This is a genomic window from Leisingera sp. McT4-56 (assembly GCF_020514995.1).
GTDB classification, from domain to species: Bacteria; Pseudomonadota; Alphaproteobacteria; order Rhodobacterales; family Rhodobacteraceae; genus Leisingera; species Leisingera aquaemixtae_A.
The window spans coordinates 1-55,217 of the sequence record NZ_JAJALF010000024.1 but is presented as its reverse complement, the minus strand read 5'-3'; the positions used below and the strand labels follow the sequence as shown (position 1 = coordinate 55,217).

Sequence of the window (55,217 nt, the reverse complement as noted above, 5' to 3'; positions counted from 1 at the left end):
CCTCGGTGGTCAGCAGCTGCTCAAAATCGGCGGTGCTGAGCAGCACGTCCTTGCCCGGGTATTCCGGGATCGCGCGCAAGTCGGAGAGGGATTGCACGTCCTTGTCGGAGAACTCGCGCCCCTCGACGATCCATTTCTCGATGCCGCCCGCGATGAAGCTGCAGTCGATGCCCATCGCCGCCAGCTTGGCGCAGGTTTCCGAAGAGCGGTTGCCGTTGTGGCAGAACAGAACGACCTTCTGGCCGGGCTGCACTGGCTGGCTCTGGACGAAGTCCGGGAAACGGATATGGGTGGCGCCGGGCAGGGTGCCCATGGCGTTCTCGCCGGTTTCGCGGATGTCGTAGAACAGGGTCGAGCCGTCCTCCAGCGCCGCCGCCGCGTCCGCCGTGCTCATCGCCAGCGGATGGTCCTCCTGCTTGGAGAAGCTGGTCTCCTTGAGCGACGCGTCCTTGATGGTGGTGCCGTCAAACTGCGCCGGCCGCGTCAAAGTGGCCTGCAGCCTTGCCAGCTCGGCCTGCGCATGCGAGGAATATTGCCAATAGTTCCCGGCCGCCAGTGCCATGGCCGCCAGGACCAGCACGGATATCAGCTTGACCGGGTAGCGGCGCGGCGTGTTGCCCGGCTTAGGGGTAAAACCCAGTTTCGCCGCAATGACAGCGCCCAGGCCGGAAATCATGGCAATACCAACGGCCAGGACCTGCGACAGTGAAGAGACCGAACCGATGACAAGTTCTGGAGATGGGATGGCCAGCGCCGCAACCGGGAGGACCGCAAATAGCGGCGTGAGCACAAGGAGTTGTGCTGAGCGGCGGAGGGACCGGGCGGTCCGGGCATGCAATAGGGTTGTCTTCACGGTGGTTCCTGTCGGGCCAGCTGAGTGCTTGTCTTAATTTATGGCGAATTTGCCTAAAAGATTACGAAAACCTTTCAGAAGGGTTAATATAGAGGCCGAAGAATAAAAGAACCGCAAAATTTTTCCGAGAATTGCAGGTGCGTTAACATTGTATTTTCAACTATGTGCCATGTAACCAAGGGGTGCGGCGTGTCTGCCGTGCCTGCCGAAGTCAGTCAGGAGGCTAGACTCGTGAAACTGTTTGAGTGCACCTTTGGTATCATTGAGCTTTTCCGGAAGCGGCTGCGGCCGGCAATTTCCGGTGCGCTGCTGGCTGCCTGGCTTGCGGCATTGCTTCCCGGTGCCGCCCTGGCAGGGACGGACCTGGTTTTCGGAACTTATGCGGCGGATAAACCAACCGCAACGGTCAAACAATACCAGCCGTTCCTCTCTTACCTGTCCGGGCGGATGAGCGAGGAGCTGGGCGAGCCGGTGACAATCCGGCTGAAGATCGCCAAGGAATACGAGGAAGGCATCCGCCAGCTGGCCAGCGGCGAAGTGGATTTCGCCCGTTTCGGCCCCGCCTCCTATGTGCATGTGATGAAGGAAAACCCGGGCATCCGGATTATCGCGATGGAATCCAAGAACGGCCAGAAGCGGTTCAAGGGGGTCATCGTGGTCCACCACGACAGCAGCGTGCAGTCGGTCGAGGAACTGGCCGGGCTGACCTTTGCCTTCGGGGATGAACTGTCGACGATCGGGCGCTACCTGGCGCAGGAATACCTTCTGGAAGCTGGAATCAGCAGTGCGGACCTGCATGAGTTCGCCTATCTCGGCCGCCACGACCTGGTGGGGGAAGCGGTGGGCGCAGGCCGGTACACGGCCGGCGCGCTGAAAGAGAGCACCTATAAGAAGCTGGTTGCCAAGGGGGTGCCGATCCGGGTGCTGGCCTCCTTCGACAATGTCACCAAGCCCTGGCTGGCTTCGGCGGACATGCCGGAGAATGTGCTGGAAGCGATGCGCAGGGTGATGCTGTCCTCCGAGCATGAGGAGATCGTGCGCAGGATTTCACGGAACGGCTTCCTGCTGGGCGAAGACCAGGATTATGACATCATCCGCCGGGCGATGGAGCGCAGCCTGGCCTTCTGAGGCGCCGCGTGACACCATGAAACGTACAAGCATCCTGTTTCAGATTGTGCTGTCGCTGCTGCTGGCAGCCTCGGCGGTCGGTTTCGCGGTCGGCGACCTGGCGCAGCGCCAGGAGGTGCAGCGGCTGGAAGAGCAGCTGGCGGAGCAGGCCGACCTGACAGTGTCCCTGCTGAGCGGGCTGATGCTGGAATCGATCATCGTCGAAGACGTGCCGGTGCTGGAAACCGGCCTGATCGAAGCGGTCAGCCGCAAACCGCAGATCGTGTCGATCCAGATCCGCAACCCGGCGGGCAAGCTGCTGGCCTCGGCGGAGGCGCCGGCGGCGCAGCCGGACGGTGGCCGGGTGATGTATGAGCGGCCGATCGAGCTGGAGGGCGCGGCCTTCGGCACCATGGTGGTGGAATGGTCGACCCGGGACGGCGAGGTGCTGGTGGCCGCCAAGGTGCGCCAGATCATCATCTGGACGGTGGTGCCGGTGCTGGCGCTGTCGCTGCTGGTGCTCCTGCTGGTGCATGGGCTGGCGCTGCGCCCGCTGCAGATGATCCACAAGCGGATGTCGGACGCGATCTCCGGCCTGCGCAGCCCGGCGCAGCGGCTGCCCTGGTATGCCTCGCGCGAATTCCGGGCGCTGGATTTCTCGGTCGGGGTGCTTGAGGAAACCTTTGCCGAGCGCGACGAGCGCGAATTTGCGATGGAGCAGGCCCGCGAGGCGGCGGATATCGCCAACCGGGCGAAGTCGGAATTCCTCGCCAATATGAGCCACGAGATCCGCACCCCGATGAACGGGGTGATCGGCATGGCGGAGCTGCTGCAGGACACCGACCTGGATGAAGACCAGAAGATGTATGCGGAAACCATCGCCAAATCCGGCTCGGCGCTGCTGACCATCATCAACGACATCCTGAACTTCTCCAAGATCGAGGCGGGCAAGGTCGAGTTCAGCATCGCCCCGTTCAACCTCCAGACCGCGGTCGAGGACGTGGTGACGCTGCTGTCGCCGAAAGCGGCGGAGAAGGGGGTCGAGATCACCATGCGCTACGACCCGGCCCTGCCGGAAGTGTTCGAGGGCGATGCAGGCCGGATCCGCCAGGTGATCACCAATGTGGCCGGCAATGCGGTCAAGTTCACCCGCGAAGGCTATGTCTATATCGAGGTGACGGGAGAGCGCCAGGACACCGGCAAGCATCTTCTGCGGCTGCGGGTGCGCGATACCGGGGTCGGCATCGCGCCGGACCGGATCGGCAAGATCTTCCGCGCCTTCGAGCAGGCCGACAATGCCGCCACCCGCAATTTCGAGGGCACCGGCCTGGGGCTGGCGATCTCCTCCCGGCTGCTGTCGCTGATGGGGGGATCGGTGCAGGTGGAATCGGAGCCGGGCAAGGGATCTGTCTTCACCATCGAGATTCCGCTGCAGGCGGGCGGGCCGGTGGCGGCGCAGCCGGCTGGCGGCCGGCACAGTTTTGCCGGGCTGAACGGCCTGCTGGTGGATGACCTGGAATTGAACCGGGTGATCCTGTCGGAACGGCTGAGCGCCTGGGGCGTGTCCTGCACTCTGGCGGCCTCGGCGCATGAGGGGCTGGAGATCCTGGCGGATGCGCAGCTGGACGGGCGCAGATTCGACTTCGTCATCCTCGATTTCCAGATGCCGGCGATGGACGGGCGCGCCCTGGCCGGGCGGATCCGGGCGATGCCGGGGTTCGAAGCCGTGCCGCTGATCATCCTGTCGTCGGTGGAGCACGCGCTGAGCCGGGCGGATTGCGAGGCCATCGGCGCCTGCGAGTTCGCGCTCAAGCCGGTGCGGGCGGTGCAGCTGCGGCAGGTGCTCGACCGGGTGCTGAGCCTGCCTGCGCCAAAGGCGGTGTCCGCGGACGGCGCCGATGCCGGGGATCAGCCGGCGAGCCGGCTGCTGCAAGTCCTGCTGGCAGAGGACAACCGCACCAACCAGCTGGTGGTCACCAAGATGCTGAAGGATGCGCCGCTGGAGATCAGCATCGCCAAGAACGGCATGGAAGCGGTGGCGCAGTTCCGGTCGGCGCGGCCGGATATCGTGCTGATGGACATGATGATGCCGGAGATGGACGGCATCGAGGCGACTGCCGAGATGCGCCGCATCGAAGCCGAGAGCGGCAGCCGCAAAACCCCGATCGTGGCGCTCACCGCCAATGCGCTGCAGACCCATCGGGAGAAATGCCTGCAGGCCGGGATGGATGATTTCCTGAGCAAGCCGATCAACAAGAAGGCGCTGACCGAAGCGATCAGCAAGTGGACGGGCACCGAAGACCTGCAGCGCACCGGCAGCTGAGCGGCCGGCCCGGGCCGGGCCTTCGGGGCTGAGGTGAAGCGCAAGCCCGGCGCGGCGGCGGTCAGCCGCGGCGGCGCTGGAGCAGCAGCCCGGCCAGGCTGGAGACGGCGAACAGCGCCGCTGCCAGGCAGACAATGCTGGGGCCTGCCGGGGTGTCCAGCGCAAAAGCCAGCTGCAGGCCGCCAACGGCCGCCAGCATGCCCAGCAGCGCCGCGATCGCGGCCATCCGCTCCGGGGTGGCGGCAAAGGGGCGGGCGGCAGCGGCCGGGATCAGCAGCATCGCCGCGATCAGCAGCACCCCCACCACCTTGATCGCCACCGCCACCACCAGCGCCAGCGCAATGGTCAGCACCATCTGCTCGCGCCTGGGGTCGATGCCGGCGGCATGGGCCAGATCCGGGTTCAGCGTGGCGGTCAGCAATGCGGACCAGCGCCACCACAAGAGTGCCAGCACCAAAACCGCACCGCCCCAGATCACTGCCAGGTCGGCGCGCCCCACCGCCAGGATGTCGCCGAACAGATAGGCCATCAGGTCGATCCGCACCCCCTGCAGGAAGGAGACGGCAACCAGGCCGAAGGCGAGCGAGGAATGCGCCAGCACGCCGAGGAGCGTGTCCATCGCATAGCCGCGGCCTGCAAGCGCCGAAACCGTGGTGGCCATCGCCAGCGCGGTCGCCAGCACGCCGGCAAAGACCGACACATCAAAGCTGAGCGCCAGCGCCACGCCGAGAATCGAGGCATGGGCGGTGGCATCGCCGAAATAGGCCATCCGGCGCCAGACCACGAAACAGCCCAAAGGGGCCGCAGCCAGCGCCACGCCGATGCCGGCCAGGGCGGCGCGGATCAGGAAATCGTCAAGCAGGGTCATTCCGCCGCCTCATGGTGGTGATCGTGTTTGCAGTCGTGATCATGGCTGTGATTGTGCTCATGCCGGTACAGCGCCAGCGCACCTTGCGTGCCGGTGCCAAACAGCGCCCGGTATTCCGGGGCGGAAGCAACATGCTCCGGCGCGCCCTCGCAGCAGACATGGCCGTTGAGGCAGATCACCCGGTCGGAGGCCGCCATCACCACATGCAGCTCATGGCTGACCATCAGCACCGCGCAGCCCAGCTCCTGGCGGACCTTCTCGATGCGCTGGTAAAAGGCGGCGGATCCGGGCTGGTCCAGGCCCTGGGTGGCCTCGTCCAGGATCAGCAGCTGCGGATTGCTGAGCAGGGCCCGGGCCAGCAGCACCCGCTGGAACTGGCCGCCGGACAGGCCCGACATCTGCCGCGCCGCCAGATCGCCGGCGCCGGCCTGCTGCAATGCCTCCGCGGCGCGGGCGTCGGACACCCGCTGCGGCAGGCTGAGGAAGCGGCACACCGTCAGCGGCAGGGTGGGGTCGATGTGCAGCTTTTGCGGCACATAGCCGATCCGCAGCCCCGGCGCCCGGGTGACGGTCCCGCGTGCCGGTTTCTGCGCGCCGATCACGCTGCGCAGCAGGGTGGACTTGCCTGAGCCGTTGGGGCCGACCACGGTGACGATCTCACCGGGGGCAATCGACAGGCTGACACCGGACAGAACCGTGTTGCCGCCATGCGCGACGGTGAGGCCGTCCAGGGCAATCAGGCTGGTCATGCGGCCGGTTTCCCCTGGCATTTGGGGCAAAGGCCCTCGGCCTCGATCACCGCGCGCTCAATCACGAAGCCGGCGTCGCGGGCGGCCTGGCCGAGCTGGCCCTGGGTGGGTTCGCGCTGCGCTTCGGCCACGGCGTCGCAGGCGCGGCAGATCAGGAAGACCGGCGCGTGGCTCTCGCCCGGATGGGTGCACGCGATGAAGGCGTTAAGCCGCTCAATCTTGTGGGCAAAGCCGTTTTTCACCAGGAAGTCCAAGGCCCTGTAGGCGACGGGCGGCTGCGAGCCGAGCCCCTCTTCGCGCAGCCGGTCGAGGATTTCATAGGCCCCCAGCGCGCGGTGCTCCTGCAGGAGGATCTCCAGCACCCGGCGCCGGACCGGCGTGAATTGCAGGCCTTCTGCCCGGCACTGGGCATCCACGGCGGCGATGCCGTCCTGGATGCAGCTGCTGTGGTCGTGCGGGGCGAAGCCGATGGAATCCATATGCGGGGGTCCTCCTAGGCGGCGGATTTGCCTCTTGATATGTTATGTTATGACGTTTATCAAGCGGCGTGATGTTATAAGATTACATGGGGCGTGAAATGCGGAGAGCTGGCATGTGGAAGAGCGGTGCAGCGGCGGCGGGTTTGCTGGCCGGGGCAGGGGCGGCCGTGGCGGAGGTGCCGCAGGTGGCGGCGGATATCGCGCCGGTGCACGGGCTGGTGGCGCGGGTGATGCAGGGGCTGGGCGAACCGGCGCTGGTGATGCCGCCGGGTGCGTCGCCGCATGGCTATGCGATGCGCCCTTCCGAAGCGCGGGCGCTGGATCAGGCGGATCTGGTGTTCTGGCTGGGCGAACCGCTGACCCCCTGGCTGGCAGGCCCGCTGGAGGAACTGGCCGGAGATGCGCACCGGGTGGAATTGCTGGCGGCAGAGGGCACAGTGGTGCTGCCGTTCCGCGAAGGGGCCCGGTTCGAGGCGCATGTGCATGATGAGGAGCATGAAGACCACGGCGATCACGATGATCACGCAGGTCACGAAGACCATGCTCAGCATGGCGATGGACATGACGATCATGCGGATCATGACGGCCTCGAGGGTCATGATCACGAAGACCATGCCGGAGAGGAAGGCCACGAGGGCCACGAAGACCACGCCGATGCCCATGGGCATGACCATGAAGGCGCTGATCCGCATGCCTGGCTGCTGCCCGCAAATGCGCAAGTGTGGCTGGACGTGATCGCAGAAGAGCTGGCGGAGCACGACCCGGACAATGCGGCGGCCTACCGGGCCAATGCCGAAGCCGGCAAGCAGGAGATCGCGGAAACCGTGGCAAGCGTCTCGGCGGTGCTGGAGCCGTTCCGGACCAAGCCGTTCATCGTCTTCCACGATGCCTACCAGTATTTCGAGCAGGGCTTCGGCCTGAGGGCAGCCGGGGCGATTTCCCTGAGTGATGCGGTGAAGCCCAGCCCGGCGCGGGTTGCTGAAATCCGGGATGTAGTGGCGGATCTGAAAGTGGCCTGCGTGTTCTCCGAGCCGCAGTTCAATCCGGGGCTGGTTGCCACCGTGCTGGACGGCACCGCGGCTGGCACCGCTGTGCTGGATCCGCTGGGGGCGGGGCTGGAGCCGGGGCCGCAGTTTTATCCGGCGCTGCTGCAGGAGATCGGCGCCGCGATTGCCGGCTGCAAGTGAAGCAAGCCGCGTATTGACGGCGCGCGCGGTGGCGATCCCGGCGGTTGTGTCTGGCAGTTTATGCCGGCCAAATCCGTAGAACCTGCCGGCGAAACGCCTGGCTCAGCCAAATCGCCGCCGCGTGGGCGCGCGCCGGCGATGCGCGGCGGCCTTCGGCCTTGTTCCGCGCATGGAGTTGCCCTTTATCTGTCGCTGATCAGATGGGTGAGGGTGGCGCCGGTTTCATAGTAGGCGCTGCGCAGTCCGGCAAAGGGCAGGCTGTGGCCCTGGGCGGGCGGCACCGGCAGGCAGTTGCTGTCTCCGGTCAGAAGCGCCTCGGCCATGGCGGCGCCGAACAGGGTGCCGGGGCCGATGCCGCGGCCGGAGTAGCCGAAACAGGCATAGCCGCCCTGCAGGTCCAGGATCTTGGGCAGGTGTTCGGAGGTCATGGCGATGCGGCCGTGCCAGTGGCTGCGGAGCCGCGCATCTTTCAATTCCGGGTACAGCACCGCCAGTTTGCGCGGCAGCCAGCTGCGGTGCAGGGCGCTGCCGAAGTGATTGAGCGCGCCCATGCCGCCGATCACCAGCCGCCCGGATTGATCCAGGCGCCACGACGACATCACCAGCGCAGTGTCCCAGCAGCCTTCCTTGTTTGGCAGGATTCTGTCCAGGAGCGGGCCAGGCAGCGGGTCGGTGGCGGCCTGGAAGTAATGCACCGGAATGACCTGCGGCGCGCTGTAGCCGGTGATGTCGCGGGCATAGGCGTTGGTGGCCATGATCAGGTGCTTGGCGCGGATGCTGCCCTTGGGCGTCGTCACATGCCAGCTGCTGCCTTCGCGGCTGATGGCCGTGGCGGGGGAACGCTCATGCAGCTGCGCGCCACCCGCGGCGGCAGCGCGGGCGAGGCCGCGGACGTAGGCCAGCGGCTGGATGGTGCCCGCGCGCGGGTCGAACAGGGCGCCGTGCACGGCCTCGGATCCGGTGCGCTGAATGGCGTCTTCGCGCGACAGCAGTTCCACCGGCGCGCCGATGGCGGTGAGCTGGGCGTGGCGGCGCTGCAGGTCCTTCAGGCCCGAAGGCGCATGGGCGCAGTGCAGGGTGCCGTTGTTTTCCGGCTCGCATTGAATGGCGTTTTTGGCGATCAGCGAAAACACCATTGCCGGTGCTCCGGCCAGAAGCTGGGAAAGGCGGCTGCCGGTCCCTGCGCCCAGTGCGGCGTTGATGTCCTCGGGCGGCAGCCAGAGGCCGGCATTGGCCAGCCCCACGTTGCGCCCCGAACCGCCGCTGCCGGTTTCATCGGCCTCGACCAGGCGGACCGAGGCGCCCAGTTCCGCGGCTTTCAAGGCCGCGGAGCAGCCGGTGTAGCCGCCGCCGATCACCACCAGATCGGCCTCTGCCTCCCCGGAAAGCTCCGGGAAGGCGGGGTTTTCCTGGCAGGTTTGGTGCCAGAGGCAGGACGCCAGATCAGATGTCAAACTTGATCCCCTGAGCAAGCGGCAGCTCGCGTGAGTAGTTCACGGTGTTGGTCTGCCGGCGCATGTACCCTTTCCAGGCGTCAGAGCCGCTTTCGCGGCCGCCGCCCGTCTCCTTCTCGCCCCCGAAAGCGCCGCCGATTTCCGCGCCGGAGGGGCCGATGTTCACATTGGCAATACCGCAGTCGGAGCCCGCTGCCGAGAGGAAATATTCGGTTTCGCGCACGTCGGTGGAGAAGATGCAGGAGGAGAGGCCCTGGGGCACTTCGTTCTGCATTTCAATGGCTTGGTCCAGGCCGGAGTATTTCACCACGTAAAGGATCGGGGCAAAGGTTTCGGTGTGCATGATGGCGGTCTGGGCGGGCATTTCGACGATGGCCGGGTGCACATAAGCCGCATCCCCGTGACTGTCCGCCAGCGCGCGGGTGCCGCCGTGCACGGTGCCGCCTTCGGATTGCGCCTTTTCCAGCGCCCGCAGCATCGCGTCCATCGCATGGCGGTCGATCAGCGGGCCGACCAGCGTGCCGTCGGCCAGCGGGTCGCCGATGGGCAGGCCCTCGTAGGCCTTGATCAGGCGCGGGATCAGCTGGTCATAGATGTCCTCATGCACGATCAGGCGGCGGAGCGACGTGCAGCGCTGGCCGGCGGTGCCGACGGCAGAGAACACGATGGCGCGCAGGGCCATTTCCAGATCGGCGGAGGGCGCCACGATCATTGCGTTGTTGCCGCCCAGTTCCAGAATGGTGCGGCCAAGGCGTTTCGACATATCGGCGGAGACCGCCTTGCCCATCGGGACAGAGCCGGTGGCGGAGATGATGGCGACGTCCTTGGAGGCGGTCAGCGCCTCGCCCAGATCACGCTCGCCGATCAGCACCTGGATCAGGCCCTCGGGTGCGTCATCGCCAAAGGCCGCCATGGCGCGCTCGCAGATTTTCTGCACGGCAAGGGCGGTCAGCGGGGTTTTCTCCGACGGTTTCCAGATCACCGGATCGCCGCAGACCAGCGCCAGCGCCGCGTTCCAGCACCAGGGGGCGACGGGGAAGTTGAAGGCGGTGATGATGCCGCAGGTGCCCATCGGGTGCCAGCTCTCGCGCATCGCGTGGCCGGGGCGCTCAGACGCGATGGTGAGGCCGTAGAGCTGGCGTGAAAGACCCACCGCGAAGTCGCAGATGTCGATCATCTCCTGCACTTCGCCCAGCCCCTCCTGGTAGATCTTGCCGCATTCCAGGGTGACAAGGCGGCCCAGGTTTTCCTTTTCCTTGCGCAGTTCGTCCCCCAGCAGGCGCACCAGCTCGCCGCGGCGCGGAGCCGGCACCAGGCGCCAGGATTTGAAGGCAGCCTTGGCAGCGGCGATCTGCGCTTCGGCCTCTGCCGCGGTGTGGGTTTTCAGGCGGGCAATTTCGCTGCCGTCCACCGGCGTGGTGACAGTCAGGCTGCCGCCGGTCAGTTCGGCCTCGGTCAGGCCTGCAGCGGCGAGGATGTCGGAATGGGGCATGTCGGAGTCCTTATGATGCGAGGGCAGGTCATGAGCAAAACTTTAGCCCGCTTTGCATCAATGTCCTGCCGGGCGTCGGTCTGATATAGAAATTGCACCGGTGGGCGCGGATTGCTATTGAAACTAAATCCTGAAGCTATGAGCAAAGATCATATGATTGCCCCGCGCCGCTTTCTACCCTCAATCCCGTCGCTGCTGGCGCTGGAGGCCGTGGACCGGCTGGGCAGCGCCTCGGCGGCGGCGGAGGACCTGTCGCTGACGCAAAGCGCCATCAGCCGCCAGCTGAAGCAGCTGGAGGAGCAGATGGGGGTGGACCTGATCGCCCGCGACCAGATGCGGATGCAGCTGACGCCGGCGGGCGCAGGGTTTGCCAAGGAGGCGCGCGCGATCCTGACCCGGCTGGCGCAAGCCTCGGTCAAGCTGCGCGCCAACCCGGATGGCGGCAGTTTCACCCTGTCGATCCTGCCGTCCTTTGGCCTGCATTGGCTGGCGCCGCGGCTGAAGGGGTTTGCCGCGTCGCATCCCGGCATCACCGTGAACCTGCACACCCACAATCTGCCGTTCAGCTTTGACGGGGGCACGGCGCAGGCCGCGATCCACTATGGCACCCGGGACTGGCCGGGGGTGGAGTATCTGCCCCTGATGCCGAAACATGTGTTGCCGGTCTGCGCGCCGGGGCTGATAGCGGGGCCGGTGTCCCGTCCGGCGCAACTGCTGGACTATCCGCTGTTGCATCTGGAGACGCATCCCGACTGCTGGGAGCAATGGTTTCACCTGCATGATGTGCCTGCGGCCAAGCTTCGGGGGATGCTGTTTGACCAGTCGTCTGCGATGACGCAGGGGGCGGTGCATGGGCTGGGGGTGGCGCTGCTGCCGGACTTCCTGGCGGAGAACGAGATTGCGCAAGGACGGCTGGCGCTGGCGATGGAGGGTGATGCGGTGAGTCTGGGTGAATATTTCCTGGTCTGGCCTGCGGATCAGGCGGAGGACTATCCGCTGATAAAGTTCCGCGAGTGGCTGATGGCTCAGCTGGAGGAGAGCTGACATGCGGTTGCCAAGCCTGACCCATCTGCGCTGTTTCGAAAGCGCCGCGCGGCATCAAAGCTTCACTGCCGCGGGGGAGGAGCTGGGGCTGACCCAGAGCGCGGTCAGCAAGAAGGTGAAGGAGCTGGAGGCCGATCTGGGGTTCGACCTGTTCCAGCGGGCGGGCCGCGGCGTGGTGCTGACGCCGGCGGGGCAGGGGCTGGCCGCCGATCTGGAGCTGGATCTGGCCGGCTTGCGCGCCACCTTGCAAAAGGCTGCCGCTGCCGGGGCCGGGCGGTCGGCCCTGCGCATTGCGGTGCTGCCCGCTTTTGCCAACCTCTGGCTGATCCCGCGGCTGCCGGATTTCTTTGCCCGCCACCCGGAGGTGGAGCTGAGCTTTTCCACCCGGCTGGAGCCGTTTGATTTTTCCCGCGAGAACTTTGACCTGGCGGTGCACTACGGGCTGGATAATTGGCCCGGCACCCATATGGCCCCGCTGTTCGGCGAGGAAATGGTGCCGGTCTGCGCGCCCGGATTCTTTGCCGCTCATCAGCTGGAGCAGGCGGGCAATCTGGCGCAGGCGCCGCTGCTGCACCTGGAAAGCCGCGCGGGCACCTGGGCGGAGTGGTTCGAGCGCGCAGGGCTGGCGGGCGCGCCGCGGCAGGACGGGCGCTATTTCGATCAGCACTCGATGGTGATTGCAGCTGCCACGGCGGGCCTGGGTGCGGCGATCGTGCCTTATGACATGGTGGCGCGGGAGATTGCGGCAGGCGATCTGATACGCATCCCGGGGCCGGAGCTGGTGTCGCGCAAGCGCTATTACCTGGTACGTCCGCACGGGGTGGTGCCGGAGGCGGTGCAGAAATTCGAAAGGTGGCTAAAGAAGCAATTGCGTTCGAAGTGAGATTGAGATGTTTTGCCCGGCCGACAGGCCGGGCTGCACCTGCCTGCCCGTCAAACCGGAGGTTTGCCTCCGGCAAAACAGACAGGTGCATTCGCACCTACCCAGGCAGGTGCAGCCCTAAGTGGCTTATGCATGTACCATGACAATCTGGAATTAGTCGTGTCGTAATGGGCTGGTATTTCAAGACCGGCTTTCGTTTCATTCTGGCTTTGCCAAAACCAGCAGGGAGCCTTTGCCATGGCCCAGTTCCGCCGCGCCAGCCGTCTCGACCCTATTGAAGTCTCGGAAATCCTCACCATCGGCGCCAAGGCCGCGGAGATGAAGCGGCAGGGCGCACCGGTGATCATCCTCGGCGCGGGGGAGCCGGATTTCGACACGCCGGACCACATCAAGGAAGCCGCGGCTGCCGCGATGCGGGCGGGGGAGACCAAATACACTCCGCTCGGCGGCACGCTGGCGTTGCGGCAGGCCATCCAGGCGAAGTTCAAGCGCGACAATGGGTTGGACTATGCGCTGGACGAGATCATCGCCGGCACCGGCGCCAAGGAGATCCTGTTTGATGCCTTCATGGCCAGCCTCAACCCCGGTGATGAGGTGATTGTGCCGACGCCTTACTGGACCTCATATTCCGACATCATCCGCATCGCTGGCGGGGAGCCGGTGCTGGTGCCCTGCGGCGATGATACCGGCTTCCGGCTGACGGCGGAGCAGCTGGAGGCGGCGATCACCCCGCGCACCCGCTGGCTGCTGCTGAATTCGCCATCGAACCCGGCTGGCGCGGGCTACAGCGCCAGCGATTACCAGCCGCTGCTGGAGGTGCTGCTGCGGCACCCGGATGTCTGGCTGATGGCCGATGGCATGTATGAACACATCACCTATGGCGGCTTTGAGTTTGCAGCGCCCGCGCAGCTGGAACCGCGGCTGAAAGACCGGGTGCTGACGGTCAACGGCGTCTCCAAGGCCTATGCGATGACCGGCTGGCGGCTGGGCTATGCGGGCGGGCCGAAGGCGCTGATCGACGCGATGAAGGTGGTGCAGTCGCAATCGACCTCGCATCCCTCGTCCATTTCGCAGGCGGCGGCTGCGGCGGCGCTCAATGGCCCGCAGGAAGTGCTGGCAGAGCGGCGGGCCAGTTTCCAGGCGCGCCGCGATCTGGTGGTGGAGGCACTGAATGCCATGGAGGGGATTGCGTGCCCGGTGCCGGAGGGGGCGTTCTACACATTCGCCAATTGCGCAGGCGTGCTGGGCAAGAGGACGCCAGAGGGCGCGGTGCTGGAGACAGATGCGGATTTCTGCGCCTATCTGCTGGACCAGCACCATGTGGCGGTGGTGCCGGGCCGCGCCTTTGGCATCTCGCCTTATTTCCGGATTTCCTATGCCACCTCCGAGGCGGAACTGCGCGAGGCGTTGAGCCGGATCGGCAGGGCGGTGTCGGCGCTGGTTTAAGCGGTTCAAAATGTTCCGCCTGGCCGAAAGGCCGGGAACTGCCGTCAGCGTCTTAGGCCTGCGCCATTTCCAGCTGGCGGCGGTTGCGGGCGTTGGACCAGGCCTGCACCAGCTGGCGCTGAAGCGCGGCAGCGGCGAGGCCCAGGGCGATGCCGCCGAAGATCGCCAGCGCATCGTTCAGCGGGCTGCGGCCCTCCAGCCCGATCATCGGCATCAGCAGCTCCGGCACGAAGCGGTGCAGCAGGTAGATGGGGAAGGCCGCCTGCGCCAGCCGCATCACCGGGCGGGCGGCAAACCGCGGCACCGGCAGGCGGGTGATGAACAGCAATCCGGCAATCAGCGCAAGGAGCCACATGTACTTGATCCAGCCGCCGTACCAGTTGCCGCCGAGATAGGCGGCTGAGGGCATGATCACGCAGGCCGCCCCCAGCACCATCAGCCGCTGCCCCAGCGTATCGGCGGCGGTGATGCACCAGCCGAGGGCAAAGAGGTAGAAGACCCAGGGCACGGTGAACTGCGCCCGCCCGCCGATCTGCCAGATTTCCGGTGCGGCCAGACGGATGGCAACGGCAAATGCCAGGAAGCAGAGCCCGGTGCGGAAAGCGCCCTGCTGCACCAGCCAGCGCCGCACCGGCGGCAGCGCAAACGGCAGCGCCACCAGCAGGGTCACCTGCAGATAGGCCTCGATGAACCAGTAGAGATACGGCAGCATCAGATGGGTTTCAGGGGTGGTCAGGGCAAAGTTCCCCGCCAGGAAGACCGAGACCCAGGGCACCTGCTCCCACGCCGCGGCATAGCCCGCCAGGATCAGGTAATAGGGGATCAGCACCGCCGCCACCGGCTTGAAGAAGCTGCCCATACTGCCGGATTTCAGCGCCTCCCAGCGGAAGCCTGCGACGCTCATCCCCATCAGGATCACCATTGCGGCAGCACCGCCGTAGACCGGCCAGAAGGTCTGGTGCGCAGTGACCACCGCCAGGATGGCAATCACCCGGGCAATCAGATCGAAGGGCAGGCTGGCGGAGGGCGCCGGGGCGGCCTGCTCCAGATCCTTGACCGGCATCTCTTCCCAGCCCGCGGGGGCGCCGCCCAGGGCCTCGTCCAGCGCCAGCGACAGCTCCACATGGCGCAGCGAGTCGCCGCCGAGCGAGGCGAAGCTGTCGTTGCGGCCCACGGTCTGCGGTGCAAAGGCGGCCTGATAGGCGGCCAGCACGCCCTTGGCCGGTTGCGGCTTGGCGGACTGCGACTTGAGCGCCGGATAGTCGACCTTGCCGTTGGCGCGCCGCGGCAGCGAGCTGCGCGGGAGCACCGTGAAATGCTGCTGGCCGACGCCGGTGAGCCGGGCCGCCAGCGCGGCGATGCCGTCCTGCGGCCCGCAGATGGCGATGGAGATGCGGGCATCATCGCCCCAGACCGCGGCCTCGTGCCCCTGGGCGGCCAGGGCGCGCTCGATGGCGTCATGGCCGATGCGCAGGCCCGCGATCTTGGACATGCGCGACAGCCGCCCGGTGATGTGGTAGAGGCCGCCGGCATCGCGCCGGGCCAGGTCGCCGGTGGCCAGTTCGCTGAGTTCCGCGTCCTTGGCGAGATCGGCGCTGTCCTCAGCATAGCCCATCATCACATTCGAACCCTGATAGCAGAGTTCGCCCTCGCTTTCGGGCTTGGTGATTTCCCTGCCGCCCGCATCGCGCAGCAGCAGGCGGCCGCCGGGGATGGCGCGGCCGGCCGCGCCGGGGGTATCCAGCGCCTGTTCCGGCGGCAGGTAGCTGATCCGGGCTGTGGCCTCGGTCTGGCCGTACATGACGAAGAAACGCCCGGCGCGGGCCTGCATCCGGGTGGCCCAGGCGCGGACCTGATCCGGTTCCATGGCGCCGCCGGCAACAGTGAGGGTCTTGATGCTTTCGGGCAGCGTGTGCGACAGGCCTGCGCTTTCCAGCAGCCGGAAATGATGCGGAACGCCGGCCAGGCTGGTGGCGCCGGAGGCCGCCAGCGCAGCGGCGAAACCGGCATCCAGCACCGAGCCGGGGGCAAGCCAGAGGCTGGCGCCGGCCGCCAGATGCGAATGCAGCACCGACAGGCCGTAGGAATAGTGCAGCGGCAGGATCAGCGCGGCGCGGTCCTGGCGGCGGATCTGCAAATAATCCGCAATGGCGCGGGCGTTGCTGTCCACCGCAGTGCCGGACAGGCGCACGCCGCGGCCGTGGCCGGTGCTGCCGGAGGTTTGCAGCAGCAGGGCCAGGTCCGGATGCACCGCGGCGGGATCGTGGGAATGCGACAGCAGCTGCCAGCTGCCGCCTGCGCGCCGGAAGCTGGCGGCGGGGCGGAAGCGTTCTTCCAGCCGTGCCGCGGTTGCCTCATCCCCGGCCGGCAGCGGCATCACCGCATGGCCGGCGGCCAGGGCGCTGAGATAGGCGGTGATGGCGTCCGGATCGGCTGCGGCCTCGACTGCAATCAGCCGCCGGTCCAGCGGCAGCTGGCGGGCAAACTGTTCGGCAGCATCCGCCAGCGCGGCATATGACAATGTGGTTCCGTCCGCCGCGATCAGGCAGGGACGGGCGCCGAATGCGCGCAAATTGGCCAGCTCGTAAAACATCCGCAACTCCTTCGAGCGCGGCGGGTATTATAATTTACTAATTTTGTCAATTATTGCCGGATGGTCTTTTTGACCCGGCTTTGCGCTGCGCGGGATCGCTGCAGGCCCGGCAGCTGTGCGCGGCAGGTTTTCGCTGATATCCGGGGAATCCGCCCGCTGTCTGCCGGCCGCGGCCGGTGTCACTGGCCAGCCGCCGTCAGCAGCGCCCACAGGCTGGCGGCCACCGGCCCGGGCGCCTGGTCGCGGCGGCGCAGGGCAAAAAGCTCCGACCGGCGCGGCGGGAAGCCCTCCACCTGCAGCGGCACCAGCGTGCCGGCTTCGAGCTCGCGGCGGATCAGATGTTCCGGCATGCCGCCCCAGCCCTGCCCGGCGAGGATCACTTGCCGTTTGGCGGCGAAGTCGGAGACGGTCCATTTGCGCCCGCCGGGCAGCAGGTCGCGGCTTTGGCTGCTGTCCGGGCCGCCGGTGCCGGCCACCACGATCTGCGGCAGGGCCTGCATCTCCTGCAGGGGGTGCGGACCCGGGCCCAGCTGTTCGGCAAGCCCGCGGGCGGCGACGGGGCGGATTACCACCTCGGCGATCTTGCGGGTCTCCACCTCCTCCAGCGGGACACCGTCCAGGGTTGCAATTGCGATGCCGGCGGCGCCCTCCATCAGCCGGGCGATCGGGCCGCCCATCATTTCGGTGCTGAGGCGGATGTGGGTGGCGGGGTAGGCCTGGCCGGTCCGCTCCAGCACCGGCAGCAGAATGTCCAGCGGCAGCGTTGCGGTGACGGCAAGGCACAGCTCCGCCTCCTCCCGTGCCCGCAGCCGGGCGGCGGTTGCCTGCAGCGCCCGCATCTGGCCGAGAACGCGGGTGGCTTCGCGGTAGAACACCTCCCCCTCCGCGGTCAGCCGGGGCCGGTATTCGTCCCGCGAGAACAGGGTCAGCTCCAGCTCCTCCTCCAGCAGGCGGATGGCATGGCTGACGGCGCTTTGCGATTTGTGCAGCCGTTCGGCGGCTTGCCGGAAGGTGCCGGTAAGCACGATGGCCTCAAAGGCGAGGAGCTGGTCGTGTTTCATAATGATACGATTTTTCGATCATGTTGGTGAGAACTCAATATTATCAATAGATGAGAGTGCGGGGTAGCAAAAGCCATCATGTCAACAGGAGAACTGACCATGAAGCTTTACTACAAACCCGGAGCCTGCCCGCTGGCCAGCCATATTGCCCTGTATGAGACCGGTGCCGCCTTTGAGATTGAGGCCGTCGATACGGACAAGGGGCGCACAGAAAGCGGCCGCGACTTTGCCGAGATCAACCCCAACGGCTATGTGCCGGCGCTGGAGCTGGAGGATGGCGCGGTGCTGACCGAAGGCGCAGCGATCCTGCAGTATATCGCCGACCGCCACCCGGAAGCCGGGCTGGCGCCGGAGCCGGGCACCCTGGCGCGCACCCGCCTGCACGAGGCGCTGAACTGGATTTCGGCGGAAATGCACAAGGCGTTCGGGCCGCTGTTCCGCGCAGGCAGCACGGAGGCGGAACAGGCCGCTGCCAAGCTGGCGGTCGCCGCGCGCTTCGACCGGGCCGAGGCAATGCTGTCGGACGGCCGCGACTGGCTGGTGGACGGGCGGTTCTCGGTTGCGGATGCCTATTTCTTTGCCGTTGCCAACTGGGCCAATTTCACCGGCATCGGCCTCAGCCGCTGGCCCGCCGTTGCGGCGCTGGCGGCGCGGGTTGCCGAGCGGCCGGCCGCGCGGAAGGCGATGAAGGCGGAAGGGCTGATCCAATGACCGCCGCGGATCATGCCCAGGTGGTTGCGCTGATGGAGGCCTATTTCGAGGGGCTCCATCAGGCCGACAGCACCATGCTGCGCCGCGTCTTCCACCCGCAGCTCTCCTATGTCTGCGCGACCGAAGGGGATGAGCTGTACCTGGATCTGGATACTTACATGGCGCGGGTCGACGGCCGCGAGCCGCCCGCCGGGCGCGGCGACCCGCGCGACGAGGCGATCCTGGAGATCGCCTTTGGCAGCCCCCGCATCGCCCGCGTCACCGCGCGGATGAGCATGATGGGGCGCGACTACCTCGATTTCCTGACCCTGGTGCGCCATGCCGGCGAATGGCGGATCGTCACCAAGGCCTTCACCTATCTGCCGCGAAAGGACTGAGCCATGCCCTATGTGAACATCAAGGTGACACGGGAGGGCGGGCCGGACGGCACCGGACCCTCGGCCGAGGAAAAGGCGCGGCTGATCGGCGGCGTGACCAGCCTGCTGCAGGAGGTGCTGGGCAAGAGCCCGGCGACGACCTTTGTGGTGATCGACGAGGTGGCGCTTGCGGATTGGGGCATCGGCGGCCTCCCGGTGGAGCAGTACAGGGCGCAAACCTAGGCGCCGCCTGGCGGTGCCGCGAGGGCGGGCGGCGGCAGGGGTGCCGCGGCCTGCCTACTTGGCGATCTCATCCATGGCGCGGCCGACGGTGAAGCCATGCAGCATGGTCGACAGCAGGATGGTCAGCCCGATCAGCGACCACAGCTCCGGCTCGTTCACGAACTCGATGTGAGCGCCGGCATAGCACAGGTAGTAGATCGAGCCGATGCCGCGCACCCCGAAGACGGAGACCACCAGACGGTCGCGGCGGGTGATGCGCGAGCCGGCCAGTGACAGCCAGCCGGCCAGCGGGCGGATCACCACGATCAGCAGCACCGCGATCAGCACCAGGGCCGGTGACAGGTCGCCCAGAATGACCGGCAGCACATTGCCGAGCGCCACCAGCAGCAGCGCCGTCAGGGCGTGCTCGATGGTCTCGCAGAAGTCGTGCAGGCGGCGGTGGAAACGGTGCTCGTTCTCGATCCGGCGCAGGGTCAGCCCCATCGCCGCCACCGCGATGAAGCCGTAGCCTTCGACCAGTTCGGTGGAGCCGTAGCACAGCAGCACGCCGGCCAGCGCCACCACGCCGGAGCCGGTGTTGGCGAGCGCAGCATGGGCGGGATAGACAAACAGCACCTGCCCCAGCACCCAGCCGCCGCAGATCCCCATCGCGGCGCCTGCGGCAATCCGGTAAACAACGTCGATTGCCAGCCAGTCCAGCAGCCAGCCCTGCGGGTCGAGCCCCTGCAAGGCCACGATCAGGCCCAGGTAGACAAAGGGAAATGCCAGCCCGTCGTTCAGCGCCGCCTCGGTTGTCAGGGTGAAGCGCACCGGGTGCTCGTCGCCCTCCATCGGCGGGCCGACCTGCACGTCGCCGGCAAGCACCGGGTCGGTCGGGGCCAGCACGGCGCCCAGCAGGATTGCCCCCGCCGCGGTCATGCCGCCGATCCCCCACCCCAGCAGGGCAACCGCGGCAATGGTCAGCGGCATGCCGATCAGCAGCAGCCGCAGGGTTGCGCCCCACCGCTTCCAGGGCCGCAGGCTGTCCAGCCGCAGCCCGGCTGCAAACAGTGCCACGATCACCGTCAGCTCGCTGACCACCTCCCAGGGTTTCGGGTGCAGGCGCGGGTCCGGCGCAGCCGGGCTTTCCGGCACCAGCCAGTAGGCTGCCATCCCCAGCAGGATCAGCAGCGGCGGCGCGGCCGGCTCCCGCGTGGAGACCAGTCTGGGCATCCAATGGGCCAGGATGATCACGCCGCCCGCCGCAGCCAGCATGACGTGATACGGGGCAAACTCAAAAAAATGCGAAATGTCCATGGATGCAACTGTACAGGATTTTCACCGGGTCGCAGCGACAAGGCCCTGCAGTGCCGGAAGTGTCCGGCGGCTGCCGGCCTTTGCGTTTGGCACGCCGCCGCGCCGGCTTTAGCAATCCTTGCAGAGGCGCCAGCGGATTTCCTTCGCGCGTTCCACGAGGCCGGCAATCGCTGACGCATTGTCTGCGCCCTTGGCAGAGCCGATCTTTGCCGCGTCGTCCGACCAGCTGGCAATATCAGCGGCCACTGCTTCCAGCTCATGCGTGGCGGACTCCTCGCGTGATGGCGCGGTGCGGGCCATCTCGCCCTGGCGTTCGGCCAGAAGCGCGCAGAGTTCCGCGTGTATCTCTTCCAGTTTCTCAACTTTCAGTGCCATCTTGTCCTCGCTTGCTGTGGTACCGGAACCCCGGACCTCCCCGCCAAAACGCGGGGCAGGGCTTGGCGCTGCCTGGCCGTTTCGGCCTTGGCTGCTTCTCGCCTCATGTACTCAACGCAGAAGGGGCGGCTTGGGTTTCAAAGCAAAAGGCCCGGCGGCTGTTCAGTCCGCCGGGCCTGAGTGGTTCTGACTGCCGGTGCCGGTGCGGGTGTTTGCGCGATTTCCACAGCTGTGCGGCGGAGTCTGCACCGCTGCCAGCTCTGCCGGCAATGTCAGATACTGTCCAGAATGCGGTCGACAGCCTGCCGGACCTCATCCTTGGTCTTGCCCAGGCGCTGCTGCAGCAGGCCTTCCAGCTGCTCGCGCTCGCCCCGGGTCTGTTCCAGTTCGTCGTCGGTCAGATCGCCGTAGGCCACGCGCAGGCGGCCCTTCAGCTCTGTCCATTTGCCGGTGATGCGGTTGTTGTCCATGTGGTGTCCTCCTTGGTGTCTGAAACATTGCGCCGCACTGCGGCGTCATAAGGAGAACGCGGCAGCCGCCGCAGAGTTCCTTGGCCGCGTGGCGGCGGCAGCCTCAGCGGCGCCGTGCGTTCAGCTCTGCGTCCAGGGCTGCGCCCAGCAGCACGGAATAGGCGGACAGCCACAGCCAGGTGAGCAGGATGATGACGCCGCCCAGGGCGCCGAAGACCTGGTTGTAGGAGCCGAAGGAGCCGGCATAGATGGTGAAACCCGCGCTGGCGCCAAACCACAGCAGGCAGGCGGCAATCGCCCCCTTGGTGAGCCAGGGGCGGTCGCCGGCAGGGCGGTCGGGGCCAAATCGGTAAAGGACGCTGACACCGAAGGCGCCGGTCAGCAGCATCACCGGCCAGCGGGCGACCAGCATGATCTGTTCCAGAAGGCTGCTGCCGGTCCAGTGGGCAATTGCCGGCAGCACGCCGGAAACGGCGATGGCGGCGATCAGCAGCAGGATGGCGAACAGCGTCAGCCCCACCTTCAGCGCGTTGACGGTCACGAAGCCGCGGCTTTCCTCCAGATCCAGCACCGCGTTCAGCCCGACAATCGCCTGGCTTGTCGCCTTGGACGCGGAATAAAGCGCGAGGCCCAGGGTGGCGATGGCGGCGATGCTGAGCGAGGTGCTGTCAGCGGCCAGCACCTCGCGCAGCTCGCCCAGGATGATGCCGCCGGCCTCTTCCGGCAATATGAGGGTCAGCGCCTCGGAGTTCTCGGTCACAACGCGGGGCGGCAGCGCAATCCCGGCCAGCGCCGCGCCTGCGGTGATGGCCGGAAACAGCGACAGGAGACCGTAGAAAGCGATGCCCGCAGCCAGAAGCCCGGCGTCGGTGTCAGCCTGCCGGGACCACACCCCGCGGGCCAGGCCGAACAGGCCGGATTTCGGGGCGGAATACGACTGCTGGTGGTTTTCTGGTGCTGTCATCGCGGACTCCGGTTTGCGGGTCATGATAGCTCAACGCGCGTCAGGGGGCGCCGCAGGCTATGTCCCTGCGGCGTCCAGCCGACCGGCGGCCTCGCGGTGCAGCCGGTCCATCTCCTCGCGCAGGGCGGCTTCGGCCTTGGCGGCCAGCGCATCGCGGTGCGCGCCCAGAAGCTCGTCCTCGCGGCGGGTGGCGGGCAGCAGCGCCCCGATCAGGGCGCCGAGGCCAAGCGCGATGGCGCCTGCAGCCAGCGGGTTGTCGTCATAGAAGCTGCGGCCGCGCGCCGCGGCCTTGGCGGCATGGGCCTCGACCTTTTCCTGCGCCTGCAGCGCGGCGGTGCGTGCCGCCAGCACCCGCTTGCGGGCCGCGTCTGGCAGCGCATCGAGGCCGGCGTTCAGGGTCTCGCGCATCTTGCTGGTGCGGAAGCTTTCGTCACTCATTCCTGTCATCTCCTTCCTGATGGCGGCATCCGCCGCCGCAACGCGGGCGTCAAAACCGCCCATGGCGGCCGCGGGCGGCACCGCGGCGGCGGGCTCCGCGCGGCGCGGGCGGCGGCCGGTGCCGGTGAACATCAAGGCCAGCCCGGCGCCTGCCAGAACCAGGCCTGCGGGGTTGCGCCGGGCGGCGGCCATGGCCTGGCGGCCCAATGCGCCGCCATAACCGTTGGCGGCGGCGGCCAGCTGCTGCGCTGCGGCCTGCGGCGCCACCGCGCCGGTCAGGCCGGACAGCGACGCGGCGAGGCGGCGGCGGTCGGCTTCGACCTGCTGTTCGAGGGTGTCAGTGCTGGGCATCGGCGGCCTCCTTGATGCTGGCGGCATCCTGTTTGACATTGCGCAGCGTGCGCGAGGGCAGCAGGGCGCTGCGGCTGAGCCGCGCCCGGCCGGCCAGCACCAGCGCCAGCGCCGCGGCCAGCAGCGCGCCGCCGACGATCAGCGCCGCCAGCCCGGGGGCGATCCCCGCGGCGGCGATCCAGGCGACCAGCGCCGCGGCCAGCACATGCACGCCAGCGAGGGCCAGCAGCGCGGCCCCGGCGATCAGCGCCAGCCCGGTGCCGGCGCGGGCCGCGTTTTCTTTCAGCTCCGCCTTGGCCAGGGCGGCCTCGCTGCGCAGCAGCGCGGCGAAGCGGCGGAGCGTTTCGGTGAACAGCTCGGGGGCCTGGCGCAGGTCAGGATCCGGCATGGGGCGCCTCCGGATGGATCGGTGCGGCGGCGGGCCCGGCAGGCTGCGGCGCGGTGGCCTTGAGGAAGCGGGTGGCGGCAAAGCCGGCCAGGGCGGCGGCGCTCAGGAAAAGCAGCGGGTTGCGGCGGGCAAAGGCGCTGACCTCCTGCACGGTTTCCTCGAGATCGAGGCTGCGCACCTGGCGGGCGGCGTCCTCCAGACGGCCGGCCACCGCCTGCGCCGCCTGCGCCTGCATGCTGCCAGGATCAAAGGCCTGCGCCGCGGCCGCGGCGGCCTCGGCGGTGGCCTGCACCTCCCCGGCGGCCTGCGCATGCGCGGCGGCTGCGCTTTCGTGAAGCTTCTCCTCCACGGCGCCCTTGGCCCGGCGCCCCAGATCGGCGGCCTGGCGGCGGGCCTGCTGTTCCAGTTCGGACGTATCGGTCATGTCATCTGCCTTTCTGCTGTCGGGCTGTCACAGGTGAGCGTGTACTGGGGAAACGTGCCGGGGCGGCGGCGGGTTCCCTCAACGAAAGAAAAACGGCCCGGCTGCGCGAGCCGGGCCGGGCGGTGTCAGGAACGGGCCGTTCAGATGCTCGCAGCGGAAGACCGCGGTCCTGCGATCAGCCAGGCGATGAACCCCAGCACCGGCAGGATGAGGATGACCAGCACCCAGATGATTTTTGCGGCAGTCGAAGCCCCGGACCCCAGGACCTGGATGATTGCGTAGATGTCGGCAGCCAGGACCAGCAGGCCAATCAGACCATATTCCATAGTGTTCTCCCTTCGGCTAGGCGGTATGGCAGGGTAACGCGGGCTGCCGGGCTTTGGTTCCCGAAGTCCGGCAAGTGGCTGATTTATAAAAGTTCTCCCGTCGTTCGGCAGGGCCGGAACACGGCAAAGCCGCGCTGAGGGCGCGGCTTTGCAAACTGCGGCGTATGTCCGGAGGCCCGGATCAGTTTTCCTTGGTGGCGTCTTCCTCAGCCGGTTCCGCACCTGTGTCCTGCGCAGTTTCTTCAGCGGCTTCCGTGCTGCCTTCCTCGGCGGCCTCTTCTTCCGGGCTCTGGATGTCGACGGTCGGGACGGTCACGGTCACCTCTTTGGTGCCGGTATCGATGTCGCCCACTTCGGCCTTGAATTCAGGCAGCTGACCGCCCTCGACGCTGACGTCGACGTCAGGCAGGCGGGTTTCCTCGGTCTGATCAATGTCGATCATGTAGATTGCAAACACCAGCACAACAACTGCTGCAATGGCGGCGAAAATAACGGAAGGTTTCATAACTCGTTCCTCTCGTGTTGCATTGGCGGGTCAACGCACGGCAAAGCTGCCTGGTTCCCGTCTTTTGCCGAGGCTGCGCCGGAAACCGCCGAAACCGGCTTTCCGCATCTGTCTGAACACAAAGAAAAAAGCCCCCGCAGAAATGCTGCGGGGGCAAAGTCGGCGGACCAATGGGGACGGGTCCAGAAGCAGTTACAGGCTGCTATCACAGGTAAGACGCCTGACCCGGAAAAAGGTTCCGTGAGGTTTAGTGTTTTTTTGCAGCCGCTGTTTGAGCAGCAGCAAGGAAGCCCGCAGGCGCAGGCCGCCGCCGGGCAAGCCCGGATGCGGAATCCGCTGTTTGCAGTGCCAGGGCGGCTCAGCTGTTCGGGCTGCCCCCCTCCGGTTCTTCAGCCTCTTTCACCTCGGGCCGGATCTGTGCCCAGGTCAGCAGCGTGAACACCGCCGTGCCGCCGATCACATTGCCGAGCAGGACCGGCAGGAAGAAGCGGAACACCGCCGGGAACAGGCCCACCTCGCCCTGGACTATGAGAAAGGCCATTTCGACCGAGCCCGCGATGATATGGGTGAAATCGCCCAGGGCAATCAGCCAGGTGAACAGAACGATCAGCGCCAGTTCAGAGCCGTTGGCCCGCGGCAGCATCCAGACCAGCGCAGCGATCAGCACCCCGGCGGGGATGCCGCGCACAAGCCCCTCGTGCCAGGGCATTCCGGTTGCGTGGCGGCTCAGCTCTGCCATCGCGGCAAAGACTTCGGCGGACAGCACCGGTGCATACGCCAGAAAGGCTGCGGTCAGAAAGGCGCCGGTGACATTTGCCGCCAGCACCACGGCCCACAGCCGCCCGGTGCGGCGGAAGGAGGCCCAGACCGGGTCAAGCGTGACCGGCACCACGGTGGTGATTGTGTTTTCAGTGAACAGCTGCATCCGGCCGAAAATGACCAGCACGAAGCCCAGGCTGTAGCCGAGGTTTTCGATGATGTAACGCCAGCGGGTATCCGGCAGCGTGGCCCGCAGGATCGCTTCGCCCCAGACAGAGAAGGAAATCAGCAGGCCGGCGGCCAGCCCGGACCACCACAGGGCCTTGACCGGGCGGCGCAGTTCTTCCTCGCCGTTCAGGCGGATGGTTTCAAAGATCAGCTTGGCCGAAAGGCCGGCAGCGTCCTCAACCGCCTCGCGCTCTCTTTCTTCTTCCGCCAGCACAAGTTCGTCGGTGGGGGGCATCATCTGTCTCCTGCGTGTCTGGACCGCCTGCAGTCGTTGCTTGGGGAAATTGCTGTGCATCTTTGCCTGCCACCGGTCCGGCGGCCCGCGGCGCCAGGGCAGCCAGCCGGGGCGGCCTGGCTGCGGGAACAGCATTACCTGGATGGAAATCTGTCAAGCAGGGCTCCTGAGGCGGGCGCGCGCACCGTGCGGGTTGAAAGGTTCGGCAAAGGTCCAACGCCTGAAACCGGGGAACGTTCCGGGAAATTGCAGCCGTGCCGTGCCGGAAAATGGCAGGCAGGGAGTGATTTTTTGGAACCTTTGCGCGCTGGCTGCGTTTGCCACCGGTGACGGTCCGGTTTCCGCCGCCGCGCCGGGATTGGGTCCTTACCTCGTGCCAGGACCGGCAAACCGGCGGCAGCCCGCGATGTCCCCAGGCCAGGCTCCACCCGGAGCCTGGCCTGGTATTTCCATCCTGTAATGTGAGTTATGTTAAATAAAAGGCAAAAGAAAGCGCCGCAGACCGATGTCTGCGGCGCGGGCGGTGTTCTGGCCGGCCGGGCAACAAGGGGGGGCCGGCTGCCAGGAAGAAGGGTCAGCCTTTCATCGGTTTCCCGGCCACATAGGTCTGCGCAATCGACCGGTCGTCGCCCAGGGTCTGCAGGATGAACAGCTCCTCCGACAGGGTTTCTGCCCGCTGCATCCGCAGGTCCATTGCCGGGGTGGCGCGGGAATCGAGCACCACGATATCGGCCTCGGTGCCGGCCTCCAGCGTGCCGACCTTGTCCTCCAGCCCCAGCGCCACGGCGTTGCCGCGGGTGATCCAGTGGAAGGCGCGCAAGGGGTGCAGCTTCTGGTTCTGCAATTGCAGGACCTTGTAGCCCTCGTTCAGGGTCTGCAGCATCGAATAGCTGGTGCCCGCGCCGATGTCGGTGGCAATCGCATTGGTGATGCCGCGGCTGCGCAGGCCTGCGTCGTCAAACAAACCGCTGCCCAGGAACAGGTTGGAGGTCGGGCAGAACACCGGCTTGGCCTTGGTCTCGGCCAGCGCGTCGATCTCGCGCGGCTGCAGGTGGATCGAATGGCCCAGCAGCATCTTTTCCGACAGCAGCCCGTAGGACTGGTAGACGTCCAGATAATCGCGCGCCTGCGGGTACAGCTCAGCGGTGAACGCGATTTCGTCGTGGTTTTCCGACAGGTGGGTCTGCACGTAGCAGTCCGGGTGCTCTTGCACCAGCGCGCCGGCCATCTCCATCTGATCGGGGGTGGAGGTGATGGCAAAGCGCGGGGTGATCGCATACAGGCCGCGGCCCTTGCCGTGGTATTTCGCGATCAGCGCCTTGGTGTCGTCATAGCCGCTGACCGGCGTATCCAGCAGCCCCTCGGGCGCGTTGCGGTCCATCAGCACCTTGCCGCCGATCATCCGCATGTTGCGGCGGGCGGCCTCGGTGAAATAGGCCTCGGCTGAGGTCTTGTGGACCGAGCAGTAGGCAACCGCGGTGGTGGTGCCGTGGCTGGTCAGGAGGTCGAAGAAATGCCCGGCCATCTCGGCACTGTGGCCTGCGTCGGCAAAGCGGGTTTCTTCGGGGAAGGTGTAATTGTTCAGCCATTCCAAGAGCTGCGAGCCCCAGGAGGCGATCACCTGCACCTGCGGGAAATGCAGATGGGTGTCGATGAAGCCGGCCATCAGGATGTTCGGGCGGTGGTCGATCACCTGCGCCTCTGCGGCCTGTTGGGCCAGATCGCCATAGCTGCCCTTGGCCAGGATCATGCCGTCCGCGACCAGCAGCGCGCCGTCCTCGATGAACTCATAGGCGCTGGTGTCCTGGGGGTCTTGCGGTTCGGCGGTGAAGGAAAGCACCCGGCCGCGCAGCAGCGTCTGTTTCGATGTCATGTCTTTGATGTCCTTGGTTCGCAGGCAGGGGGCGCGCAGCCCCCTGCCCATTATCATTTGGGTGTCATGTTGGATTATTCGCCTGCCGGCAGGTGCGGCACATGAGGCTTGATACCGTCGTCCTTTTCTTCCTCATGCTCATCCGCCTTGTGGAAGATCGGGTAGATGAACAGGAAGGCGGCAGCGATCAGGTAGCCCATGGCGACACCGCTGAACTCCGGCCAATGCAGGCTGGCAGAGTGGATCACGCCGACCAGCGACATCACTGCAGCCGCCAGGGCAAAGCCGCCCGCGTTGCGGAAGTCGCCGTCGATCACGCTGGCCACGATGGCGCCCCAGATCAGGCCGGTCAGGATCGCACCCTGGCTCAGCGCCAGATGGCCCTCGTAGTGCGCACCCTGCTGCAGCAGCGCTGCGGTCAGCTCCGGATCGCCCAGCTGTGCCATGCCGGTGGCACCCAGTGCCCCCAGTGCGCCTGCCAATGCGCCCCATTTGATCACCAGGAAGGCCGAGACATGCGGCATCATCGCGATGGTCACCGCGGCGATGTGGTCGGTTTTCACCGAATGCGCGGTATTGGTCACCAGGCTGAGCGCCACGAACACCAGCACCGGCGCGGCAGCGGCCACGGGGATCAGGGTGTTGAGGAACGCCAGCAGGCCAAAGAAGGCGGCAAAGGGGATCACGATGCCAACGCCGATGATATAGCCGGAGCGCGCGCCCATCCGCTTGTAGGCCGGGTGGCCGATATAGGCGGTGGTCGGGAACGGCGAGCCGAAGACCGCACCGATCATGGTGCCGACGCCATCAGTCACCTGGCACAGGGCCACCGGGTAGTGGTCGCCTGCCGCTTCGGCGCTTTCGACGTTGTTCATGGTTTCGATGAAGTTGTAGATCTGCACCGGCACCAGCACCAGGAACAGCTCCGGGTTGGCAAACAGATGCTGGATGCCCGCAACCAGGTCGCCGAAGTAGGGAACCGGCAGGTAAACGCCCACGCCCTCGATCGAGACCGAGGCCTTGCCCATGGCCAGCGCCACAACGGTGCCGACGATCAGCGCCAAGAGGCCCGCGGGGATGTTGAACGGCAGCCGGTGGCGGCCCACCAGGCCCCACAGGATGATGATCATCGAGGCAAAGCCGATGAACGGTTCCTCGAAAATCGTTGCCAGCGGCACGGTGCCGATGAACACCAGCGCGATGCCGCAAAGCGTGCCCAGCATGCCGGCGCGCGGGGTGACCCGCTTGAGCCAGGGGCCGACGATGGCGCCAAGGCCCGCGACGATGCCGCCCATGAAGCCCGCGCCGATGCCCACCTGCCAGGCCAGCATGGCGTCATTGGTGGACCAGTAGATCGGCCCGATCACGCCGAACAGATAGACGAACATCACCGGGGTCGAGATACCATAGGGCAGCGCGGTCACGTCGCGGCCTTCTTTCTCGGCGGTGTGCTTGGCCAGCCAGGTGTAGACCGCGATACCGGCCAGAATCGCCACTGCGGCGCCGGGCACGATGCGGCCGAACACGATGTCGGCAGGCATGTTGAAGACAAACTGACAGATGCCCGAAAGCACGATCAGGTTGATCAGGTTGTCGGTGAACAGCGCCCAGAATGCACTGAAGTCATTCCGCGCGAACAGTTTGTACGTGTAGCTCCGCCCGGTCATGGCGGCCTCCTCCTGTCAAGAGGACGCAGTCTTAACGGCTGTTTGCTCCAGCCGTATCTCCCTCTGCGTCCGGTTGCTTACCCGCTTGGGGCAGGTCAGTGCTCCGTGATGGAGCGGACGCGGCAGTTTCAGAGGTCAGATCAGCAATCACTTCCGCCGCCACGAAGGCCGCGATGACGCTGGGCCGCTTGTCGCGGCTACCGCTTGCCCCGATGGGGCAGATGAGACGGTCGGTTCCCAGACCGTCGCAATGGTCCCGGCACCAGCGGCGGAATTTCTCCCGCTTGGTGGCCGATCCGATCAGGCCGACATAGCCTGCATCGCCGCGCTGCAGGGCAGCGGAGGCAAGCAGGAAGTCGAGCGCATGATCATGGGTGAGAACGACAAAGGCGCTGCCCGCGGGCGCGGTGGCAATGTCGATCTCGGGAATAGCGCTTTGGCGGATTTCCACATCCGCGTTGCACAGGGCAAGTTCTTCGGCACGCTGGTCAACCAGGATGCAGCGCACCGGCATATGCTGGAACAGATCCGCCAGAGCCCGGCCCACATGGCCCGCGCCCATCACATAGACATGCGGCAGCGCCTGTTCCTCGGCCTGCTGCCGGGCAATGGCATCGTCGCGGTCGGCCTGGCGCATCTGCGCCAGCGACATCTCCACCCGGCCGCCGCAGCACTGGCCGATCTCCGGCCCCAGCGGCACATCCAGCGTGTCGCTGATCACACCCTGCTTCAGCATCCGCCTGGCGTGGTCGATGGCGATATATTCCAGCTGGCCGCCGCCAATGGTCCCCCACAGGCCTTCTGCCGCCACAAACATGCTGGTGCCGGTTTCGCGCGGGGAGGATCCGCGGACGCGGGTCAGCGCGACCTGCACCACATGTTTGTGATTGGCCAGAAAGTCCTGGAGGGAGAGGCGGCGGGCCATGGCTCAGCCCTGCCCTTTGAGGGTTTCGATCGCCATCAGCACGCGCTCCGGCGTGGCCGGCGCATCGAGGCGCGGGCAGACCTTGTAATCCGCGGTGCTGGCAACCGCCATCGACAGTGCCTCAAACACCGAGATGCCCAGCATGAACGGCGGCTCGCCCACGGCCTTGGACCGTTTGATGGTGCGTTTCTTGTTCACCGACCATTCAGCCAGCCGGGTGTTGAAGATGCGCGGCCGGTCGGACGCCAGCGGGATCTTGTAGGTCGAGGGCGCATGGGTGCGCAGGCGGCCTTCGCCGTCCCACCACAGCTCCTCGGTGGTCAGCCAGCCCATGCCCTGGATGAACGCGCCCTCCACCTGGCCCTTGTCCAGGATCGGGTTCAGCGAGCGCCCCACGTCATGCAGGATGTCGGTGCGCTCGACCCGGTATTCGCCGGTCAGCGTATCGACAGAAACCTCGGAGCAGGCGGCGCCATAGGCGTAGTAGAAGAACGGCTGGCCCTTGCCCGCCGCGCGGTCCCAGTGGATCTCAGGCGTCTTATAGAAGCCCGCCGCCGAAAGGTGAACGCGGGCCATATAGGCTTCTTTCACCAGCGTATCAAAGGGGATCTCTTCGCTGCCGACGCGCACGCGGTTGGGCAGGAATTCGACCTCCGCCTCGGTGACACCGTGCTTCTCAGCCGCGAATTTGGTCAGCCGGGCAATGATCTGCTCGGCCGCATCCAGCGCCGCCATGCCATTGAGGTCCGAGCCGGAAGAGGCCGCGGTGGCAGAAGTGTTCGGCACCTTTTCGGTGGTGGTCTTGGTGATCTTGATGCGCTCGAAATCCACCTGGAAGGCATCGGCCACCACTTGCGCCACCTTGGTATTGAGGCCCTGCCCCATCTCGGTGCCGCCGTGGTTCAGGTGGATCGAGCCGTCGTTATAGACATGGATCAGCGAGCCCGCCTGATTGTACCAAGTCGCGGTGAAGGAGATGCCGAATTTCACCGGTGTCAGGGCAATGCCCTTCTTGATGATCTTGGACGCCTTGTTGAAGGCGATGATCTCTTCGCGGCGCTTGCGGTATTCGGCGTTCTCTTCCAGCTCCCCGATCAGCCGGTCGAGGATATTGTCCTCCACCTTCTGATGGTAGGGCGTCAGGTCGCGGCCCTCTTCGCCATAGAAGTTGGCCTTGCGCACATCCAGCGGGTCCTTGCCGAGGGCATAGGCGATCTCCTCGATCATCCGCTCCGCCGCGACCACACCCTGCGGGCCGCCAAAGCCGCGGAAAGCGGTGTTGGAGACGGTGTTGGTCTTCATCGGGCGGCTTTTCAGCAGCACGTTCGGGTAGAAATAGGCGTTATCCGCATGGAACAGCGCGCGGTCGGTGACCGGTCCGGACAAGTCCGAGGAATAGCCGCAGCGCGCGGCAAAGCCGCCCTCGACCGCCTGAATGCGGCCCGCGTCGTCAAAGGCCACGTCATAGTCGATCACGAAGTCATGGCGTTTACCGGTGGCGGTCATGTCCTGGTCGCGGTCCGGGCGGATCTTCACGGGCCTGTTGTGCTTCTTCGCGGCAATCGCGGCCACCGCGCAAAACAGGTTCATCTGGCTTTCCTTGCCGCCAAAACCGCCGCCCATGCGGCGCACGTTGACGGTCACCGCGTTGTTCGCCACGCCCAGGACATGCGCCACCATATGCTGCGCCTCGCTCGGGTGCTGGGTGGAGCAATGCACGGTCACATCCTCGTCCTCGCCGGGGATGGCAAAGGCGATATGGCCTTCCAGATACATGTGGTCCTGGCCGCCGACGGTCATCTGCGCCTGGATGCGGTGCGGAGCACCCTTGCGGCCGGCCTCCACATCGCCGCGCTCCAGCTTCAGCGGATCGGTGATCATCGGATAGCCGGCTTCCTGCGCCTGAACCGGGTCCAGCGCGTGCGGCAGCACCTCGTAGTCCACCTGCGCCAGTTCGGCGGCACGGCGGGCGGCATCGCGGGTTTCGGCGATCACCGCAAACATCGGTTGGCCGTGGAATTCGACCTTCTCGGTCGGGAAAACCGGCTCGTCATGCTTGCCGGTGGGGCTGATGTCGTTGACGCCGGGAATGTCATCGGCGGTCAGCACATCCACCACGCCGGGCGCGGCGCGCACGGCAGACAGGTCGATGCCCTTGATATTGGCGTGGGCGACGGTGGAGACACCCAGGTAAGCGTGCAGCGTGCCATAGGGCTCGGCGATATCGTCGGTGTATTCGGCGCGGCCGGTCACATGCTTGATGGCACTGTCGTGCTGGCGGTCATGGTGCACGGCGCCGCTGATGGTCTGATGGTCTTTCATCTCAAAATCTCCTCAGGCGACGGCCAGCCGGACAGCACCGGCGGTTCCCGCATCATGTTCCAGGTAGAAGCGGCGCAGCAGGTTGCTGGCCGTAAGCGCGCGGTACTCGGCAGAGGCGCGCCAGTCGCTGAGCGGAGTGAAGTCCTGCTTCACCGCTTCCGCTGCCGCGTCAAACGCGGCCTCGCCCCAGGGCTGGCCCACCAGCGCGGCCTCGGCGCCAGCAGCGCGCTTGGGCGTTGCCGCCATGCCGCCGAAGGCGATCCGGGCAGCGGTGATCACGCCATCCTTCACGGTGACGCTGACCCCGGCGGCGACCGAGGAGATATCCTCGTCCCGGCGCTTGGAAATCTTGTAGGCGGCGTCGATCTGGCCGTCGCGGCGCAGCGGGATGCGGATCGAGGCCACGAAGTCCCCCGGCTCGCGGTCCTGCTTGCCGTAGTCGATGAAGAAATCCTCCAGCGGCAGGGTGCGCGAACCGCCTTTCTTCTGCAGCGTCACCTCGGCACCCAGCGAGATCAGCACCGGCGGGGTGTCCCCGATGGGCGAGCCGTTGGCGATATTGCCGCCGATGGTGCCCATGTTGCGCACCTGCCAGCCGGCGATGCGGTCCCAGTAGGCGCTCAGGTGCGGGAAGGCATCGCGGATCGCCGCTTCGCTCTCGGTATAGGTGACGCCGGCGCCGATGATCAGTGCTTCATCCGTCAGCTCAACCGCCTTCAGCTCCTCCAAGTGGGCAACAAACACAACCGGCGAGATCGGCTTCATGAACTTGGTGACCCACAGGCCGACATCGGTGGAGCCCGCCACGATGGTGGCTTTGGGGTTCTCGGCCAGCACCTGCGCCAGATCGGCCACGTCCAGCGGCAGGATGGCGCGGTCGTCCTCGGGGCCGGTCACGACGCGGGCTTCGGGCTGGATTGCCTTCAGCTTGGCGGTCAGGGCGTCGCGTTCGGTGGTCAGGTAATCATTGGCCGGGGTGCCGTACTGGTTCACCGCAAGCGCTGCCTTCACGATCGGCTCATAGCCGGTGCAGCGGCACAGGTTGCCCTGAACGGCGGTTTCCACCTGAGCCTCATTCGGCTGCGGGTTTTCCATCCACAGCGCATAGAGCGACATCACAAAGCCGGGGGTGCAGAAGCCGCACTGGCTGCCGTGGTATTCGACCATCGCCTGCTGCACCGGGTGCAGACGGCCGTTCGGGCCGGACAGGTGCTCCACCGTCACCACGTGGCAGCCGTTCAGCGATGCCAGGAAACGGATGCAGGCGTTCACCGCCTCATAGCGCAGGGCGCCGTTCTGCAAACGGCCCACCAGCACTGTGCAGGCGCCGCAGTCGCCCTCGGCGCAGCCTTCCTTGGTGCCGGTCAGGCGCTGTTCCAGGCGCAGGAAATCCAACAGGGTGGTAGTCGCCTTCACGTCCTCCAGCACAATGTCCTTGCCGTTCAGAAGAAAGCGTATGCCGGTTTGATGTGCCATGGGGCCTCCCGAATGTCTCTTGGGCCGAGCTGGCCCGCTTATGTCATTTTTACCTTGTCTGACTGCCTCGGTTAACGGCTGCAATCGCGAAAGGCTTTCAACACCTTGTTGAAAATGGTTAGGCTAATAGGTGCCGGAACCGGCGTGTTTGCCGCCTGCCGCCGCGCTGCGCAAGCGGCAGATACGCCCCGTAAAGGTCTGTGAACCATGTCATATCTGGAATCCCTGCGGGTCTTCACCCGAGTCGTCGAACTGGGCAGCATCACCTCTGGCGGGCGTGACTTGCGGCTGACGCCGGCGGTTGCCAGCAAGCGGATCAAGGAGCTTGAAAAGCACCTTGGCGTGCGCCTGTTCAACCGTACCACGAGATCGCTGACCCCGACCGAGGTCGGGCAGCTGTTCTATGCCGAAGCCAAGAAGGTTCTCGAATCGATTGAGGACGCCGAGGCGGTGGTCTCGCAGTTTTCCGCCGCGCCGCGCGGGGTGATCCGGGTGACCGCGCCGCTGGGCGTGGGCCGCCGCATCATCGCGCCGCTGGTGCCGGGCTTTGTCGAGGACTACCCTGCTACGGAAATCCGGATGCGGATGTCGGACCGCAAGGTCGACATTCTGGCTGACGGGCTGGATGTGGCGTTCTTTATCGGCACCCCGCACGACTCCACCCTGAAGATGCGCAAGATCGCCGATTGCGCCCGGGTGCTGTGCGCGGCGCCGGAATACCTGGCGCGGCACGGCACCCCGCAGCTGCCGGAGGATCTGCTGACCGGCCACAACTGCCTGCTGCTGCGCTACCCGCGTTCACCCGAATATTACTGGACGCTGTCGACGCCGGAGGGGCCGCGCAAGCTGGAAGTGTCGGGGAAATACGATGCCGATGACAGCGACGTGCTGACCGGCTGGGCGCTGGACGGGCGCGGCATCGTCAACAAGCCGCGGTTTGATGTGGCTGCGCATCTGAAGAGCGGCGCGCTGGTGGAGGTGCTGCCGGACACGCCGCCGGAGCCGACGATCTTCGGCTGCCTCTACCCGCACCGGAAACTGCAGGATCCCAAGATCCGCCTGTTTGTCGACTACGCGGTGAAACACGGGCTGGCGGCCTTCCGGCGCAACGAAGCCGGAAGCTGACAACAAGAGACGGCGGGCACCGCTGGCCCGCCTCTCGGTAACGAGGGTTCTCGCGTTAGCAGCGGTGCGGATTTTCCTCGCAGTAAACCAGGTTTGCCGCGGCCCCGACTGCAGCACCCGTCACCAGGTTCGCGTCCAGCACGGCAGCCCCGGCAGCGCCGGCGCCCGCGCCGTAGACCAGCCGTTCGCCGGTGGTGTCCCCGCAGGCGGCAAGGGTGGTGCAAAGTGCAAATCCGATGGCGATGGTCTTACCTATCATCGTGTTACCTCCTTCAACGTCCAAATCCCGCAGTTTTGCCGCGGTCCCAAACGGCCGGTCCCCGGTTTGTGCCGCCGGGGCGAAGGGTGCCCGAAAGGGATTGGCACTGTCGCTGAGTAAACCGGAAGGCCCGGAAATCCGGCTCAGTTGGGCAAACCCTGTACCAGCATAACACACGGCGGGGCAGTTTTGTTCCATTGCCTTGCTGCAGAGCCGGTGCACAGGAGGTGTACAGGCGGTGCACGCTTGGTGCCGGACAAAAAAATGGCCCCGCCTGGGGGCGGGGCCATTCAGATCGTCAGGCGGTCCTGCGTCAGTTCGCGGCCAGCGTCAGTGGCAAGTCGTTGGAGGCGCTGCCGTACCAGCGGCGGATCAGGGCGCGTTCCTCGTCCTCCATGAAGGTCACGTTGGCAGGCGGCATCGCATGGGTGGCACCGGCCTGGAGGTAGATCTCCTTGGCGTATTTCGCCACATCGGCCGGGGTCTCCAGCAGCACGTTCTTGGGCGCGCGGCGGATGCCGTCATAGTAGGGCTCCCGCGCGTGGCACATGGCGCAGCGGCCCGGCACCACATTCATCACGTCCTCGAAGTGCTGGTTGCTGGCAAACACTTGCTCAGATTTGGTCAGCTCCCGCGCCTCGGACTCTTCATAGGTGTCCTGCTGCAGCGGCGCCTGGCTCAGGATCATGATGCCGATGAACAGGATGGCGGTCACCGGCCAGGTCCAGGTCGGGTTGCTGGTGCCCGCGTGGTTGCTGTTGAAGTAGTGGCGGATGGTCACGCCCATCAGGAACACCAGCGCCGCGATCAGCCAGTTGTACTCGGTGGCAAAGGCCAGCGGGTAGTGGTTCGACAGCATCAGGAACACCACCGGCAGAGTCAGGTAGTTGTTGTGGGTCGAACGCAGCTTGGCGATCTTGCCGTACTTGGCATCCGGCGTGCGGCCTTCCTGCAGGTCTTTCACCACGATGCGCTGGTTCGGCATGATGATGAAGAACACGTTGGCGGTCATGATGGTGGCGGTGAAGGCGCCCAGGTGCAGCATCACGGCGCGGCCGGTGAAGATCTGGTTGTAGCCCCAGCCCATGGCGACCAGCAGCACAAACAGCAGCACCATCAGGAAGGTCGGCTTTTCCCCCAGCGGCGATTTGCACAGGAAATCATAGACCAGCCAGCCGATGCTGAGCGATGCGCCGGAAATCAGGATGCCCTGCCACAGGGCCAGATCGGCCTTGCTGGAGTCGATCAGGTACAGTTCCCCGCCCGCCCAGTAGACGATCATCAAGAGGCCCGCCCCCGACAGCCAGGTGGCGTAGCTTTCCCATTTGAACCAGATCAGATGGTCCGGCATGTTCTCCGGCGCCACCAGGTATTTCTGGATGTGATAAAAACCGCCGCCGTGGACCTGCCATTCCTCGCCATGCGCGCCAACCGGCAGATGCGGAACCTTCCGCAGGCCAAGGTCCAGCGCGACGAAGTAGAAGGACGATCCGATCCAGGCAATGGCGGTGATGACATGAAGCCAGCGGACCGCAAAGCCCAGCCAGTCCCACATGATCACGAGCTCTTCCATTGTTCTCTCCTCATAAGCTTTGACCCGAGACTAGAGCATGGCGTTATTTTCATGTATTAGGTAAAAAATCCAAGCTGTTTCAAAATAACACAAAGAATACGTGAATGGCCTATCTCGACAATATCCGCACCTTTGTCCGTGTCTATGAACTTGGCAACATGTCTGCCGCCGCGCGCGATATGCGGATCTCGGCGGCAGTGGCGTCGTCGCGGATTTCGCAGCTGGAGGATCACCTGAACGTGCGGCTGTTCCAGCGCACCACCCGGCTGCTCAATCCGACCGAGCAGGGCAACCTGTTCTATCATGGCGCGGTCAAGATTCTGGAAGCGGTGGACGAGGCTGAGGCTGACATTAGCAGCGTCACCCAAACCCCGCGCGGCACACTTTATGTGGCAGCGCCGCTGGGACTGGGGCAGCGGCTGATTGCGCCGGCGGTGCCGAAGTTCAAGGAAGCTTATCCGCTGATCTCGATCCGGCTGCGGCTGTCGGACCGCAAGCTGGACCTGGCGGCCGAGGGGCTGGATGCGGCGTTTTTTCTGGGCGTGCCGGAGGATTCAAACCTGCGCATCCGCAAGATCGCCGATTGCCCGCGGGTTCTGTGCGCGGCGCCGGAGTACATCAGGCAGCGCGGCCAGCCGAAAAACAGCGAAGAACTGAAGACGGAGGCGCATGACTGCCTGAACCTGCGTTACCCCGGTGCGCCGGAGTTCCAATGGCCGCTGCGCAGCCAGGACGGGGTAAAGCGGGTAACGGTCACCGGGCCGTTTGAATCGGATCACGGCGACGTTCTGACCAGCTGGGCGCTGGACGGGCATGGGATCATTCTGAAGCCGGTGTTCGAGATTTCGGAGCACCTCGCCTCCGGCCGGCTGGTGCCGGTGCTGGCAGAGGAGCCGCCGATCCCGATCCAGATGGCTTGCCTGTATGTCCACCGCCGCCACCAGGACCCCAAGGTGCGGCTGTTCATGGACTTCATGGTGGACCACATCCAGGCGTCCCTGCCTTCGGAATAAAAAAAGCCCGCCCCAGTTGCCTGGGACGGGAACCGCCGGCAGATGCCAAGCGGGAGGAGAGGTATCTTGGGGCGTGCGGCTCAGCTGCCGCGGTAGGTGGAGTAGCCGTAGGGCGAAAGCAGAAGCGGCACATGGTAGTGGCTGTCTGCCTCGCTCATCCCAAAGCGCAGCGGCACCTGGTCCAGGAACAGCGGGTCAGCGCCGGCCTGGCCGGTGGCGCGCAGATAGCCGCCTGCGTGGAACACCAGCTCATAGGTGCCGGTTGCAAATTCGCCTGCCGGCAGGATCTGTTCGTCGGTGCGCCCGTCATCATTGGTGGTCAGGCTGCGCAGATGGATGCGCTCATCGCCTTCGATCCGGTAAAGGTCGATCTTCAGCCCTTCCGCCGGGCAGCCGCGGGCGGTGTCCAGCACATGGGTGGTCAGAAATCCGGCCATGCCAGCCTCCTTTCAATTCCGTTTCCCTAGGTATGCGCGGTTCAGCCCGCTGCATACAGAAGGAAGAGTCAAAAAGTTCTTTCAAAAATATACTGAAAGCCGAAGCGGATTATCTGTTCTATACATAATAAAAAGACAGGAGACCTGACGTGACGCGCTATCCTCGTGACTTGCGCGGATACGGTGCTGCCGCACCCGACCCGCAGTGGCCCAATGGGGCCAAAGCCGCCGTGCAATTTGTTCTGAACTATGAAGAAGGCGGCGAGAACTGCATCCTGCACGGGGATGCGGCCTCTGAGGCCTTCCTTTCCGACATTCCCGGTGCCGCGCAATGGCCCGGGCAGCGCCATTGGAACATGGAGTCGATCTATGAATACGGCAGCCGCGCAGGCTTCTGGCGGCTGCACCGGCTGTTCACCGGCGCGGGCATTCCGCTGACCATCTATGGCGTTGCAACCGCCCTGGCCCGCAGCCCGGAGCAGGTGCAGGCGATGAAGGACGCGGATTGGGAGATCGCCAGCCACGGCCTGAAATGGGTCGAGCACAAGGACATGGCCGAGGATGAGGAACGCGCCGTGATTGCCGAGGCGGTGCGCTTGCATACTGAAGTGACCGGGGAGCGCCCGCGCGGCTGGTACACCGGGCGCTGCAGCGCCAACACGGTGCGGTTGGTGGCTGAGGAAGGCGGGTTTGACTACATCTCAGACACCTACGATGACGACCTGCCATATTGGCTGGAAAGCGGCGGCCGCGATCAGCTGATCATCCCCTACACGCTGGAAGCCAACGACATGCGGTTCGCCAATTCGCCGGGCTGGATCACGGGTGAGCATTTCTTCCAGTACCTGAAGGATGCCTTTGACGTGATCTATGCCGAGGGCGAGGCCGGGGCGCCGAAGATGATGACCATCGGCCTGCACTGCCGGCTGGTCGGGCGTCCGGGCAAGATTGCAGGCCTCAAACGGTTCATCGATTACATCCAGGGGTTCGAGGGCGTCTGGTGCCCGCGCCGGATCGACATTGCAGAGCATTGGGCGGAAACCCACCCGCCGGTGAAGCGCGAGCGCCCCAGCCAAATGGACCGTGAGAGTTTTGTCGCCAAGTTCGGCTCGATCTTCGAGCATTCGCCGTGGATCGCCGACCGCGCCTTTGACCTGGAGCTGGGCCCGGCGCATGACTGCGCTGCGGGCGTCCACAACGCGCTGTGCCGGATCTTCCGCACCGCCAGCGAGGACGAGCGCCTGGGCGTGCTGACCGCGCACCCCGATCTGGCGGGCAAGCTGGCCGCCGCGGGCCGCCTGACTGCCGAGAGCACCTCGGAACAATCGAGCGCCGGCCTTGATATGCTGACCGACGAGGAGCGCGAAACCTTTACCCGGCTCAACACCGAATACGTGGAGAAACACGGCTTCCCCTTCATCATCGCGGTGCGCGACCACAACAAGGCGTCGATCATGGAGGCCTTCCACCGCCGCATCCACAATGAGCGGGCGACCGAGTTCGATGAGGCCTGCCGCCAGGTCGAGCGCATCGCCCAGTTCCGCCTTCAGGATCTGCTGCCGTGAGCGGGCGCCTGACAGCGAAGCCGCTGACCGCGGCGGCTTTTGCGTCCTATGGCGACGTGATCGAGGTTGCGGGCGCGCCGGACAAGATCATCAATCAGGGCATGTGCGGGCGTCACCACGACCGCGCGGCCCTGGACTTCGGCCCGGACGGCCGGGCCGGCATCAGCCTGTTTGACGCCAAGGCCCGCCACCTGCCGCACAAGGTCGACATGGTGGAGCGCCACCCCGAAGGCAGCCAGGCCTTTGTGCCAGTGAGCGGCGTGCCGATGCTGGTGGTGGTGGCGGATGACGACGACGGCGTGCCGGCCAACCTGCAGGCCTTCATCAGCCAGCCGGGCCAGTCCATCAACCTGCACCGGGGCACCTGGCACGGGGTGCTCGCCCCCCTTGGCGCGCCCGGCCAATACATCGTTGTCGACCGGATCGGCACCTCGCCCAATCTCGAAGAACACTGGTTCAAGGAGCCTTTTACCGTGGTCGCTGACTGACCGCACACCTCGAAGCCGCCAACAAAAACAAGAAGCGGCAAGATCCCCATGACCGACAGGAGATTCCATTCATGGCTGACACTTCCATCGGGACGCCAGCACAGCTGCGCGACCCCAATTACACACCGCCCTTGCACAAGGCGGTGCCGCTGGGAATCCAGCATGTGCTGGCGATGTTCGTTTCAAACGTGACACCCGCCATCATCGTGGCAGGCGCCGCCGGTTTCGGTTTCGGCTCCAACTCGCCGGATTTCCCGGAACTGCTCTACCTCATTCAGATGTCGATGCTGTTTGCAGGTGTCGCCACCCTGCTGCAGACCATCACCCTGGGACCGGTCGGCGCGGCGCTGCCGATTGTGCAGGGCACCTCATTTGCCTTTCTGCCGATCATGATCCCGCTGGTTGCGGGCAAGGGCGTGGACGGTCTGGCTGCGCTGTTCACCGGCGTCATTGTCGGCGGTATTTTCCACGGGCTGCTCGGCACGGTGATTGGCAAAATCCGCTTTGCCCTGCCGCCCCTGGTCACAGGCCTGGTGGTCACCATGATCGGTCTGGCGCTGGTCAAGGTCGGTATCCAGTACGCAGCGGGCGGTGTTCCAGCCATCGGCACGCCGGAATACGGCTCCCTGCTGAACTGGTCCGCGGCGCTGGTGGTGATCTTCGTAACCCTTGGCCTCAAGTTCTTCACCAAGGGCATGCTGTCGGTCTCTGCCGTCCTTCTGGGCCTGATCGTCGGCTATATCTATGCGCTGATGACCGGCATGCTGACCTTTGAAGCTGTTTCCGGATCCTGGGAGCGGGCCGCGGCCTTTGCCCTGCCGCAGCCGTTCAAATACGGGGTGGAGTTCTCTGCCGCCGCGGTCATCGGCTTCTGCCTGATGAGCTTTGTCTCCGCGGTGGAGACCGTCGGTGACGTCTCTGGCGTGACCAACGGCGGCGCGGGCCGTGAGGCCACCGAGGAAGAGATCGCCGGCGCGACCTATGCCGATGGTATCGGCACTGCGATTGCCGGCTTCTTCGGCGCCTTCCCCAACACGTCGTTTTCTCAGAACGTCGGCCTGATCGCCATGACCGGCGTGATGAGCCGCCACGTGGTGACCTGCGGTGCCGTCTTCCTGATCATATGCGGGCTGATCCCCAAGGTGGGCGCGGTGATCCGCACGGTGCCGATCGAGGTGCTGGGCGGCGGCGTGATCGTGATGTTCGGCATGGTGGTTGCGGCCGGCGTTTCGATGCTGTCGGATGTGGACTGGAACCGCCGCAACATGGTGATCTTTGCGATCTCGCTGTCCATCGGCCTCGGCCTGCAGCTGGAGCCCGGAGCGCTGCAGCACATGCCGGACACCGCGCGCATCCTGCTTACCAGCGGCTTGCTGCCCGCGGCGCTGATTGCGATTGTGCTGAACCTGGTGCTGCCGCAGGAACTGGCGGATGAAGCGACTGAGGAAGTCTCTGGCGGGATGAGCGGCAACAGCCGCGGGTCGCTGCCGCATGAGGATCACGCCTGAAGCAGGCACATGCGATGAAGTGGCAAGAGGAGCCGGCCCGTAAAGGGCCGGTTCCTTTCGTTTCAGCCTGCCAGCCCGTGCAGAACCGCCAGCCCCGGAAGCCAGCCGGTGAAGATCCCGCACAAAAGCGTCGCCGCGGCAGTCAGCCGGGGGCTGCCGCGCCGCAGCGCAAGGTTCAGGAAATACAGGAACCACAGCCCGGACCAGGCTGCCCAGCAACCTGCCAGCCAGACATCGAACAGCCCGTCCGCCTGCGCCAGCACCCGCAGCACCATAGGCGCGGCGGTCAGAGCCACAAAGCCGCTGAACCAGCCCAGGCCTTCGCCGCTGGAGGCAACCGCGCGGTTGTAGGCAACCCACAGGTAGGTGGTGCCGAACAAGAGCGTCATGCCCGCATCCAGCAGGTCCGCCGGCTGCCGCGCCGCCAGCGCGATCAGCAGAACGGTGGCAAAGAACACCAGCGCGGCAACTGTGTTGATCAGGATAATTTCGCGGTCCTGTATCCGGCCCATCTGCCAGATGCCGTTCAGGCACAGCACCACGCCGACCACCAGCAGGCTCAATCCCAGAGACATTTTGCGCCCCTCAATGAAAAACAGGAGAGAGGTACACCTCTCTCCTGCCGGTCCGCTATGCGGATATTTGCAGAATGTGTTTCTGGTTGGGGCTTAGAAATCGACCTCGATGGCGATGCCCTTTTCAACCGCCACTTCCACGACAGAGGCCGCGACAGCAAGATCCTGCAGGCCGACGCCGGTGCCGTCGAACAGGGTGATCTGGTCGTCCGATGTGCGTCCCGGATTGGTGCCGTTGATGACCGCGCCGATCTGGGCGACATCAGACTCCTGGATCAGGCCCTGCGCCACCGCGTGCTGCGCTTCACCGATGGAGATGGACTGGGCGACCTCGTCGGTGAACACGTCGGCCGCAACCAGCAGCTGGGGATCGACCTCCTGCTTGCCCTTGGTGTCGGTGCCCATGCAGGCGATATGGGTGCCGGGGCTGACCTGATCCGCCTTCAGGATCGCGTCGAACGACGAGGTGATGGAGATGATCACATCCGCCTCGCGCATGCCGTCCAGCTCCACCGCCTCAAACGGCACGCCGGCCTCATCTGCAACTTCCTGCAGGTTCGGCAGCATCTCCGGATGGAAGTTCCAGCCGATCACCTTTTCAAACTGCCGCTGCTCCAGCGCGGCGCGCAGCTGGAACTTGGCCTGATGGCCTGCGCCGACCATGCCGATCACCTTGGCGTCCTGGCGGGTCAGATGCTTGATCGACACAGAGGACGCCGCCGCAGTGCGCAGCGCGGTCAAGAGGTTGCCGCCCACCATCGCCTTCACCTTGCCGGTGTCCGGGTCGAACAGGAAAACGGTGGACTGGTGGTTGATCAGCCCGCGTTTCTCCAGGTTGTTCGGCCAGTAGCCGCCGGCCTTGAGGCCCAGGGTCAATCCTGCGCGGTCAAAGCCGCCCTTGAAGCCGTAAAGCGCGTCCTCGTGGCCGATTGCCTCGCGCACCACGGGGAAGTTGTAGGCATCTCCCGAAGCCATGGCGGCAAAGACCTTCTCGACCGCATCGAACGAGGCTTCACGGGTCACCAGGTCCGCAATCGCCTTTTCCGGAACGATATACATGTCTGTTTCTCCTCAACAAAAAAGCCGGCGGAGGGCGGCATGCGCACCTCCGCCAGTTCGGGGATGGTTCGGTCAGTAGGCCTTGCCGCGGGCCGAGACGGGCCATACGGTTTCAACCTTGCCATTGCGCACACCGACGTACCAGTCGTGCACGTTGGCGGTCGGGTCGCAGTGGCCCGGCACCAGGCGCAGCTTGTCGCCCACTTTCAGCGCGCCGTTCGGGTCGGAGACCACACCGTGCTCATCCGAGCATTTGATGTATTCCACATCGTCGCGGCCGAAGATGAAGGGCAGGCCGCTGTCCACGGACTGCGCCTTGAGGCCGGCATCCACGATGGCCTTGTCGGCCTTGGCGTGGCTCATCACCTGAGTGTAGAGGAAGAAGGCGTTTTCCCACTCGCCCTGATCGATCCGGTTGCCGTCCTTGTCCAGGATGCGGCCGTAATCGGCGTCCATGAAGGCGTAGGAACCGCACTGCAGTTCGTTGTACACGCCGGAGTTCGATTCAAAGTAGTAGGAGCCGGTGCCGCCGCCGGAGACCAGTTCGCACTCGATGCCTTCGGCCTTCAGCCCTTCAACCGCATCGGCCACTTGCGCGATGGCGATGTCCAGTTTGGCCTTGCGGTCCTCGTAGCTGTCCATGTGCTGCATGGCGCCCTGATAGGCCTGGATGCCGGAGAACTTGAGGTTTTCTGCCGCGTTCACCGCCTTGGCGATCTCGACAACCGCCTCAGTCGTGGTCACGCCGCAGCGGCCTGCGCCGCAGTCGATCTCGACGAACACTTCCAACTCGGTGCCGTGCTTTTGCGCCGCTGCCGACAGGTCAGCCACGTTGTCCAGGTCGTCAACGCAGACGATGGTGCGGGCGCCGAGCTTGGGCAGGCGGGCCAAGCGGTCGATTTTGCGCGGGTCGCGCACCTGGTTGGACACCAGAATGTCCTTGATGCCGCCGCGGGCAAAGACCTCAGCCTCGGACACCTTCTGGCAGCAGACGCCAACCGCGCCGCCCAGTTCTTCCTGCAGCTTGGCCACGTCCACCGACTTGTGCATCTTGCCGTGCACCCGGTGGCGCATGCCGTGCGCCTTGGCATAGTCGCCCATCTTCTTGATGTTGCGCTCCAGCGCGTCCAGGTCGAGGACCAGCGCCGGGGTCTGGATGTCAGCCTCGTCCATGCCCGGGATCGCCGGGACGTCATAGCCGACTTCAAGTTCTTCGAATTTGGTCTGTGCGTTCATGTTTCTATTCCCCAGTTTAGCTGTTCATCCAGGGCAGCTTGTCGAGGTCGACATTGCCGCCGGTGACGATCAGGCCCACGCGTTTGCCCGCGAAGGCGTCCTTGTTTTTCAGAATGGTGGCGAGCGGCACCGCAGAGGACGGCTCCATCACGATGCGCAGGTGCTTCCAGATCAGCTTCATTGCATCGATGATTTCCGCATCGGACGCGGTGTAGATCTCGCTGACGTGGTTGCTGACGAAGTGCCAGGTCAGCTCTTTCAGCGGCACCAGCAGCCCGTCGGCAATGGTCTTGGGCGCATCATCGGCGATGATGTAGCCCGCCTTGAAGCTGCGGTAGGCATCATCGGCCTGCTCCGGCTCCGCCGCGATCACCTTGGTTTCGGGCGCCAGAGTTGACAGCGTCAGGCAGGTGCCGGAGATCATGCCGCCGCCGCCGATCGGGGCTACAACCATGTCGAGGCCGCCGGTCTGCTCCACGAATTCCTTGGCACAGGTGCCCTGCCCCGCAATCACGCGCGGGTCGTTGTAGGGATGCACGAAGTCGCCGCCGGTCTCGGCCTGCACCTTGGCAAAGGTCTCCTCGCGCGAGCTGGTCGAGGGCTCGCATTCGGTGATCCGCCCGCCGTAGCGGCGCACGGTGTCCTTCTTGGCCTGCGGCGCGGTGCGCGGCATGACCACGTTGCACGGGATGCCGCGCAGCATCGCCGCGTAGGACAGGCAGGAGGCATGGTTGCCCGAGGAATGCGTGGCGACGCCTTTCTTCGCCTGCTCTTCGTCCAGCCCGAACACTGCGTTGGTGGCGCCGCGTACCTTGAAGGCGCCCGGTTCCTGGAAGTTCTCGCATTTGAAGAACAGTTCGGCCCCGGTCAGTTCATTCAAGTAGTCCGAGGTGCGCACCGGCGTGCGGCGGATATGGGGCTGGATGCGCTCATGCGCAGCCAGCATGTCCTCATAGGTCGGGATATACATAGCGGTATCCTTCATCAGGCGGCAGCCTTGGCGCTGTTGGCAGTGTTGCCGCGGTAGTAGTCCTGCGCAGCAGCAACGCCGGAGCCCAGCTGGATGTTCAGGCCCAGGTCGGCCATGACCATTTCGGCGGTGGCGATGCCCGACAGCGCCATCACATCGGTCAGGCTGCCCAGGTGGCCGATGCGGAACACCTTGCCCGCGACCTCGCCCAGGCCGGTGCCAAAGGCGACGCCGTATTTCTCGGCCGCCAGGCTGACGAACTTGTTGGCGTCAAAGCCGTCCGGCGTGCGGATGGCGCTGACGCTGTCGGAGTAGACGTCCGGCGACACGGCGCACAGCTCCAGCCCCCAGGCGCGGACCGCGGCGCGGACGCCCTCGGCAATCCGGTGGTGGCGGGCAAAGACATTCTCCAGCCCTTCATCCAGCAGCATACCACAAGCCATGTTCAGACCGTTCAGAAGGCCGACAGAGGGCGTGTAGGGATAGGCGCTGTTGGCATAGCCATTGGCCATGTCCTTGATATCAAAGAAAGTGCGCGGCAGAGTCGCGGTCTCCGCCGCCTTCATCGCCTTGGGCGAGAAGCCGACGATGGCCAGGCCCGGCGGCAGCATGAAACCCTTCTGCGAGCCGGTAACGGCGATATCGACGCCCCATTCATCCATCCGGAAGTCCATCGAGGCGATGGAGGACACGCCGTCGACAAACAGCAGCGCCGGGTGGCCTGCGGCGTCCAGCGCGCGGCGGACGGCGGCGATGTCGGATTTAACGCCGGTTGCGGTCTCGTTATGGGTCGCCAGAACCACCTTGATCTGGTGCGATTTGTCGGCGGTCAGGATTTCCTCGTAGCGGTCCGCAGGCAGGCCCTCCCCCCAAGGGGTTTCAACCACTTGGACGTCCAGACCGTGGCGCTGGCACATGTCGATCCAGCGGTGGCTGAACATGCCGTTGCGGGCGGCCAGGATCTTGTCGCCTGCGTTCAGCGTATTGGTGATCGCGGTTTCCCAGCCGCCGGTGCCGGTCGACGGGAAGACGAAGATCTCGGCGGTTTCGCTTTTCAGAACCTTCTTCACACCGGCCAGCGCCGGGTGCAGGATCTGGCCGAACAGCGGCGAGCGGTGGTCCAGCGTCGGCATGTCCACTGCCTTGCGCAGTGCTTCGGGCATATTGGTCGGACCGGGGATGAAAACCGGGTTTTGAAAGCTCATGTCGTGCCCTCCTGTGGCGATTTCCTCCACTGTAAGGGGAAGCCGCCCGTAGGGGAACTTTTTTGAAAAAAGCTTTCAAAAACTGAAAAAATGGCGATTTATGACATAATTTCAAAGGCTTTAGTTTTTTCACTGTACAGAATCCATTTTCAGTTTTATCGATAAGCTGCTGCTTGAATTGCCTAGAAAGACCTGAAAATGTCCCAGCCGCCGCGCCGCAAGGGCCGCCCCAAAAGCTTTGATTCCGCCAGCCAGCCGGCCACCATCCAGTCGCTTGACCGGGCGCTAGACGTGCTGGACGCGCTGGCCGGCGCTAGCGGCATGACACTGACGGAACTTTCCTCTGCGCTCGATCAGTCGGCGGCCACTATGTACCGGGTGCTGGCGACGCTGGAGGCGCGCCGGATTGTCGAGATGGAACCGCAGTCCCAGACCTGGCACATCGGCGCGATGGCGTTCCGTCTCGGCTCCGCCTTCCTGCGCCGCTCCAGCGTGATCGAACGGGCGCGGCCGGTTATGCGGGAGCTGATGGAGGCCACCGGCGAGACATCGAACCTCGGTATCGAACGCGGCGGCGACGTGATGTTCGTGAGCCAGGTAGAAACCCATGAATCGATCCGCGCCTTCTTCCCGCCCGGCACCACCTCCCCGATGCATGCCTCCGGCATCGGCAAGGCGCTGCTCAGCTGTTTCGGCGAGGACCAGCTGGCCCGCTTCCTGCGCGGGCGCACGCTGGAGCGGTTCACGGAGAAAACCCTGACCTCCGCAGATGCTTTGCGCGAAGATCTGGCGCAGATCCGCAGGCGCGGCTGGTCATTCGACGACGAGGAAAAGGCGCAGGGCATGCGCTGCGTCGCGGCGCCGGTCTTTGGCATGCAGGGCGAGGTGCTGGCGGGGATTTCCATCTCCGGCCCCACTGCGCGGATGCCCGATGGCGGCATCGACGGCATCGGCGCCCTGGTCAAGGACGCCGCGCAGAAACTGTCGCAAGGGATGGGGGCGCCGCCAGCCTGACGCCCTCTGCCCCTAGAGCTGTGTTTTCTCTGCCGCGCGGTGCGGAGTGCCCTGACCGGTGTCCAGGAACGCCTTTAGGCTTGAAACGAAGAAATGGTCCCAGCCGGCCTCGCAGATGTCGTAACAGAGCAGGCTGGGTCTGAGGCCTTCATGCTCGAACCGGATGCGGCAGCCCTGCGGATCCGGGAAGATCCGCCAGATTGCACGTGTGCCAAGCCACTCTGTCCGGATCTCGCCGGGCTGCCCTTCGTGCAGGTGCAGCGCCTCGACGCATTCGAGCTCGACAAGTTCGCCGGGAACAAGGCGCTTGGCCTCGAAGGTCCAGAAGGAGCGTCCCGGAGGAAAGGTGAACCTGGCGCGGTCGCCGGGCTGCAGAATGGGATTGTCCGGCACAGTCCACCAGTCCCCGAACCCCTGCGTCAGGGCATGAAACGCCTGATCGGGCGTGGCGGCGGCGGAAATGCTGCGCTTGTAATTCCGCGCGGCAGGGCTGCTGCTCTGCTCGTTCCAGTGCGGCGGCAGGGTTTCGGCCATGCCGGGCAGCGCGCTCATCCGCTCCTTCCAGTCCGCCAGACGGGGGTAGTGATCGGGAGGGAAGCCGAACCCAAGCCTTTCCATCACCTCGTGGCGTGTTTCGACGGCCCTTTGAATCAGGCGGATTTCCGGAAATGCCACCGCGTCTGCGGCGCTCGGCGCAGCCCCGGCCAGATACGGCCTGCTGTCCAGCAACCTTTCCAGCCAGCGGCACTCCCTGTGCAGGGCCTCCGCCGCGGTCTTCAGCGCTGCTTCTTCAGGGCTGCCGGGGGCCGGAGAGATGCGCTGCACCAGGACAGGCGCAAGCACCGCATGGCAGGCATCGCGCAGATAGCTGCTTGCTTCCATCGTGATCTGCCAGATTTCCGCAGCTTCTTCCGGGGTTGCGCCAAACAGCGGTCGCTCCGGGAAAGCCCGGTCGAGCCAGGCAAGAGCAGCGATGGAATCCCGGATAACGCAGCCGCCGGATTCGAGCACCGGGACCGTGCCGCGGGGATTGAGCGACAGGAAGGGTTCCGACTTGTGCTCGCCGTCCGATGCTGACAGCACGTTCTGGTTCCAGCTCAGCCCCTTGAGCGCCATACCCGCGAGGACCCGCCAGGCACGGGGTGCGCCGCTGATCGTGTGAATCGTGAGTGTCATGCTGTGCCTCCTTCGGATGCCATGTGGCGGTGCGGCAGCTGGTGCCGGGCAGCCCCGCTGTGTCCCTTAGGAGGATAGTGAATGCTAATTAATTGAAAAGTAGGCAGAAATTTCGCACTTAGTCAGGAAAACGATACTATTGGCTGGCCTTCGCCTGGCTGCTTTCAATCTTCATTCCAGCTGTTTGGGAACCAATACTCTGATTTTTCTCGAAACTTCGTGAAACGGAGTTAGTATGATTTTCGTACCAAGGAGGATTTGCGATGAACGCCGAACCGCCGGAAAAATTCCCGTCCACTCAAGCTGGCAAGACATTTGGCAAGCGCTGCCCGATGCCGGAGATTGCTCAGCTCATTGGCGGCAAGTGGAAGCTGATCATTCTTCAGGTGCTGATTTTTCAGGGAACCAAACGGTTTGGCGAGCTGAAGCGTGAAGTTGAAGGCATCACCCAGACCATGCTCACCAGCCAGCTGAGGGCGCTGGAGAAAGACGGCCTTGTCAGCCGGGAGATATTTCCCGAGGTTCCGCCGAGGGTGGAATACACGGCAACCGCCAAGGCCCTAGCCCTGACAGACATGTTCCATGCAATGCATGCCTGGTGGGTTCTTCAGAACAACGAACAGGCCAGCTGACCTGAGGGTCAGCTGGCCTTTACCGAAACAGCCTGATGCTAGAGCGGGCGGGTGCTCCCCTCCCCCTCAGCGCAGCGGCGCCAGCGGCATGTGGCGGTTCACGTCCTTGTAGAGCAGATAGCGGAACTTGCCCGGGCCGCCCGCATAGCAGGCCTGCGGGCAGAAGGCGCGCAGCCACATGTAATCGCCGGCCTCGACCTCGACCCAGTCCTGATTCAGCCGGTAGACCGCCTTGCCCTCCAGCACATAAAGCCCGTGCTCCATCACATGGGTCTCGGCAAAGGGGATAACCGCGCCGGGCTCGAAAGTGACGATGGTCACATGCATGTCGTGGCGCAGGTCATTGGGGTCCACGAACCGTGTGGTTGCCCATTTGCCCTCGGTTTCCGGCATCGGGGTCGGATCGACGTGTTTGTCGCTGCTGACAAAAGCCTCCGGCGCATCCAGCCCTGCAACCGGCTGATAGGCTTTGCGGATCCAGTGGAAGCGGACCGGCGCGCCGCTGTTGTTGCGCAGGCTCCAGCTGGCCTGCGGCGGCAGGAAGGCATAGCCGCCCTCCTCCATCTCATGCACAGTTCCGTCGATTGTCAGCGTCATTGATCCTTGGACCACGAACAGCACTGCCTCGGTGCCCGGCTCGGTTTCCGGACGGTCGCTGCCGCCGCCCGGCTGCACCTCGGCGATGTACTGCGAAAAGGTCTCGGCAAAGCCGGACAGGGGCCGCGACAGCACCCAGAAACGCGCCTTGTCCCAGAACGGCAGGAGGCTGGCCACAATGTCGCTCATGGTGCCCTTGGGGATCACCGCATAGGCCTCGGTGAACATGGCGCGGTCGGTCAGCAGCTGGGTCTGCGGCGGCAGCCCGCCTTCCGGCGCGTAATAGGATCGTTTTGTCATCGGCTGCCTTTCCTGCTGAAGTGCTGCCCCATTGATACCCGCCTGCCCCGCGCAACCGAACTTATTTCCGTATCAAGAATGCTTGAAGGATTGTTTCGAAATTTTTGAAGACACGGCTGCCGGTCCTAGCCGCCGCCGATATCCTCTGGCGCGATGGAGACAGTTTTGACAATGGCAAAGCACTCCGCCCCGGTGCACAGCCCCAGCGCCTGCGCCGACCGGCGGGTGACTCGGGCCAGCACCCGGCCCGCGGGCGTGGTCAGCGAGACCATGGCGCCCGGGCCGCCGCCGGTACGGAGGTGCTCCACCGTGCCCGGCAGGATATTGAGCGCCGACAGCCCTTCCGGGCGCTGGCGCGACAGGATCACCTCATGCGCAGAAATCCGTACCCGGACCACGCTGCCGGGTGCCTTGGCGATCTGCGGCAGGAAAAGGGGCACGCCGCCGGCGTCCAGCTCAGTCAGCCCGTCGCTGTGATGCCGGGCCACCCGCGCTTGCAGCAAGGCGCCTGCCGCGCGGACGCCTGCGGGCATCACCGCGGGATCGCCCAGAACCTCTGCCGCGGTGCCCTGCCGCTGCACCCTGCCGTCCTGCAGCACAACCACGGTGGTTGCCAGCCGGGCAACTTCGGCGGCGGAGTGGCTCACGTAAAGCATCGGAATGCCGATCTCGTCCCTCAGCCGCTCGAAATAGGGCAGGATCTCTGCCTTGCGGGCCTCATCCAGGGCCGACAGCGGTTCATCCGCCAGGATCATCCGCGGCGCGGCCAGCAGCGCCCGGCCGATGGCGACCCGCTGCTTCTCGCCGCCTGACAAGTGCCCGGGACGGCGCTGCAGCAGCGGGCCGATGCCCAGGAGCTCCACCACCCGGTCCAGGCTTTCGCGCTTGGCAGCCCGCGGCGCGAACCATTGCCCGAACGCCAGGTTCTGCCGCACTGTCAGATGCGGGAACAGCCGCCCCTCCTGAAACACATAGCCCATGCGGCGCTTGTGCGGCGGCAGCCATTGCCCGCGGCTGGTGTCGCACAGCACCTCGCCCTCCAGCGCCACCCGCCCCTGATCCGGCCTGAGCAGCCCGGCCACCGCCTGGATCACCGTCGTCTTGCCGGTGCCGGAGCGGCCGAACAGCACGGTAACGCCCGGCGGCGCCTCGAACTGCACGTCCAGTCCGAACCCCGGCAGCGCATGTTGCAGCGACACGGTCAGCATCAGCGCCCCCCGGCCCGGTCAGCGGCCCGGCGCGCCAGCAGTTCCGACAGCAGCAGCGCCGTCAGGGCGATTGCGATCGACACCAGCGTCAGCCGCAGCGCCGCGGTCTCGCCGCCCGGCACCTGCAGGAACGTGTAGATCGCGGAAGGAAGCGTCTGGGTCTGCCCGGGAATGCTGGAGACAAAGGTGATGGTGGCGCCAAACTCACCCATCGCCTTGGCAAAGCCCAGGACCACGCCGGCAATCAGCCCGGGCAGGATCATCGGCAGGGTGATGGTGGCAAAACACATCAGGCGCGACGCGCCGAGGGTGGCGGCGGCCTGCTCAAGCTTGGGGTCCACGGCCTCCACCGACAGGCGGATCGCCCGCACCATCAGCGGAAAGGCCATGATGGCCGCGGCCAGCGCCGCGCCGGTCCAGCGGAAGGCAAAGACGATGCCGATCTGCTGCAACGCGCCGCCGACCGGTCCCTTGGTGCCGAACAGCATCAGCAGCAGGTAGCCGGTCACCACCGGCGGCAGAATGAGCGGCAGGTGCACCAGGCTGTTGACAATCTGCTTGCCGGGAAACTGCCAGCGCGCCAGCGCATAGGCCACAAAGACCGCCAGCGGCAGCGCCGCCAGGGTGGCCCAGATTGAGACCCGCAGCGACAGCATCACTGCCTGCCATTCATCGGGTCCCAGCCATGCTGCCTCGGCGCTCACGGATCCGGCACTCCAAACCCGTGCTGAAGGAAAATCTCTTGTGCAACCGGGCTGTGCAGATACTCCAGAAACGCGGCGGCTTCAGCAGTTTTGCCGCCGGACACCGCGGCAGCAGGATAGATCACCGGCGGATGGCTGGAGGCCGGGAAGACTGCAATCACCGTGACGGCAGGGCTTGCCCGGGCATCGGTGGCGTAAACCACCCCCATCGGCGCCTCGCCGGAAGCGACCAGCGCAAGGGCCGCGCGCACATTGGCGGTCTGGGCCACCTTCGGTGCGACTGCCGGCCACTGTCCCAGCGCCGTCAATGCGGCCTTTCCATAGATGCCCGCAGGCACCGCATCCACTAGCGCCATGGCGAGGCGGCTCTCGCCCAGCAGCCCGGCCAGATCGGCGGTTTCCAGATCCAGCGGAGGCACCCCGCTGCCATGGGCAATCAGCACCAGGCGGTTAACCAGCAGGTCCAGACGCGAGGTTTCATCGATCAGGCCCTCCTTCTGCAGCACATCCATCCAGCCGGGATTGGCCGAGATGAACACGTCCGCCGGGGCGCCAAGCTGGATCTGGCGGGCCAGTGCGGGGGAGCCTGCATAGGAGAGCGCGACGTCCCGGCCGGTGCCCGCCTCGAAGGAGGCTGCGGCCTCATCCAGCGCGGTCTTGGTGCTGGCGGCGGCAAACACGGTTATACCGGCCCGGGCCTGGCCGGCCAGGCCCAGAGTCAATACCCCGGCCGCAGCAAGGCTCCGCCAGAAAACCGGCGAAGCCAATGAATTCAAGAGTGAAGCCAAGTTTGCGCTCATGTCCCCTAAGGGACTACCCCTGCCGGCCGGTGCGGGCAAACAGTATTTCTTACGGCGCCCTCAGCGGCGTGCCGGACCGGACGCGGCGCCACAGGCGCCGGCAGGTCAGAACAGATCGACGACGCCTGCGCTTGCGGCCGCCGGTGCCGGGGCGGGTGCCGGGCGCGCAGCGGCGCGCTGCTCCAGCTCGCCGAGCCTGCGGTCGCCCTGGACGTGGGTCTGCTGCGCCGCGCCGGAGCAGGGGTGGAAGCGGACCCGCCGCGCCGAGGTGCCGCCAACGCTGGAGGAAATGCAGGGGATGCCCTCATCCCGCAGGAACCGCTGGACAAAATCGGCATTGGCTGCCCCGATATCCGACAGGTTAGCCGACATCTTGGCGCCGCCGAACACCTTGGCCTTCAGGTTGGAGCGGATGGCGCCCTTCTTGAGAATCCCGTTGATCAGCAGTTCCATCGCGTGGATGCCGTAGCGGGCATTGGCTGCGCCGCCCTCGCGGGCGTTGGCCAGCAGGAAATGATTCATCCCGCCCACACCATTTTCCGGATCGTAAATGCAGGCCGCGATGCAGGAGCCAAGAACCGTGGAGAACATGGTCTTCGGATCCGTGGTTACCCGGTATTCCCCTTGCAGAACCGTCACGGATTTCGAATTGGCGAAAACAGTAGTCAAAGTCAGGTTCCTTCCTGCGGTTCGGTCAGGCCTTGCTGGCCTGGAGTAGAGTGCTGGCCATGCGGGCCAGGGACACTTGCTGCTGGGCGGCGCCGATTTCCCAGGCAACCCGGGGCATGCCGTAGACAACCGAGGATTTCTCATCCTGGGCAAAGGTCATGGCACCGGCCTTGCGCAGTTCCAGAAGCCCCCGGGCACCGTCCTGGCCCATTCCGGTCAGGATGCTGGCAACAATGTTCTTCCCATGTGGCACGGCAGAGGTGAACAGAGCGTCAACAGAAGGCGTGTGGCCGGAAATATCCGGCCCTTCCTTCATCCGCAGGCGCAACGGCTTGCGGCTGCTCAGCCCCATGTGGCGGCGCTGGCCGGCAGCGATGTAGACGTGCCCGGGCTCCAATGCGATGCCGTCTTCGGCGGCACGCACACGGGCCGGGCAGATGCGGTCCAGCAGCGACACCAGGCCGGTGCCGAAGTTCTTGCCGGTGTGCTGCACGATCAGGGTTGGCGGGCAGTCGAAGGGGAAGCCGACCAGCACGCTGCGCAGCGCTTCCACCCCGCCGGTCGAGGAGCCGATCAGTATCAGTTTCTTGCTGCCGGCGGCGGCGGCCGGGCGGGCGGGCGATGCGCTTGCCGCGGCCCGGGGGCTGCGGCGCGGCGCATTGATCATCATGTCGAAGTACTGGGCGAACTGGCTGGGGTGATCGGACTTTGTCAGCTCGAAGATGCCCGCGCCGACATCCAGCAGCGGCGAGGATTTGCGGGCCGGCGTGGCGCCCTGGGTATCCATCACGGAGACCCAGCGGGTATCCATGGCGGAAAACAGCGCCATCATCATTTCAAATTCGGGCAGCTTGGTGAACCCGTCTTCCACAAAGGCAAAGACCGGCTGCGCAGCCTCTGCCTGGTTGTAGGCCATCATCAGATTGTTGGCCAAAAGCACTTTCATGCCGGGATAGGCGGATTCCATGTAGCCCTGCAGCGTGCGGGCAAAAGTGCGGTCCGTCGTAATGATCAATAAGTTTTGCGAAGACAATGGGTTCCCCAGTCAAATTGCAGTGCCGATGAGAATTGCAGGCACAGGTTGCCATAGTCTGAAGGCGCCGCAGATTTCGCCGCGGCGCCTCCGGTGAATGTTCAGAAGTCCTGCCAGAGATCGCGGGCGGCGTTGCCGTTCGCGGCGGCGGCGGGGGCCGGGCTGGCCTCGATCTGCCAGTCGTCCTCGCCGTGCGCCGA

At 65.4% G+C, this 55,217-nt stretch carries 54 protein-coding genes (1 of these 54 running past the window's edge); 16 read left to right on the top strand and 38 right to left on the bottom strand.

Annotated elements, in window-relative coordinates:
* Positions 1-676 carry the 5' portion of a PEP/pyruvate-binding domain-containing protein gene (locus tag LHL23_RS20175; RefSeq protein WP_226431284.1) on the bottom strand. Its footprint begins 3,182 nt before the window's first position, so the window shows 676 of its 3,858 coding nt (coding positions 1-676); its start codon is at positions 674-676; its stop codon lies beyond the left edge, outside the window.
* 408 nt (positions 677-1,084) lie between these two features.
* On the opposite strand from LHL23_RS20175, the gene LHL23_RS20170 reads away from it, so the two are divergent.
* Positions 1,085-1,981 carry a PhnD/SsuA/transferrin family substrate-binding protein gene (locus LHL23_RS20170; protein ID WP_226431283.1) on the top strand — a complete coding sequence of 299 codons (897 nt, stop codon included), beginning with the start codon at positions 1,085-1,087 and terminating at the stop codon, positions 1,979-1,981.
* Positions 1,982-1,997: 16 nt separating this feature from the next.
* Complete coding sequence (locus LHL23_RS20165) at positions 1,998-4,283, top strand: response regulator (protein WP_226431282.1); 2,286 nt, start codon at positions 1,998-2,000, stop codon at positions 4,281-4,283.
* Positions 4,284-4,344: 61 nt separating this feature from the next.
* Here the strand turns inward: LHL23_RS20165 and LHL23_RS20160 are convergent, their stop codons facing one another.
* Genes LHL23_RS20160 through LHL23_RS20150 form a run of 3 tightly spaced genes read right to left on the bottom strand, consistent with a single transcriptional unit; the run spans position 4,345 to position 6,379 of the window.
* Positions 4,345-5,151 (bottom strand): metal ABC transporter permease, encoded by an 807-nt coding sequence (locus tag LHL23_RS20160; RefSeq protein WP_226431281.1) that lies wholly within the window; start codon positions 5,149-5,151, stop codon positions 4,345-4,347.
* Complete coding sequence (locus LHL23_RS20155; protein ID WP_226431280.1) at positions 5,148-5,900, bottom strand: ATP-binding cassette domain-containing protein; 753 nt, start codon at positions 5,898-5,900, stop codon at positions 5,148-5,150. The genes LHL23_RS20160 and LHL23_RS20155 overlap by 4 nt, the downstream gene beginning before the upstream one ends.
* Entirely contained in the window at positions 5,897-6,379 is a 483-nt protein-coding gene (locus tag LHL23_RS20150) for a Fur family transcriptional regulator (protein ID WP_226431279.1), read from the bottom strand. Before LHL23_RS20150 ends, LHL23_RS20155 begins: the two co-directional genes overlap by 4 nt.
* A 113-nt stretch (positions 6,380-6,492) precedes the next feature.
* Here LHL23_RS20150 and LHL23_RS20145 point away from each other — a divergent pair, with 113 nt between their 5' ends.
* Entirely contained in the window at positions 6,493-7,566 is a 1,074-nt protein-coding gene (locus LHL23_RS20145; protein ID WP_226431278.1) for a zinc ABC transporter substrate-binding protein, read from the top strand.
* Between the two features lie 182 nt (positions 7,567-7,748).
* On the opposite strand, the gene LHL23_RS20140 is transcribed toward LHL23_RS20145, so the two are convergent.
* Positions 7,749-9,020, bottom strand: coding sequence for an NAD(P)/FAD-dependent oxidoreductase (locus LHL23_RS20140; RefSeq protein WP_226431277.1), 1,272 nt, complete (start codon positions 9,018-9,020; stop codon positions 7,749-7,751).
* Entirely contained in the window at positions 9,010-10,512 is a 1,503-nt protein-coding gene (amaB, locus tag LHL23_RS20135; protein ID WP_222480109.1) for an L-piperidine-6-carboxylate dehydrogenase, read from the bottom strand. Before amaB ends, LHL23_RS20140 begins: the two co-directional genes overlap by 11 nt.
* 138 nt (positions 10,513-10,650) lie before the next feature.
* On the opposite strand from amaB, the gene LHL23_RS20130 reads away from it, so the two are divergent.
* From LHL23_RS20130 to LHL23_RS20120, 3 genes are all read left to right on the top strand, one after another.
* A complete protein-coding gene (locus LHL23_RS20130) occupies positions 10,651-11,556 on the top strand; it encodes a LysR substrate-binding domain-containing protein (protein ID WP_226431276.1) in 906 nt (301 codons plus the stop codon).
* A gap of 1 nt (position 11,557) precedes the next feature.
* On the top strand, positions 11,558-12,439 hold the full coding sequence (locus tag LHL23_RS20125; RefSeq protein WP_226431275.1) for a LysR substrate-binding domain-containing protein: 882 nt from the start codon (positions 11,558-11,560) through the stop codon (positions 12,437-12,439).
* A 237-nt stretch (positions 12,440-12,676) separates the two neighbouring features.
* Positions 12,677-13,885 carry a pyridoxal phosphate-dependent aminotransferase gene (locus LHL23_RS20120; protein ID WP_226431274.1) on the top strand — a complete coding sequence of 403 codons (1,209 nt, stop codon included), beginning with the start codon at positions 12,677-12,679 and terminating at the stop codon, positions 13,883-13,885.
* Between the two features lie 52 nt (positions 13,886-13,937).
* Here LHL23_RS20120 and LHL23_RS20115 read toward each other — a convergent pair whose 3' ends face one another.
* Together LHL23_RS20115 and LHL23_RS20110 are read right to left on the bottom strand one after the other, a co-directional pair.
* A complete protein-coding gene (locus LHL23_RS20115; RefSeq protein WP_226431273.1) occupies positions 13,938-16,478 on the bottom strand; it encodes an AMP-binding protein in 2,541 nt (846 codons plus the stop codon).
* 179 nt (positions 16,479-16,657) lie between these two features.
* A complete protein-coding gene (locus tag LHL23_RS20110) occupies positions 16,658-17,539 on the bottom strand; it encodes a LysR family transcriptional regulator (RefSeq protein ID WP_226431272.1) in 882 nt (293 codons plus the stop codon).
* A gap of 99 nt (positions 17,540-17,638) precedes the next feature.
* Between LHL23_RS20110 and gstA the strand changes: the two genes are divergently transcribed.
* The 3 genes from gstA to LHL23_RS20095 are packed head-to-tail and all read left to right on the top strand — an operon-like array spanning position 17,639 to position 18,849.
* Positions 17,639-18,250, top strand: a complete 612-nt coding sequence (gstA, locus tag LHL23_RS20105; protein WP_222480099.1) for a glutathione transferase GstA — start codon at positions 17,639-17,641, stop codon at positions 18,248-18,250.
* Entirely contained in the window at positions 18,247-18,627 is a 381-nt protein-coding gene (locus LHL23_RS20100; RefSeq protein WP_226431270.1) for a nuclear transport factor 2 family protein, read from the top strand. Before gstA ends, LHL23_RS20100 begins: the two co-directional genes overlap by 4 nt.
* A gap of 3 nt (positions 18,628-18,630) precedes the next feature.
* Positions 18,631-18,849 carry a tautomerase family protein gene (locus tag LHL23_RS20095; protein ID WP_226431269.1) on the top strand — a complete coding sequence of 73 codons (219 nt, stop codon included), beginning with the start codon at positions 18,631-18,633 and terminating at the stop codon, positions 18,847-18,849.
* A 54-nt stretch (positions 18,850-18,903) separates the two neighbouring features.
* Here the strand turns inward: LHL23_RS20095 and LHL23_RS20090 are convergent, their stop codons facing one another.
* From LHL23_RS20090 to xdhA, 15 genes are all read right to left on the bottom strand, one after another.
* Positions 18,904-20,145: a cation:proton antiporter gene (locus tag LHL23_RS20090; protein ID WP_226431268.1), complete on the bottom strand. Its 1,242-nt coding sequence runs from the start codon at positions 20,143-20,145 to the stop codon at positions 18,904-18,906.
* A gap of 108 nt (positions 20,146-20,253) precedes the next feature.
* Positions 20,254-20,520 (bottom strand): hypothetical protein, encoded by a 267-nt coding sequence (locus LHL23_RS20085; RefSeq protein ID WP_226431267.1) that lies wholly within the window; start codon positions 20,518-20,520, stop codon positions 20,254-20,256.
* 272 nt (positions 20,521-20,792) lie between these two features.
* Entirely contained in the window at positions 20,793-20,990 is a 198-nt protein-coding gene (locus LHL23_RS20080; RefSeq protein ID WP_226431266.1) for a CsbD family protein, read from the bottom strand.
* A gap of 103 nt (positions 20,991-21,093) precedes the next feature.
* Positions 21,094-21,954 carry a YihY/virulence factor BrkB family protein gene (locus LHL23_RS20075; protein WP_226431265.1) on the bottom strand — a complete coding sequence of 287 codons (861 nt, stop codon included), beginning with the start codon at positions 21,952-21,954 and terminating at the stop codon, positions 21,094-21,096.
* 57 nt (positions 21,955-22,011) lie between these two features.
* Positions 22,012-22,743 (bottom strand): hypothetical protein, encoded by a 732-nt coding sequence (locus LHL23_RS20070; protein ID WP_226431264.1) that lies wholly within the window; start codon positions 22,741-22,743, stop codon positions 22,012-22,014.
* A complete protein-coding gene (locus LHL23_RS20065) occupies positions 22,730-23,131 on the bottom strand; it encodes a phage holin family protein (RefSeq protein WP_222480087.1) in 402 nt (133 codons plus the stop codon). Before LHL23_RS20065 ends, LHL23_RS20070 begins: the two co-directional genes overlap by 14 nt.
* Positions 23,118-23,555, bottom strand: a complete 438-nt coding sequence (locus LHL23_RS20060; RefSeq protein WP_226431263.1) for a hypothetical protein — start codon at positions 23,553-23,555, stop codon at positions 23,118-23,120. Before LHL23_RS20060 ends, LHL23_RS20065 begins: the two co-directional genes overlap by 14 nt.
* A gap of 140 nt (positions 23,556-23,695) precedes the next feature.
* The gene (locus LHL23_RS20055; protein WP_222480083.1) at positions 23,696-23,881 is read right to left on the bottom strand and encodes a PLDc N-terminal domain-containing protein; all 186 of its coding nucleotides are present in this window, start codon (positions 23,879-23,881) and stop codon (positions 23,696-23,698) included.
* Between the two features lie 181 nt (positions 23,882-24,062).
* Positions 24,063-24,386, bottom strand: a complete 324-nt coding sequence (locus LHL23_RS20050) for a hypothetical protein (RefSeq protein WP_226431262.1) — start codon at positions 24,384-24,386, stop codon at positions 24,063-24,065.
* Positions 24,387-24,744: 358 nt separating this feature from the next.
* Positions 24,745-25,608, bottom strand: a complete 864-nt coding sequence (locus LHL23_RS20045; protein WP_226431261.1) for a formate/nitrite transporter family protein — start codon at positions 25,606-25,608, stop codon at positions 24,745-24,747.
* Between the two features lie 574 nt (positions 25,609-26,182).
* Positions 26,183-27,481, bottom strand: a complete 1,299-nt coding sequence (guaD, locus tag LHL23_RS20040) for a guanine deaminase (protein WP_226431260.1) — start codon at positions 27,479-27,481, stop codon at positions 26,183-26,185.
* Positions 27,482-27,555: 74 nt separating this feature from the next.
* The gene (locus LHL23_RS20035) at positions 27,556-29,148 is read right to left on the bottom strand and encodes a xanthine/uracil/vitamin C permease (RefSeq protein ID WP_226431259.1); all 1,593 of its coding nucleotides are present in this window, start codon (positions 29,146-29,148) and stop codon (positions 27,556-27,558) included.
* Between the two features lie 31 nt (positions 29,149-29,179).
* Positions 29,180-30,073, bottom strand: coding sequence for a xanthine dehydrogenase accessory protein XdhC (xdhC, locus tag LHL23_RS20030; protein WP_226431258.1), 894 nt, complete (start codon positions 30,071-30,073; stop codon positions 29,180-29,182).
* A 3-nt stretch (positions 30,074-30,076) separates the two neighbouring features.
* Complete coding sequence (xdhB, locus tag LHL23_RS20025; RefSeq protein WP_226431257.1) at positions 30,077-32,395, bottom strand: xanthine dehydrogenase molybdopterin binding subunit; 2,319 nt, start codon at positions 32,393-32,395, stop codon at positions 30,077-30,079.
* A 12-nt stretch (positions 32,396-32,407) separates the two neighbouring features.
* Positions 32,408-33,871, bottom strand: a complete 1,464-nt coding sequence (gene xdhA / locus LHL23_RS20020) for a xanthine dehydrogenase small subunit (protein WP_226431256.1) — start codon at positions 33,869-33,871, stop codon at positions 32,408-32,410.
* A 207-nt stretch (positions 33,872-34,078) separates the two neighbouring features.
* Here xdhA and LHL23_RS20015 point away from each other — a divergent pair, with 207 nt between their 5' ends.
* The gene (locus tag LHL23_RS20015) at positions 34,079-34,996 is read left to right on the top strand and encodes a LysR family transcriptional regulator (RefSeq protein ID WP_226431255.1); all 918 of its coding nucleotides are present in this window, start codon (positions 34,079-34,081) and stop codon (positions 34,994-34,996) included.
* Between the two features lie 55 nt (positions 34,997-35,051).
* On the opposite strand, the gene LHL23_RS20010 is transcribed toward LHL23_RS20015, so the two are convergent.
* Together LHL23_RS20010 and LHL23_RS20005 are read right to left on the bottom strand one after the other, a co-directional pair.
* Positions 35,052-35,255, bottom strand: coding sequence for a hypothetical protein (locus LHL23_RS20010; RefSeq protein WP_222480068.1), 204 nt, complete (start codon positions 35,253-35,255; stop codon positions 35,052-35,054).
* A 313-nt stretch (positions 35,256-35,568) separates the two neighbouring features.
* Positions 35,569-36,828, bottom strand: coding sequence for a urate hydroxylase PuuD (locus LHL23_RS20005; RefSeq protein ID WP_226431254.1), 1,260 nt, complete (start codon positions 36,826-36,828; stop codon positions 35,569-35,571).
* Positions 36,829-36,932: 104 nt separating this feature from the next.
* Between LHL23_RS20005 and LHL23_RS20000 the strand changes: the two genes are divergently transcribed.
* Positions 36,933-37,841, top strand: coding sequence for a LysR family transcriptional regulator (locus tag LHL23_RS20000; RefSeq protein WP_065268414.1), 909 nt, complete (start codon positions 36,933-36,935; stop codon positions 37,839-37,841).
* Positions 37,842-37,921: 80 nt separating this feature from the next.
* Here LHL23_RS20000 and uraH read toward each other — a convergent pair whose 3' ends face one another.
* Positions 37,922-38,278, bottom strand: a complete 357-nt coding sequence (gene uraH / locus LHL23_RS19995) for a hydroxyisourate hydrolase (protein WP_174149265.1) — start codon at positions 38,276-38,278, stop codon at positions 37,922-37,924.
* A gap of 149 nt (positions 38,279-38,427) precedes the next feature.
* Here uraH and puuE point away from each other — a divergent pair, with 149 nt between their 5' ends.
* From puuE to LHL23_RS19980, 3 genes are all read left to right on the top strand, one after another.
* Positions 38,428-39,843: an allantoinase PuuE gene (gene puuE, locus LHL23_RS19990; protein ID WP_226431253.1), complete on the top strand. Its 1,416-nt coding sequence runs from the start codon at positions 38,428-38,430 to the stop codon at positions 39,841-39,843.
* Positions 39,840-40,331 carry an ureidoglycolate lyase gene (locus tag LHL23_RS19985; protein ID WP_226431252.1) on the top strand — a complete coding sequence of 164 codons (492 nt, stop codon included), beginning with the start codon at positions 39,840-39,842 and terminating at the stop codon, positions 40,329-40,331. The genes puuE and LHL23_RS19985 overlap by 4 nt, the downstream gene beginning before the upstream one ends.
* A 71-nt stretch (positions 40,332-40,402) precedes the next feature.
* A complete protein-coding gene (locus tag LHL23_RS19980; RefSeq protein WP_226431251.1) occupies positions 40,403-41,839 on the top strand; it encodes a uracil-xanthine permease family protein in 1,437 nt (478 codons plus the stop codon).
* Between the two features lie 62 nt (positions 41,840-41,901).
* Here the strand turns inward: LHL23_RS19980 and LHL23_RS19975 are convergent, their stop codons facing one another.
* From LHL23_RS19975 to bhcA, 5 genes are all read right to left on the bottom strand, one after another.
* Entirely contained in the window at positions 41,902-42,414 is a 513-nt protein-coding gene (locus LHL23_RS19975) for an AmiS/UreI family transporter (RefSeq protein WP_226431250.1), read from the bottom strand.
* 93 nt (positions 42,415-42,507) lie between these two features.
* Positions 42,508-43,473: an iminosuccinate reductase BhcD gene (gene bhcD, locus LHL23_RS19970; protein ID WP_226431249.1), complete on the bottom strand. Its 966-nt coding sequence runs from the start codon at positions 43,471-43,473 to the stop codon at positions 42,508-42,510.
* Positions 43,474-43,545: 72 nt separating this feature from the next.
* On the bottom strand, positions 43,546-44,709 hold the full coding sequence (gene bhcC, locus LHL23_RS19965) for a 3-hydroxy-D-aspartate aldolase BhcC (protein WP_226431248.1): 1,164 nt from the start codon (positions 44,707-44,709) through the stop codon (positions 43,546-43,548).
* 16 nt (positions 44,710-44,725) lie between these two features.
* The gene (gene bhcB, locus LHL23_RS19960; protein ID WP_226431247.1) at positions 44,726-45,694 is read right to left on the bottom strand and encodes a beta-hydroxyaspartate dehydratase BhcB; all 969 of its coding nucleotides are present in this window, start codon (positions 45,692-45,694) and stop codon (positions 44,726-44,728) included.
* Positions 45,694-46,884 (bottom strand): L-aspartate--glyoxylate aminotransferase BhcA, encoded by a 1,191-nt coding sequence (gene bhcA, locus LHL23_RS19955; RefSeq protein ID WP_226431246.1) that lies wholly within the window; start codon positions 46,882-46,884, stop codon positions 45,694-45,696. Before bhcA ends, bhcB begins: the two co-directional genes overlap by 1 nt.
* A gap of 198 nt (positions 46,885-47,082) precedes the next feature.
* Here bhcA and bhcR point away from each other — a divergent pair, with 198 nt between their 5' ends.
* The gene (gene bhcR, locus LHL23_RS19950; protein WP_226431245.1) at positions 47,083-47,898 is read left to right on the top strand and encodes an HTH-type transcriptional regulator BhcR; all 816 of its coding nucleotides are present in this window, start codon (positions 47,083-47,085) and stop codon (positions 47,896-47,898) included.
* Between the two features lie 12 nt (positions 47,899-47,910).
* Here bhcR and LHL23_RS19945 read toward each other — a convergent pair whose 3' ends face one another.
* The gene (locus LHL23_RS19945; protein ID WP_226431244.1) at positions 47,911-49,074 is read right to left on the bottom strand and encodes a glutathione S-transferase N-terminal domain-containing protein; all 1,164 of its coding nucleotides are present in this window, start codon (positions 49,072-49,074) and stop codon (positions 47,911-47,913) included.
* Positions 49,075-49,337: 263 nt separating this feature from the next.
* On the opposite strand from LHL23_RS19945, the gene LHL23_RS19940 reads away from it, so the two are divergent.
* Positions 49,338-49,706: a winged helix-turn-helix transcriptional regulator gene (locus LHL23_RS19940; protein WP_226431243.1), complete on the top strand. Its 369-nt coding sequence runs from the start codon at positions 49,338-49,340 to the stop codon at positions 49,704-49,706.
* A 66-nt stretch (positions 49,707-49,772) separates the two neighbouring features.
* On the opposite strand, the gene LHL23_RS19935 is transcribed toward LHL23_RS19940, so the two are convergent.
* The 6 genes from LHL23_RS19935 to LHL23_RS19910 all read right to left on the bottom strand — a co-directional run bounded on the left by LHL23_RS19935 (position 49,773) and on the right by LHL23_RS19910 (position 54,951).
* Positions 49,773-50,603, bottom strand: coding sequence for a bifunctional allantoicase/(S)-ureidoglycine aminohydrolase (locus LHL23_RS19935; RefSeq protein ID WP_226431242.1), 831 nt, complete (start codon positions 50,601-50,603; stop codon positions 49,773-49,775).
* 125 nt (positions 50,604-50,728) lie between these two features.
* Positions 50,729-51,811, bottom strand: a complete 1,083-nt coding sequence (modC, locus tag LHL23_RS19930; RefSeq protein WP_226431241.1) for a molybdenum ABC transporter ATP-binding protein — start codon at positions 51,809-51,811, stop codon at positions 50,729-50,731.
* Entirely contained in the window at positions 51,811-52,515 is a 705-nt protein-coding gene (gene modB / locus LHL23_RS19925) for a molybdate ABC transporter permease subunit (RefSeq protein WP_226431240.1), read from the bottom strand. The genes modC and modB overlap by 1 nt, the downstream gene beginning before the upstream one ends.
* Positions 52,512-53,315 carry a molybdate ABC transporter substrate-binding protein gene (modA, locus tag LHL23_RS19920; RefSeq protein WP_226431239.1) on the bottom strand — a complete coding sequence of 268 codons (804 nt, stop codon included), beginning with the start codon at positions 53,313-53,315 and terminating at the stop codon, positions 52,512-52,514. The genes modB and modA overlap by 4 nt, the downstream gene beginning before the upstream one ends.
* A 105-nt stretch (positions 53,316-53,420) precedes the next feature.
* The gene (locus tag LHL23_RS19915; RefSeq protein WP_226431238.1) at positions 53,421-53,984 is read right to left on the bottom strand and encodes a chemotaxis protein CheD; all 564 of its coding nucleotides are present in this window, start codon (positions 53,982-53,984) and stop codon (positions 53,421-53,423) included.
* Between the two features lie 25 nt (positions 53,985-54,009).
* Positions 54,010-54,951, bottom strand: coding sequence for a CheB methylesterase domain-containing protein (locus LHL23_RS19910; RefSeq protein WP_226431296.1), 942 nt, complete (start codon positions 54,949-54,951; stop codon positions 54,010-54,012).
* Positions 54,952-55,217: the final 266 nt, after the last annotated feature.

Excerpts from the sequence above, each read along its gene's own strand:
- LHL23_RS20055 (WP_222480083.1), bottom strand. The coding sequence starts at position 23,881 with ATGGAATATGGTCTGATTGGCCTGCTGGTCCTGGCTGCCGACATCTAC.
- bhcD (WP_226431249.1), bottom strand. The coding sequence starts at position 43,473 with ATGTATATCGTTCCGGAAAAGGCGATTGCGGACCTGGTGACCCGTGAA.
- LHL23_RS20165 (WP_226431282.1), top strand. The coding sequence starts at position 1,998 with ATGAAACGTACAAGCATCCTGTTTCAGATTGTGCTGTCGCTGCTGCTG.
- LHL23_RS20120 (WP_226431274.1), top strand. The coding sequence starts at position 12,677 with ATGGCCCAGTTCCGCCGCGCCAGCCGTCTCGACCCTATTGAAGTCTCG.
- LHL23_RS20050 (WP_226431262.1), bottom strand. The coding sequence starts at position 24,386 with ATGAAACCTTCCGTTATTTTCGCCGCCATTGCAGCAGTTGTTGTGCTG.
- LHL23_RS20065 (WP_222480087.1), bottom strand. The coding sequence starts at position 23,131 with ATGCCGGATCCTGACCTGCGCCAGGCCCCCGAGCTGTTCACCGAAACG.
- LHL23_RS19910 (WP_226431296.1), bottom strand. The coding sequence starts at position 54,951 with ATGGAATCCGCCTATCCCGGCATGAAAGTGCTTTTGGCCAACAATCTG.
- gstA (WP_222480099.1), top strand. The coding sequence starts at position 17,639 with ATGAAGCTTTACTACAAACCCGGAGCCTGCCCGCTGGCCAGCCATATT.
- LHL23_RS20075 (WP_226431265.1), bottom strand. The coding sequence starts at position 21,954 with ATGACAGCACCAGAAAACCACCAGCAGTCGTATTCCGCCCCGAAATCC.
- LHL23_RS20035 (WP_226431259.1), bottom strand. The coding sequence starts at position 29,148 with ATGACCGGGCGGAGCTACACGTACAAACTGTTCGCGCGGAATGACTTC.
- bhcA (WP_226431246.1), bottom strand. The coding sequence starts at position 46,884 with ATGAGCTTTCAAAACCCGGTTTTCATCCCCGGTCCGACCAATATGCCC.
- LHL23_RS20160 (WP_226431281.1), bottom strand. The coding sequence starts at position 5,151 with ATGACCCTGCTTGACGATTTCCTGATCCGCGCCGCCCTGGCCGGCATC.
- bhcC (WP_226431248.1), bottom strand. The coding sequence starts at position 44,709 with ATGAACGCACAGACCAAATTCGAAGAACTTGAAGTCGGCTATGACGTC.
- LHL23_RS20000 (WP_065268414.1), top strand. The coding sequence starts at position 36,933 with ATGGCCTATCTCGACAATATCCGCACCTTTGTCCGTGTCTATGAACTT.
- LHL23_RS20090 (WP_226431268.1), bottom strand. The coding sequence starts at position 20,145 with ATGGACATTTCGCATTTTTTTGAGTTTGCCCCGTATCACGTCATGCTG.
- LHL23_RS19980 (WP_226431251.1), top strand. The coding sequence starts at position 40,403 with ATGGCTGACACTTCCATCGGGACGCCAGCACAGCTGCGCGACCCCAAT.
- LHL23_RS20080 (WP_226431266.1), bottom strand. The coding sequence starts at position 20,990 with ATGGACAACAACCGCATCACCGGCAAATGGACAGAGCTGAAGGGCCGC.
- xdhB (WP_226431257.1), bottom strand. The coding sequence starts at position 32,395 with ATGAAAGACCATCAGACCATCAGCGGCGCCGTGCACCATGACCGCCAG.
- LHL23_RS20130 (WP_226431276.1), top strand. The coding sequence starts at position 10,651 with ATGAGCAAAGATCATATGATTGCCCCGCGCCGCTTTCTACCCTCAATC.
- amaB (WP_222480109.1), bottom strand. The coding sequence starts at position 10,512 with ATGCCCCATTCCGACATCCTCGCCGCTGCAGGCCTGACCGAGGCCGAA.
- bhcB (WP_226431247.1), bottom strand. The coding sequence starts at position 45,694 with ATGAAGGATACCGCTATGTATATCCCGACCTATGAGGACATGCTGGCT.
- LHL23_RS20085 (WP_226431267.1), bottom strand. The coding sequence starts at position 20,520 with ATGGCACTGAAAGTTGAGAAACTGGAAGAGATACACGCGGAACTCTGC.
- LHL23_RS20125 (WP_226431275.1), top strand. The coding sequence starts at position 11,558 with ATGCGGTTGCCAAGCCTGACCCATCTGCGCTGTTTCGAAAGCGCCGCG.
- LHL23_RS19940 (WP_226431243.1), top strand. The coding sequence starts at position 49,338 with ATGAACGCCGAACCGCCGGAAAAATTCCCGTCCACTCAAGCTGGCAAG.
- LHL23_RS20010 (WP_222480068.1), bottom strand. The coding sequence starts at position 35,255 with ATGATAGGTAAGACCATCGCCATCGGATTTGCACTTTGCACCACCCTT.
- guaD (WP_226431260.1), bottom strand. The coding sequence starts at position 27,481 with ATGACATCGAAACAGACGCTGCTGCGCGGCCGGGTGCTTTCCTTCACC.
- LHL23_RS20100 (WP_226431270.1), top strand. The coding sequence starts at position 18,247 with ATGACCGCCGCGGATCATGCCCAGGTGGTTGCGCTGATGGAGGCCTAT.
- LHL23_RS20060 (WP_226431263.1), bottom strand. The coding sequence starts at position 23,555 with ATGACCGATACGTCCGAACTGGAACAGCAGGCCCGCCGCCAGGCCGCC.
- LHL23_RS20155 (WP_226431280.1), bottom strand. The coding sequence starts at position 5,900 with ATGACCAGCCTGATTGCCCTGGACGGCCTCACCGTCGCGCATGGCGGC.
- LHL23_RS20005 (WP_226431254.1), bottom strand. The coding sequence starts at position 36,828 with ATGGAAGAGCTCGTGATCATGTGGGACTGGCTGGGCTTTGCGGTCCGC.
- LHL23_RS20115 (WP_226431273.1), bottom strand. The coding sequence starts at position 16,478 with ATGTTTTACGAGCTGGCCAATTTGCGCGCATTCGGCGCCCGTCCCTGC.
- LHL23_RS20110 (WP_226431272.1), bottom strand. The coding sequence starts at position 17,539 with ATGAAACACGACCAGCTCCTCGCCTTTGAGGCCATCGTGCTTACCGGC.
- LHL23_RS20095 (WP_226431269.1), top strand. The coding sequence starts at position 18,631 with ATGCCCTATGTGAACATCAAGGTGACACGGGAGGGCGGGCCGGACGGC.
- LHL23_RS20045 (WP_226431261.1), bottom strand. The coding sequence starts at position 25,608 with ATGCCCCCCACCGACGAACTTGTGCTGGCGGAAGAAGAAAGAGAGCGC.
- LHL23_RS19975 (WP_226431250.1), bottom strand. The coding sequence starts at position 42,414 with ATGTCTCTGGGATTGAGCCTGCTGGTGGTCGGCGTGGTGCTGTGCCTG.
- LHL23_RS20070 (WP_226431264.1), bottom strand. The coding sequence starts at position 22,743 with ATGCCCAGCACTGACACCCTCGAACAGCAGGTCGAAGCCGACCGCCGC.
- uraH (WP_174149265.1), bottom strand. The coding sequence starts at position 38,278 with ATGGCCGGATTTCTGACCACCCATGTGCTGGACACCGCCCGCGGCTGC.
- xdhC (WP_226431258.1), bottom strand. The coding sequence starts at position 30,073 with ATGGCCCGCCGCCTCTCCCTCCAGGACTTTCTGGCCAATCACAAACAT.
- LHL23_RS19945 (WP_226431244.1), bottom strand. The coding sequence starts at position 49,074 with ATGACACTCACGATTCACACGATCAGCGGCGCACCCCGTGCCTGGCGG.
- LHL23_RS20145 (WP_226431278.1), top strand. The coding sequence starts at position 6,493 with ATGTGGAAGAGCGGTGCAGCGGCGGCGGGTTTGCTGGCCGGGGCAGGG.
- xdhA (WP_226431256.1), bottom strand. The coding sequence starts at position 33,871 with ATGGCACATCAAACCGGCATACGCTTTCTTCTGAACGGCAAGGACATT.
- bhcR (WP_226431245.1), top strand. The coding sequence starts at position 47,083 with ATGTCCCAGCCGCCGCGCCGCAAGGGCCGCCCCAAAAGCTTTGATTCC.
- modC (WP_226431241.1), bottom strand. The coding sequence starts at position 51,811 with ATGCTGACCGTGTCGCTGCAACATGCGCTGCCGGGGTTCGGACTGGAC.
- LHL23_RS19935 (WP_226431242.1), bottom strand. The coding sequence starts at position 50,603 with ATGACAAAACGATCCTATTACGCGCCGGAAGGCGGGCTGCCGCCGCAG.
- modA (WP_226431239.1), bottom strand. The coding sequence starts at position 53,315 with ATGAGCGCAAACTTGGCTTCACTCTTGAATTCATTGGCTTCGCCGGTT.
- LHL23_RS20015 (WP_226431255.1), top strand. The coding sequence starts at position 34,079 with ATGTCATATCTGGAATCCCTGCGGGTCTTCACCCGAGTCGTCGAACTG.
- LHL23_RS20150 (WP_226431279.1), bottom strand. The coding sequence starts at position 6,379 with ATGGATTCCATCGGCTTCGCCCCGCACGACCACAGCAGCTGCATCCAG.